Origin of the sequence: Streptomyces sp. NPDC058145 (genome assembly GCF_042884245.1) — a bacterium.
Taxonomy (GTDB): domain Bacteria; phylum Actinomycetota; class Actinomycetes; order Streptomycetales; family Streptomycetaceae; genus Streptomyces.
Window position 1 is genome coordinate 223,112 of sequence record NZ_JBHVUH010000014.1, and the last position, 45,887, is coordinate 268,998.

40 protein-coding genes (1 of these 40 cut by a window edge) are annotated in these 45,887 nt (G+C 72.9%); 16 read left to right on the plus strand and 24 right to left on the minus strand.

The window, feature by feature from the left end; genetic code table 11:
- Positions 1–296 carry the beginning of a lipoyl(octanoyl) transferase LipB gene (lipB, locus tag ACFVVO_RS29980; protein WP_390059035.1) on the minus strand. The gene continues 526 nt to the left of window position 1, outside the view, so the window shows 296 of its 822 coding nt (coding positions 1–296); it begins with the start codon at positions 294–296; its stop codon lies off the left edge, out of view.
- Positions 297–535: 239 nt separating this feature from the next.
- Here lipB and ACFVVO_RS29985 point away from each other — a divergent pair, with 239 nt between their 5' ends.
- Positions 536–2,002, plus strand: coding sequence for a regulator (locus ACFVVO_RS29985; protein ID WP_390059036.1), 1,467 nt, complete (start codon positions 536–538; stop codon positions 2,000–2,002).
- A gap of 99 nt (positions 2,003–2,101) precedes the next feature.
- Here ACFVVO_RS29985 and ACFVVO_RS29990 read toward each other — a convergent pair whose 3' ends face one another.
- Entirely contained in the window at positions 2,102–3,466 is a 1,365-nt protein-coding gene (locus tag ACFVVO_RS29990; protein ID WP_390059037.1) for an NAD(P)/FAD-dependent oxidoreductase, read from the minus strand.
- Positions 3,467–3,679: 213 nt separating this feature from the next.
- Positions 3,680–4,573: a TIGR01777 family oxidoreductase gene (locus tag ACFVVO_RS29995; RefSeq protein WP_390059038.1), complete on the minus strand. Its 894-nt coding sequence runs from the start codon at positions 4,571–4,573 to the stop codon at positions 3,680–3,682.
- Positions 4,574–4,629: 56 nt separating this feature from the next.
- On the opposite strand from ACFVVO_RS29995, the gene ACFVVO_RS30000 reads away from it, so the two are divergent.
- Positions 4,630–5,112: a GNAT family N-acetyltransferase gene (locus ACFVVO_RS30000; RefSeq protein WP_390059040.1), complete on the plus strand. Its 483-nt coding sequence runs from the start codon at positions 4,630–4,632 to the stop codon at positions 5,110–5,112.
- A gap of 36 nt (positions 5,113–5,148) precedes the next feature.
- Here ACFVVO_RS30000 and ACFVVO_RS30005 read toward each other — a convergent pair whose 3' ends face one another.
- Positions 5,149–6,342 carry a MarP family serine protease gene (locus ACFVVO_RS30005; RefSeq protein ID WP_390059041.1) on the minus strand — a complete coding sequence of 398 codons (1,194 nt, stop codon included), beginning with the start codon at positions 6,340–6,342 and terminating at the stop codon, positions 5,149–5,151.
- Positions 6,343–6,613: 271 nt separating this feature from the next.
- On the opposite strand from ACFVVO_RS30005, the gene ACFVVO_RS30010 reads away from it, so the two are divergent.
- Both ACFVVO_RS30010 and ACFVVO_RS30015 read left to right on the plus strand, forming a co-directional pair.
- Positions 6,614–7,369 (plus strand): peptidoglycan recognition protein, encoded by a 756-nt coding sequence (locus tag ACFVVO_RS30010; RefSeq protein WP_390059110.1) that lies wholly within the window; start codon positions 6,614–6,616, stop codon positions 7,367–7,369.
- Between the two features lie 142 nt (positions 7,370–7,511).
- Positions 7,512–7,736, plus strand: coding sequence for a hypothetical protein (locus ACFVVO_RS30015; protein ID WP_390059043.1), 225 nt, complete (start codon positions 7,512–7,514; stop codon positions 7,734–7,736).
- Positions 7,737–7,766: 30 nt separating this feature from the next.
- Here ACFVVO_RS30015 and ACFVVO_RS30020 read toward each other — a convergent pair whose 3' ends face one another.
- From ACFVVO_RS30020 to ACFVVO_RS30060, 9 genes are all read right to left on the minus strand, one after another.
- Entirely contained in the window at positions 7,767–8,285 is a 519-nt protein-coding gene (locus tag ACFVVO_RS30020) for a DUF4240 domain-containing protein (protein ID WP_390059112.1), read from the minus strand.
- A gap of 56 nt (positions 8,286–8,341) precedes the next feature.
- Positions 8,342–9,328, minus strand: a complete 987-nt coding sequence (locus ACFVVO_RS30025; RefSeq protein ID WP_390059044.1) for a helix-turn-helix transcriptional regulator — start codon at positions 9,326–9,328, stop codon at positions 8,342–8,344.
- Positions 9,329–9,405: 77 nt separating this feature from the next.
- The gene (gene aceE / locus ACFVVO_RS30030; protein ID WP_390059046.1) at positions 9,406–12,108 is read right to left on the minus strand and encodes a pyruvate dehydrogenase (acetyl-transferring), homodimeric type; all 2,703 of its coding nucleotides are present in this window, start codon (positions 12,106–12,108) and stop codon (positions 9,406–9,408) included.
- 271 nt (positions 12,109–12,379) lie between these two features.
- Positions 12,380–13,003: a GntR family transcriptional regulator gene (locus tag ACFVVO_RS30035; protein ID WP_390059048.1), complete on the minus strand. Its 624-nt coding sequence runs from the start codon at positions 13,001–13,003 to the stop codon at positions 12,380–12,382.
- 176 nt (positions 13,004–13,179) lie between these two features.
- The gene (gene sucB, locus ACFVVO_RS30040; protein WP_390059050.1) at positions 13,180–14,958 is read right to left on the minus strand and encodes a 2-oxoglutarate dehydrogenase, E2 component, dihydrolipoamide succinyltransferase; all 1,779 of its coding nucleotides are present in this window, start codon (positions 14,956–14,958) and stop codon (positions 13,180–13,182) included.
- A gap of 62 nt (positions 14,959–15,020) precedes the next feature.
- The gene (lpdA, locus tag ACFVVO_RS30045) at positions 15,021–16,409 is read right to left on the minus strand and encodes a dihydrolipoyl dehydrogenase (RefSeq protein ID WP_390059051.1); all 1,389 of its coding nucleotides are present in this window, start codon (positions 16,407–16,409) and stop codon (positions 15,021–15,023) included.
- Between the two features lie 278 nt (positions 16,410–16,687).
- Positions 16,688–18,214, minus strand: a complete 1,527-nt coding sequence (locus ACFVVO_RS30050; RefSeq protein WP_390059052.1) for a leucyl aminopeptidase — start codon at positions 18,212–18,214, stop codon at positions 16,688–16,690.
- Between the two features lie 166 nt (positions 18,215–18,380).
- On the minus strand, positions 18,381–19,037 hold the full coding sequence (locus ACFVVO_RS30055) for an RDD family protein (protein WP_390059054.1): 657 nt from the start codon (positions 19,035–19,037) through the stop codon (positions 18,381–18,383).
- Between the two features lie 48 nt (positions 19,038–19,085).
- Positions 19,086–19,871, minus strand: coding sequence for an adenosylcobinamide-GDP ribazoletransferase (locus ACFVVO_RS30060; protein WP_390059056.1), 786 nt, complete (start codon positions 19,869–19,871; stop codon positions 19,086–19,088).
- A 91-nt stretch (positions 19,872–19,962) separates the two neighbouring features.
- On the opposite strand from ACFVVO_RS30060, the gene ACFVVO_RS30065 reads away from it, so the two are divergent.
- Positions 19,963–20,727, plus strand: coding sequence for a hypothetical protein (locus ACFVVO_RS30065; protein WP_390059057.1), 765 nt, complete (start codon positions 19,963–19,965; stop codon positions 20,725–20,727).
- A 546-nt stretch (positions 20,728–21,273) separates the two neighbouring features.
- Here the strand turns inward: ACFVVO_RS30065 and ACFVVO_RS30070 are convergent.
- From ACFVVO_RS30070 to cobT, 3 genes are read right to left on the minus strand one after another with little or no spacing between them, the layout of a single operon-like run.
- Complete coding sequence (locus ACFVVO_RS30070; RefSeq protein ID WP_390059059.1) at positions 21,274–21,987, minus strand: hypothetical protein; 714 nt, start codon at positions 21,985–21,987, stop codon at positions 21,274–21,276.
- Between the two features lie 10 nt (positions 21,988–21,997).
- Positions 21,998–23,989 carry a phosphatidylglycerol lysyltransferase domain-containing protein gene (locus ACFVVO_RS30075; protein ID WP_390059060.1) on the minus strand — a complete coding sequence of 664 codons (1,992 nt, stop codon included), beginning with the start codon at positions 23,987–23,989 and terminating at the stop codon, positions 21,998–22,000.
- A gap of 55 nt (positions 23,990–24,044) precedes the next feature.
- On the minus strand, positions 24,045–25,166 hold the full coding sequence (gene cobT, locus ACFVVO_RS30080) for a nicotinate-nucleotide--dimethylbenzimidazole phosphoribosyltransferase (protein WP_390059062.1): 1,122 nt from the start codon (positions 25,164–25,166) through the stop codon (positions 24,045–24,047).
- Positions 25,167–25,299: 133 nt separating this feature from the next.
- On the opposite strand from cobT, the gene ACFVVO_RS30085 reads away from it, so the two are divergent.
- Positions 25,300–26,304 (plus strand): class I SAM-dependent methyltransferase, encoded by a 1,005-nt coding sequence (locus tag ACFVVO_RS30085; protein WP_390059064.1) that lies wholly within the window; start codon positions 25,300–25,302, stop codon positions 26,302–26,304.
- 175 nt (positions 26,305–26,479) lie between these two features.
- Here ACFVVO_RS30085 and ACFVVO_RS30090 read toward each other — a convergent pair whose 3' ends face one another.
- Positions 26,480–27,682 (minus strand): bifunctional adenosylcobinamide kinase/adenosylcobinamide-phosphate guanylyltransferase, encoded by a 1,203-nt coding sequence (locus tag ACFVVO_RS30090; protein WP_390059066.1) that lies wholly within the window; start codon positions 27,680–27,682, stop codon positions 26,480–26,482.
- 80 nt (positions 27,683–27,762) lie between these two features.
- Here ACFVVO_RS30090 and ACFVVO_RS30095 point away from each other — a divergent pair, with 80 nt between their 5' ends.
- Entirely contained in the window at positions 27,763–27,975 is a 213-nt protein-coding gene (locus ACFVVO_RS30095; RefSeq protein ID WP_390059068.1) for a hypothetical protein, read from the plus strand.
- A 74-nt stretch (positions 27,976–28,049) separates the two neighbouring features.
- Here ACFVVO_RS30095 and ACFVVO_RS30100 read toward each other — a convergent pair whose 3' ends face one another.
- From ACFVVO_RS30100 to ACFVVO_RS30110, 3 genes are all read right to left on the minus strand, one after another.
- Positions 28,050–29,120: a S1C family serine protease gene (locus ACFVVO_RS30100; RefSeq protein ID WP_390059070.1), complete on the minus strand. Its 1,071-nt coding sequence runs from the start codon at positions 29,118–29,120 to the stop codon at positions 28,050–28,052.
- A 91-nt stretch (positions 29,121–29,211) separates the two neighbouring features.
- Positions 29,212–29,916, minus strand: coding sequence for a class I SAM-dependent methyltransferase (locus ACFVVO_RS30105; RefSeq protein WP_390059113.1), 705 nt, complete (start codon positions 29,914–29,916; stop codon positions 29,212–29,214).
- Positions 29,917–29,996: 80 nt separating this feature from the next.
- Positions 29,997–30,623, minus strand: coding sequence for a DUF3043 domain-containing protein (locus ACFVVO_RS30110; RefSeq protein ID WP_390059072.1), 627 nt, complete (start codon positions 30,621–30,623; stop codon positions 29,997–29,999).
- Between the two features lie 279 nt (positions 30,624–30,902).
- Between ACFVVO_RS30110 and ACFVVO_RS30115 the strand changes: the two genes are divergently transcribed.
- The 5 genes from ACFVVO_RS30115 to ACFVVO_RS30135 all read left to right on the plus strand — a co-directional run bounded on the left by ACFVVO_RS30115 (position 30,903) and on the right by ACFVVO_RS30135 (position 37,501).
- Positions 30,903–31,694 carry a PspA/IM30 family protein gene (locus ACFVVO_RS30115; protein WP_390059074.1) on the plus strand — a complete coding sequence of 264 codons (792 nt, stop codon included), beginning with the start codon at positions 30,903–30,905 and terminating at the stop codon, positions 31,692–31,694.
- 34 nt (positions 31,695–31,728) lie between these two features.
- Complete coding sequence (locus ACFVVO_RS30120) at positions 31,729–32,007, plus strand: hypothetical protein (RefSeq protein WP_390059076.1); 279 nt, start codon at positions 31,729–31,731, stop codon at positions 32,005–32,007.
- Between the two features lie 341 nt (positions 32,008–32,348).
- Positions 32,349–33,569, plus strand: coding sequence for a sensor histidine kinase (locus tag ACFVVO_RS30125; RefSeq protein ID WP_390059078.1), 1,221 nt, complete (start codon positions 32,349–32,351; stop codon positions 33,567–33,569).
- Positions 33,566–34,243 (plus strand): response regulator, encoded by a 678-nt coding sequence (locus tag ACFVVO_RS30130; protein WP_390059079.1) that lies wholly within the window; start codon positions 33,566–33,568, stop codon positions 34,241–34,243. The genes ACFVVO_RS30125 and ACFVVO_RS30130 overlap by 4 nt, the downstream gene beginning before the upstream one ends.
- A gap of 159 nt (positions 34,244–34,402) precedes the next feature.
- Positions 34,403–37,501 carry an efflux RND transporter permease subunit gene (locus ACFVVO_RS30135; protein WP_390059081.1) on the plus strand — a complete coding sequence of 1,033 codons (3,099 nt, stop codon included), beginning with the start codon at positions 34,403–34,405 and terminating at the stop codon, positions 37,499–37,501.
- A gap of 63 nt (positions 37,502–37,564) precedes the next feature.
- On the opposite strand, the gene nadA is transcribed toward ACFVVO_RS30135, so the two are convergent.
- Positions 37,565–38,749 (minus strand): quinolinate synthase NadA, encoded by a 1,185-nt coding sequence (gene nadA / locus ACFVVO_RS30140; RefSeq protein ID WP_390059083.1) that lies wholly within the window; start codon positions 38,747–38,749, stop codon positions 37,565–37,567.
- A 263-nt stretch (positions 38,750–39,012) separates the two neighbouring features.
- On the opposite strand from nadA, the gene ACFVVO_RS30145 reads away from it, so the two are divergent.
- Complete coding sequence (locus ACFVVO_RS30145; protein WP_061919812.1) at positions 39,013–39,369, plus strand: iron-sulfur cluster assembly accessory protein; 357 nt, start codon at positions 39,013–39,015, stop codon at positions 39,367–39,369.
- A 96-nt stretch (positions 39,370–39,465) separates the two neighbouring features.
- Here ACFVVO_RS30145 and ACFVVO_RS30150 read toward each other — a convergent pair whose 3' ends face one another.
- Positions 39,466–41,214: a hypothetical protein gene (locus ACFVVO_RS30150; RefSeq protein ID WP_390059085.1), complete on the minus strand. Its 1,749-nt coding sequence runs from the start codon at positions 41,212–41,214 to the stop codon at positions 39,466–39,468.
- A 99-nt stretch (positions 41,215–41,313) separates the two neighbouring features.
- A complete protein-coding gene (locus ACFVVO_RS30155; RefSeq protein WP_390059086.1) occupies positions 41,314–41,523 on the minus strand; it encodes a hypothetical protein in 210 nt (69 codons plus the stop codon).
- Positions 41,524–41,682: 159 nt separating this feature from the next.
- On the opposite strand from ACFVVO_RS30155, the gene ACFVVO_RS30160 reads away from it, so the two are divergent.
- Positions 41,683–42,657: a carbohydrate kinase family protein gene (locus ACFVVO_RS30160; protein ID WP_390059087.1), complete on the plus strand. Its 975-nt coding sequence runs from the start codon at positions 41,683–41,685 to the stop codon at positions 42,655–42,657.
- Between the two features lie 39 nt (positions 42,658–42,696).
- On the opposite strand, the gene ACFVVO_RS30165 is transcribed toward ACFVVO_RS30160, so the two are convergent.
- Entirely contained in the window at positions 42,697–44,079 is a 1,383-nt protein-coding gene (locus tag ACFVVO_RS30165) for a cysteine desulfurase/sulfurtransferase TusA family protein (RefSeq protein WP_390059089.1), read from the minus strand.
- Between the two features lie 325 nt (positions 44,080–44,404).
- On the opposite strand from ACFVVO_RS30165, the gene coxB reads away from it, so the two are divergent.
- Together coxB and ACFVVO_RS30175 are read left to right on the plus strand one after the other, a co-directional pair.
- The gene (gene coxB / locus ACFVVO_RS30170) at positions 44,405–45,370 is read left to right on the plus strand and encodes a cytochrome c oxidase subunit II (protein WP_390059091.1); all 966 of its coding nucleotides are present in this window, start codon (positions 44,405–44,407) and stop codon (positions 45,368–45,370) included.
- Positions 45,367–45,887 (plus strand): cbb3-type cytochrome c oxidase subunit I (locus ACFVVO_RS30175; RefSeq protein ID WP_390059092.1); only part of this gene is annotated, 521 nt, incomplete at its 3' end. The genes coxB and ACFVVO_RS30175, both read left to right, overlap by 4 nt.

Below are 45,887 nucleotides of genomic sequence, written 5' to 3' on the forward strand. Positions count from 1 at the left end.
ACGTCCACCGGGCGGGGCAGCTTCTGGATCGGGTAGCCCACGAGCTGGCCGGGTCCGTGCCAGGTGATCTTGCCGCCGCGGTCCACGTCGACGACCGGGGTCCCGTCCAGCGGGCGCTCACTGTCCTCGGTGCGGCGGCCCGCCGTGTAGACCGGGGGGTGCTCCAGCAGGATGACGGTGTCCGGGACCTCGTCGGCGAACCGGGCGGCGTGCACCCGGCGCTGCTCGTCCCACGCCTCCTGGTACTCGACGGCATCCGCGCCGAACCCCATGCGGACGAACCGCAACTCACTCACGGCAAGCGCCTCCCTCGGTGAACCGGCGTCAGGCGCGTGGCGCGCCCACGCCACTGTACGACCGTCCGGCGTACGTCAGCGCTGAGGGCAATCCTCACACGATCGGATGAATGAACGGGGAACTGTGCGATCGTCTGCTCACTCTCCGCTACATTCGCGCCGTCCACGAGGCCATAAGGGCTGCTCACCGGCAATCCGGGCACTTCAGCAGAGCCGTAAGGCAGGAGAACGCACCGCAGATGACGGACCGACCCGCGCAGCGCACCCCCAACCGCCAGCTCGCCGCGCTCATCGCAGAAGCGGGGTTCTCCAACGCGGGTCTGGCCCGTCGCGTCGACCAGCTCGGCCTGGAGCACGGGCTGGACCTCAGATACGACAAGACCTCGGTCACCCGCTGGCTGCGCGGACAGCAGCCCAGGGGGACGACGCCCGCGCTGATCGCCGAGGTGTTCACGCGCCGGCTCGGGCGCCGGCTCACGGCCCAGGATCTCGGCCTGGACGCGTGTGCGCCGGTGTACGCCGGGCTCGAGTTCGCGGCCACCCCGGAGGAGGCCGTCGACATCGTGAGCGGGCTGTGGCGCAAGGACTCCGGCAGCCACGCCGAGCTGCGCAAGATCGCCTTCACCCCGGCCGGTCTTGTCGTGCCCAGCCGGGACTGGCTGATCGGCAAGGCCGACGACCGGGTGGCCCGCGACCCGGTGCCCCGGGTGCCCGTCCAGGGCCGCCCGGCCGCCGTCAGGACCCGGCTGGAGGCGCTGACCGCCCCGGCCCGGCCGCGCGGCCAGGCCGAGCGGGCGCCCGGCCACCGGGTCACCGGCGGTGACATCGCCGCGCTGCGCTCGGTGGGCGAGCTGTTCCGCACCCTCGACGACGCCTACGGCGGCGGCCACGCCCGGCAGGCCCTCGTGCGCTACCTGGAGCACGAGTGCGAGCCGCTGCTGCGCGGCGCCTACGACGAGCAGACCGGGCGGCGCCTGTTCGCGGCGTCCGCCGATCTCACCCGGCTCGCCGGCTGGACCTCGTACGACATCGCCGCGCACGGGCTCGCCCAGCGCTACTTCGTGCAGGCCCTGCGGCTCGCCCAGGCGGCCGGCGACCGGGCCTACGGCTCCTATGTGCTCGTCACCATGAGCCGCCAGGCCGTCTACCTCGGGCACGGCAGGGAGGCCGTGCAGCTCGCGCGGGTGGCGCAGCAGGGTGTCGGGACCGGCGCCCCGCCGGTCGTGCAGGCGCTGCTGCACGCCGCCGAGGCTCGCGCGCACGGGGTGCTCGGCGAGGTGCGGGCGTGCACCGGGGCGCTGGTGCGGGCCGAGCGCGCCCTGGAGGCGGCCCGGCCCGGGGACGAGGTGCCGTACTGGGCCCGGTTCTTCGACGAGGCGCAGCTCGCCGACGAGTTCGGGCACTGCCACCGCGACCTCCAGCAGTTCCGGGCGGCGGTGCAGCACGCCGAGCGCTCCCTGCAACTGCGCGCCCCCGCCTACGCCCGCAGCCGCCTGTTCTGCCGGGTCGTCCTCGCCACCGCCCGGCTCGGTCTCGGCGAACTCGACCAGGCGTGCGCGCTGGCGGCGGAGGCCGCCGGTCAGGCGGCCCAGATGCGGTCCGTGCGCGCCGTCGAGTACGTCAAGGACTTCGAGCGGCGCCTGGAGCCGTACAAGGACGCGGCTCCCGTGCGGGGCTACCGCGAGAAGGTGGCCGCGCTGGGCTAGTGCTGTGGCCGGAAAGGTTTGCCGGGAAGCTGCCGGGCGTCGCGAGCCGGTGAACCTTTCCGGCCACGGCACTAGGCCCTGTCGGGCCTGCCCGGCGGATCAGGCGGCTCTCGGCAGGGTGGGCGCGGGATCCGACCGGTGCATCGACCCCGCCGCCCCCAGGTCCGCGAGGACGGCCGCGGCCGCCCGGTGGGCCGAGTGCAGGGCGCCCTGGACGGTGCTGGTGTCGCGGTGGTCGCCGCAGACGTACAGGCCGGCCAGCAGCCGGACCGGGCGGCGCAGGTCGTGCGGGGGGCGCATGGCCGGTACCGCCTCCGGGGTGTGGTGCACCGCCAGCGTCTCCCAGCGCCGGGTCGAGGTGCCGTACAGCCGGGACAGATGGATGCGCACGGCCGTGTCGATCCCGTCGGGCGGCGTGCCCAGCACGGTCGAGGAGATCAGCACCCGGCCGGCCGGTGCCCGGCTCGGGTCGACGTTGCTGAGCACCGCTGTGTGCGCGACCGGTCCGCCGCGGTCGGCGTCCAGCAGTAGCGAGGTGCCGGTCGCGAAGGCCGGCGCGGGGTCGTCCGTGGTGTGGTGCAGGACCGTCACCGGATGGAAGTCCGGCACCCTGAGGCCCGGCAGCAGCTCCGCCGCGGCCCGCGCGTCGGTCGCCAGCAGCACCGCGCGGCAGCGGATCTCGCCGTGCTCGGCGGTGGTCACCGAGGTCGTGGACACCGAGGTGACCCGCACCCCGGTGCGCACGGTGCCGGACGGCAGCGTCTGGGCCAGCAGCTCGGGCAGCGCCTCGGCGCCGCCCTCCGGCACGCACAGCAGGCCGCTCGCGAAGGCGCGCAGCGCCAGGTCCGCGCACCGGCTGGACGTGGTCAGTTCCGGGTCGCACAGCAGCGCGGCGAGCAGCGGGCGCAGGAAGCCCTCGATGGTGCGCGCCGGCACTCCCCGGGCCGCGAGCGCCTGCGCCGCGGGCAGCTCGGGCCGGGACAGCAGGCGTTCGACCGGGGTGGCGGCGATCCGGCCCAGGGCGGTGCCGAGCCGGGCCTGGTCGACCGCGCCGCCGAGCGGCGCGCCGGCCCGGCCCGGCGAGGCCGCCGGACCGCGGGGGGCGCTCGCCAGGGCGCGCACCACGTGAAGTGCGCCCCTTGCGCTCCCTCCGGCCGCCGGAGCGCCCGCGCGGTGCGTGCGCCCGTCTCGATGCAGCAGCACGCCCGGCGCGAACCGGCGCAGGGCGAGCGCATCGAGCCCCGGCGTCAGGCGGAGTTCGGGATACGACGTGGACAGCAGCTGTCCTATGCGGTCGAGCCGGAAGCCGTCGACCTTCTCGGTCGACATACGGCCGCCCACACAAGGGGCGGCCTCCAGGACTGCGGTGGTTACTCCTGCGCTGGTGAGCCGGTGAGCCGCCGAGAGTCCGGCGATCCCGGCTCCCACGATGACGACGTCCACCTGGTACGCGGGCTCAAGCACGAGGCCCCTCCTGTGGTTGCGCGGCCGGTGGAGACGTCATGCCCCCAACTGGCTCCAGGGATACCCGAGTTCGGCTCGAGGTTAGGCCCTGACCGGTCAGGGGCAGTCCGCGCATCGACAGGGCACGGTCGCACGGCGGTCGCATACGGTCACAAGAGAACTCAACAGATCACACGAGACCCCGGGAAACGCCGACGGGCACCTGACAGCCGGTCAGGCCGCGCGGATCGCGTCCTCGATGCCCGGGAACGCGAACGCGAACCCCGACTCCAGCAGCCGCTTCGGCAGCACCCGCTGACTGCCCAGCACGTCCCCGGCCATCTCGCCCAGTACCGCCCGCAGCACCGGCTCCGGCACCGCGAACACCGTCGGCCGGTGCAGCACCCGCCCCATCGCCTCCGTGACCTCACGGTTCGTCAGCGGCTGCGGCGTGGTCAGGTTGAACGGCCCGGACGCGGTGTCGTCGTCGATCAGATGCCGGATCGCGGCGACCTCGTCGTGCAGCGCGATGTACGACCAGTACTGCCGCCCGCTCCCCAGGCGCCCCCCGAGCCCCGCCTTGAACAACGGGAACAGCCGGCCCCAGGCCCCGCCGCCCCGCGCGACCACCAGACCCGTGCGCAGGAACACCGTCCGCACCCCCGCCTCCTGCACGGGCGCCGCGGCCTCCTCCCACTCCACGCACAGCGAGGGCAGGAAGCCGTCCCCGGGCGGCGCGTCCTCGTCCACCGCACGGTCACCGGTGTCGCCGTAGATGCCCATCGCGCTGCCGCTCACATAGACCCGCGGCGGCGTGTCCAGCGAGGCCACCGCCTCCGCCAGCGCGGCCGTGCCGAGCACCCGGCTGTCCCGGATCAGCCGCTTGTACTCCGGCGTCCAGCGCCGGTCGCCGATGCCCGCCCCGGCGAGGTTGACCACCGCGTCACAGCCGGCCAGCCCGGCCGCGTCCACCTGCTGCCGCTCCGGGTCCCAGCGGACCTCGCTTCCGTCCCGGGGCGCGCGGCGGACCAGGCGCACCACCTCGTGCCCGTCCGCGGTCAGGGACCGCACCAGGGCGCTGCCGATGAGACCGGACGCACCGGCCACCGCGATTCGCGAACGTTCCATGCGGCCATCCTTCCCCGCCGCGGCCGTTCCTCCCAGGCCTGCTTAAGGTGACCTCCATGCCGTCCATACGCATCGCCCTGCCCACCGACGAGGAGGAGCTGGCCATCCTCGACCGGGCCGCCTGGTCCCCGCTGCACGCCGTACTGCCCGCACCGCGGCCGCCGTACCCGCCCTTCTTCGACGAGCGCCACCGGCCGGGGGACTACCTCGTCGCCGAACTGGACGGGCGCGTCGCCGGCTACATCCGCCTCGTCCTGCCCACCGCGCTGGCCGCCAACGCACACGTCCGCCAGATCCAGGGCCTGGTCGTCTCCGACGCGGCCCGCGGCAAGGGCGTCGGCGGCGCGCTGGTCCGGGCCGCCGTCGAGGCGGCGCGGGCAGGGGGCGCGCGCCGCCTCACCCTGCGCGTGCTCGGGCACAACGCCCCGGCCCGGCGGCTCTACGAGTCCCAGGGCTTCGCGGTCGAGGGCGTGCTGCCCGGGGAGTGGCTGATCGAGGGCGCGTTCGTCGACGACGTGCTCATGGGACGCGCCCTTTGAGGTTCCTGCCCCCGGAGCGCGCCCGGGCCGTGCGTCCTACGACGTGACGAGGTGGCCGGTGTCGACCGGCGCCGTCGCCGTGGCCGCGCTCGAGGCGTCGCCCGCCACCTCGTCGGCCGTCAGCGCGTACCCCGTCTCGGCGTCCGAGGTGGACCGGGCGAAGACCATGCCGAACACCCGGCCGTCGGCCGACAGCAGCGGGCCACCGGAGTTGCCCGGCCGGACCGTCGAGCGGATCGAGTAGATCTCCCGGGTGACCGTGCGGGTGCTGTAGATGTTCTGGCCCCGCGCCCGCACCCGGTTCGCCACCGTGGCCGCCTGCAGGTCGAGGCCGCCGTCCTGCGGATAGCCCGCGACCACCGCCGGCTCGCCGCGCACCGCGCTGTGGTCGAACCGCAGCACCGGGACGCGCAGCCGGGGCACGTACAGCACCGCCACGTCCCGGTCCGGGTCGAAGAGCACCACCCGGGCCCGGTACGCCGGCCCGATCCCGCCCACCCGCACGCTCGGGTGGGCGATGCCCGCCACCACGTGCGCGTTGGTCATCACGTGCCGGGCCGCGTACACGAAGCCGCTGCCCTCCCGGCCCTCGGTGCCGCGGGCGCCCTCGATCTTCACCGAGCTGCGTCTGGCCGCGTTCGCCGCCGCGGACGTGACGCTGTCGCCGGTGGGCCGGGCCACCTGGGCCGTCGACTCGTTCTCGAACGGGTTGAAGACCTGCGGGAAACCCGCCTCCGTCAGCGCGGAGGTGGCCCGCGAGAACCACACCGGGGTGGTCTCCGGCATCGCCTGCTGCACCGCGCCCAGCACCGCCGAGTTCCGGATCGCCGTGGTCACGGTCTGCGAGGAGGAGGCGCCCAGCACGCTCGCCGCGACCCAGGCCACGATCAGCACGGCGACCGAGTTCGCCACCGCACCCCCCGTCCCGTCCGCCACCCGCAGCGGGCCCCGGCCCTCCCGGTCCAGCTCACGCCGCAGCCGCAGCGCCGGCCGGCCCGCCAACTCGTGCCCCACCACCCCCGGCACCAGCACGGTCAGCACCGCCAGCACGGTCGCCGTCGCCGATCCGCGCGCCGCGAGCCCGGTCACCCAGGGCAGTGCCCACACCCCGACCGCCGCGCCGCCCACGAACCCGGCCAGGGACAGGCAGCCGGCCACCAGCCCGCGCCGGTAACCGGACGCCGCATAGACGACGACCACCAGTGCGAGCACCAGGTCGAGCAGGTCCACGGAGCCGCCTTTCTCTCGGACCCCCTGAGATACGGGCCGGACGGCCCCGGTGATCAGTCACGCGCGTGCGTGAGCGGCCACCCGAACCGCCAACCGGCCACGTGTGCGTATATCCCCAGAAACGGCCTGGACAAGGACGATGGTTCCACCAGGTGGCACACCCCACATCGCGAGCACGGCGCGGCGCGGCGACAGTGGGACCATGCGCGTCCTGCGAAGAGCGCCGGGAATACGCGGACGGCGGCCCGCCCGTGTCCCCGGTGCCGTCCTGCTGCTGCTCGGCTGCCTCCCCGGCCTGACCGCCGTCCTGGCGCTGGCCCTGTGCGCCCGGGGCGTCGAGAGCGCCGCACCGGTCCGTCTCGCCCGGCCCGGCGCGGACCGGGAGGCCACGGCCCACCACGCCGCCCGGCCGCGCATCCTGTCCCGCACCGTCTGGCTGGACCCGGCGGCCCCGCGCAGCCAGCCGCCCCCGCGCTACGACGACAAGGTGGTCGCCGTCTTCGTCCACCACACCGACTCGCCCAACCGGTACGACTGCGCCGACGCGCCCCGCATCATCCGCGCCCTGTACGCCGGCCAGACCGGCAGCCGGAGCTGGGACGACATCGGCTACAACTTCCTCGTCGACCGCTGCGGCACCATCTACGAGGGCCGCGCCGGAGGTGTGGACCGGCCGGTCACCGGCGCCCACGCCCAGGGCTTCAACCACCGCACCGCCGGCATCGCCGCCCTCGGCACCTTCACCGCCGGCGTGCCCGTGCCGCAAGCCATGACCGACGCGATCGCCGCCCTCGCCGCCTGGAAGCTCGGCCTCGCCGACGTCGATCCGCGCGCCCGGGCCCGTCTGACCTCCAGCAACGGACACAGCCGCTTCAAGGCGGGCACCGCCACCACCCTGCCCGCCGTGGCCGGCCACAACGAGGGCTTCATGACCACCTGCCCCGGCGCCGCCCTGACTGCCCGGCTGCCGGAGATCAGGCGGACGGCGGCCCGGCTCCAGGGCAGGACGCCCACAGCAAGGCCATAGCCGGCCCGCGGCCCGCTCCGAGCCGCGCGCCCTAGCGTCGGGCGTGGCGCGGGACGACGCGCCGCGCACGGCGGGACCACGCGCCGGGCAGGACACAGGACGAGGCGCCGGGCACGGGGCCGGACGAGTGGAGGCGGGGATCATGAGCGGCAGGCGCGGGCGGTCCATGGAGCGGGCGGAACGAGCCCGGGCGGCGCGCGGACCCTGGGCGGTGGTGTGCGCGGTCGCGACCGTCGTCCTCGGACCGGCCGCCGTCACCGCCTCCGCCCTCGACCAGGCCAACGCCGCGCCCCCGCACCACCCGGTCAGGGCCGACACGGCCGCCCGGCCGCCGTCGGACACCGCCCGAAGGCGCACGGGCGCATGAGCGGCCCGGTGCCGCCCGCGCCGGGCACGGCTACTCCTTGAAGCGCTCCCACAGCAGGGGATAGCGCTCGGCGAGCACCCGCTCGTTCTCGAAGGCGACCGCGGTGCCCTCCGGCTCGGCCGGCGCCGGAGCGATGCCGAGGTCCGGGGCGACGGTGCCGGTGAGCTGCTCGTACGCCTCATCCGCCGCGTAGCCCAGCTCCTCGCCGTCCCCGTCGATCTCCTCGTCGAAGTCCTCCAGCAGGTCGGCCAGGGAGTCCGGGTCGTGCAGGGCGCCCTCGAAGACCTCCCGGCCCTGGCCGATCAGCCAGCACCGGAAGTAGTCGAACGCGTCGTCGCTGGCCCCGTCCAGCAGGACCCAGGCGGCCCCCCACAGATCCCAGTGGTAGGCCCGGTTGTAGCGAGCCTCGAAGTGACGGGCGAAGTCCAGGACCAGCTCCGGCTCCAACTGGAGCAGCCGTTCCACGAGCAGGTCCGCCTGCTCCTCGGGATCGCCCTCGGCGGCCTCGCGGGTCGCGTCGATCAGCTCCCAGAACTCCGTCTCGTCCATCACGGCACCAGCATCGGGCCTTCACCGGTGGGGCGCACGTGGAGTGTGGCGGATCGTTATCCGCCGTCCGCACGCCCGTAGCGCGCGGCGAGCCGGGCCGCGTCCGCCGCGAACCGCTCCCGCAGACCCGCCGGCGCCAGCACCTCCGCCTCCGGACCCAGCGCCGTCAGCTGCTCGTGCGCCACCTCCTCCGACTCCACCGGCACGGTCACCGTCACCCACCCCTCGCCGTCCGGCTCGCCCGCGCCCGCGAGCGCCTCGCGCGCGGCCGTGGGGTCCACGGCGTACGGCAGCCTGCGCACGCCCTCGGGGGACAGCCGTACGACGATCGCGGTGCGCAGGATCGAGCGGGCGAACCGCTCGGCCTGCCCGGCCCAGAAGGCCGCCAGATCGAAGTCCGGCACCCGGTCGAAGCGCTCCTCGCGGGCGTCGACGGCGCCGAACCGGTCGATCCGGTACGTCCGGAAGGCACCGCCGTCGGCCACCCGCGCGCACAGGTACCAGACGCCGGCCTTCAGCACGAGCCCGTACGGCTCCAGCTCCCGCTCCACCGACCGCTCCCCGCGCCGGTACACGGCGCCGATCCGCCGGTCGGCCCACACGGCCTCGGCGATCACCGGCAGCGGCGCGGGTGTCTCCGGCTCCTGGAACCAGGCGGGCGCGTCCAGGTGGAACCGCCGGGCGGCGCTGTCCGGGGCGTCCCGCAGGGAGGGCAGCAGCGCGGCGGACACCTTCAGCCGGGCGGCACAGGCGGCGTCCTGCAGCCCCATCTCCCGCAGCGCGCCCGGCACCCCGCTCAGGAACAGCGCCTCGGCCTCGGTGCGCGCCAGCCCCGTCAGCCGCGTCCGGTACCCACCGACCAGCCGGTACCCGCCGGCCCGCCCCCGGTCCGCGTACACCGGCACGCCGGCCTCCGACAGTGCCTGCGTGTCCCGGGTGACCGTCCGCTCCGACACCTCCAGCTCCCGCGCCAGTTCGGCGGCGGTCATGGAGGGCCGGGACTGTAGGAGGAGCACCATCTTGATGAGGCGGGCGGCGCGCATGGCTTCATGATGCCGGGGGGCACTGACAGCGGAAGGGGTACGGCGACCGCCGTACCCCTTCCGCGAGAAGCTGGTGCTTACAGCCCGTACTTCTCCCGGGCCTCCTTCACCGCCGTCGCCTTGACCTCGCCGTGCTTGGCGAGCTGGGCGAGCGCGGCGACGACGATCGACTGGGCGTCGACGCCGAAGTGGCGGCGGGCCGCCTCGCGGGTGTCGGAGAGGCCGAAGCCGTCCGCGCCCAGCGAGGACCAGTCCTGCTCCACCCACTGCGCGATCTGGTCCGGGACCTGGCGCATGTAGTCGGAGACGGCCAGCACCGGACCCTCGGCACCCTGCAGCGCCTGCCGTACGTACGGCACCCGCTCCTCGCCGCGCAGCAGGGCCGCGTCGGCGTCGAGCGCGTCGCGGCGCAGCTCGCCCCAGGAGGTGGCGGACCACACGTCGGCGGCCACGCCCCACTCCTCGGCGAGCAGCTTCTGCGCCTCCAGGGCCCAGTGGATCGCCGTGCCCGAGCCGAGCAGCTGGATGCGCGGGGCGTCGGCCGGGGCGGTCACGCCCGCGGACTCCGCCGTGTTGAAGCGGTACAGGCCCTTGACGATGCCCTCGTCGACGCCGGGGGCGGCCGGCTTGGCCGGCTGCGGCAGCGGCTCGTTGTAGACGGTGAGGTAGTAGAAGACGTTCTGGTCCTCGCCCGGCTTGGCCTCGCCGTACATCCGGCGCAGACCCTCGCGGACGACCACCGCGACCTCGTAGGCGAAGGCCGGGTCGTAGCTGAGCGCGGCCGGGTTGGTGGCCGCGATCACCGGGGAGTGGCCGTCGGCGTGCTGCAGGCCCTCGCCGGTCAGCGTCGTACGGCCCGCCGTGGCACCGACCAGGAAGCCGCGGCCGAGCTGGTCGCCGAGCTGCCACATCTGGTCGGCGGTGCGCTGCCAGCCGAACATCGAGTAGAAGATGTAGAACGGGATCATCGCCTCGCCGTGCGTCGCGTACGCGCTGGACGCGGCGATGAAGTCGGCCATCGAACCGGCCTCGGTGATCCCCTCGTTGAGGATCTGGCCGTTCTTGGCCTCCTTGTAGTACATCAGCTGGTCGCGGTCGACCGGCTCGTACGTCTGGCCCTTCGGCGAGTAGATGCCGAGGGAGGGGAAGAGGCTCTCCATGCCGAAGGTGCGCGCCTCGTCCGGGACGATCGGCACCCAGCGCTTACCGGTCTCCTTGTCGCGGACCAGGTCCTTGACCAGGCGGACGAACGCCATGGTGGTGGCGACGTTCTGGGAGCCGGAGCCCTTGTCGAAGGCGGCGAAGGCCTTGTCGGCGGGGGCGGGCAGCGGGGCCAGCGGGTGGACCCGGCGGGCCGGGGCCGGACCGCCGAGGGCCGCGCGGCGCTCCTGGAGGTAGCGGACCTCGGGGGAATCGGCGCCCGGGTGGCCGTAGGGGACGACGCCGTCGGTGAAGTCGCTGTCCTTGATCGGCAGGCCGAGCAGGTCGCGCATCGCCTTGAACTCGTCCACCGAGAGCTTCTTCATCTGGTGGTTGGCGTTCTTCGACGCGAAGCCGCTGCCGAGGGTGTGGCCCTTGACCGTCTGGGCCAGGATCACCGTCGGCGCGCCCTTGTGCTCGACGGCCGCCTTGTACGCGGCGTAGACCTTGCCGGCCTCGTGACCGCCGCGGGAGAGGTGGAAGCACTCGAGGATCTTGTCGTCGCTCAGCAGCTTCGCCATCTCCACCAGCGCCGGGTCGGCACCGAAGAAGTCCTGGCGGATGTAGGCGGCGTCGCGGGTCTGGTACGTCTGGACCTGCGCGTCCGGCACCTGGCGCAGCCGGCGTACCAGCGCGCCCGTGGTGTCGAGGGCGAACAGCTCGTCCCAGGCCGAGCCCCACAGCGACTTGACGACGTTCCAGCCGGCGCCGCGGAACTGGGCCTCCAGCTCCTGCACGATCTTGAAGTTGGCGCGGACGGGGCCGTCGAGACGCTGCAGGTTGCAGTTGATGACGAAGGTGAGGTTGTCCAGTTCCTCACGGGCGGCCAGCGCGAGCGCGGCCGTCGACTCGGGCTCGTCCATCTCGCCGTCGCCCAGGAAGGCCCAGACGTGGGAGGCGGAGACGTCCTTGATGCCGCGGTTCGTGAGGTACCGGTTGAAGCGCGCCTGGTAGATCGCGGAGAGCGGGCCGAGGCCCATCGACACCGTCGGGAACTCCCACAGCCAGGGCAGCCGGCGCGGGTGCGGGTACGAGGGCAGGCCGTTGCCGCCGGCCTCCTGGCGGAAGTTGTCGAGGTGCGCCTCGTTCAGCCGGCCGTCGAGGAAGGCGCGGGCGTAGATGCCGGGGGAGGCGTGGCCCTGGATGTAGAGCTGGTCGCCGGAGCCGTCCTGCTCCTTGCCCCGGAAGAAGTGGTTGAAGCCGGTCTCGTAGAGCCAGGCCGCGGAGGCGAAGGTGGCGATGTGGCCGCCGACGCCGTGCTTCGCGCCGCGGGTCACCATGGCGGCCGCGTTCCAGCGGTTCCAGGCGGTGATCCGGGCCTCCATCTCCGGGTCACCGGGCAGGCCCGGTTCCGCGGAGGTGGGGATGGTGTTGACGTAGTCCGTCTCGAGGAGCTTCGGCAGCGCGACGCCGCCCGCCTCGGCACGCTCCAGCGTGCGCCGCATCAGGTAGGCGGCGCGGTGCGGCCCGGCCTCCCTGGCCACGGCGTCCAGGGAGGCCTGCCATTCGGCGGTCTCCTCCGGGTCGCGGTCCGGGAGCTGGTCGAGCGCGCTCGGCTGGATGGCGTTGGGGTCGGTCATGTCGCCGCCTTCCTCAGTCGAAGGGGGTTCCCTCATCGTTAAGGGTTCGGGGTTGCCCTTGGTCTTTGGCAGGACAGGGCAGTGGCCCTCGGTGGAGGTCCGCCCGAGACTCTAACTCCGTGATCGATGATCGATCAAAGGGGTGAAGGGGAAAACTTCTCGATATCGAGAAAGTCGGCACGCGGTGCCTCGGGCGGGGGCACCGAGTGTCGTGGCCGGCGCGGGTTTTCGCAGGTGGGAAGGCGTTTGAGCGGGGGTGCGCTCGACTGCGTCAGGGACGCGGAGCGCAGCCCAGGACGTGGGCCTTCACCAGCTCGGCGATCCGGGGATCACGGCGCTTGAACGCCTGCACCAGCTCCTCGTGCTCCTCCGCGTAGCTCTGCTGGACCGTGCCCAGCCAGCGGATGGACAGCGCCGTGAACACCTCGATGCCCAGGCCCTCCCAGGTGTGCAGCAGCACCGAGTTGCCCGCCGCGCGGACCAGCTCCCGGTGGAAGCCGACCGTGTGGCGCACCTGGGCCGTGCCGTCGGCCTCGCGGTCGGCCTCGTACAGGGCCAGGACGTGCGGCTCCAGGGCCGAGCAGTCCCCGGCGAGGCGGTCGGCCGCCAGTTCCGCCGCGATGGCCTCCAGGCCGGCCCGGACGGGGTAGCTCTCCTCCAGGTCGGCGGCGGTGAGGCTGCGGACGCGCACGCCCTTGTTGGGGGCCGACTCGATCAGGCGAAGCGACTCCAGCTCGCGCAGGGCCTCCCGCACCGGCGTCTGACTGACCTCCAGCTCGGTGGCGATCCGCCGCTCCACGATGCGCTCGCCCGGCTGCCAGCGCCCGCTGACGATTCCCTCCACGATGTGCTCGCGGATCTGTTCGCGCAGCGAGTGGACGACGGGCGCGGTCATGGGGGCTCCTCCCAGGGGCTGACGTTTAGACAATACGGCGGGTTCGCGCCGCGGAGAGGGCGCGCGGGGTGCTTTGACGCAGGTGAGACGAGGCTTACACGGCGCGCACCCCGACAAACGCGAACACCCCGCCCGGAACGCTCCGGACGGGGTGCCGCACTGCCTGATCAGGGACGTCAGAGGCCGAGCTCGACCTCGAACTCGCCCGCCTCCAGGATCGCCTTGACCGCCGTCAGGTAGCGGGCGGCGTCGGCGCCGTCCACCAGACGGTGGTCGTAGGAGAGGGTCAGGTAGGTCATGTCGCGGACGCCGATGACCGTGCCCTCCTCGGTCTCGATGACGGCCGGACGCTTGACCGTGGCACCGATGCCGAGGATCGCGACCTGGTTCGGCGGCACGATGATCGTGTCGAAGAGCGCGCCGCGCGAGCCGGTGTTGCTGATGGTGAAGGTCGCACCGGACAGCTCGTCCGGGGTGATCTTGTTGGCGCGGACCTTGCCCGCCAGGTCGGCCGTGGCCTTGGCGATACCCGCGATGTTCAGGTCGCCGGCGCCCTTGATGACCGGGGTCATCAGGCCCTTCTCGGAGTCCACCGCGATACCGATGTTCTCGGCGTCGAAGTAGGTGATCGTGCCCTCGGCCTCGTTGATCCGGGCGTTGATGACCGGGTGGGCCTTGAGCGCCTGGGCGGCGGCCTTGACGAAGAACGGCATCGGGGAGAGCTTGACGCCCTCACGGGCGGCGAAGGAGTCCTTCGCCTTGCCGCGCAGCTTCATCAGACGGGTGACGTCGACCTCGACGACCGACGACAGCTGGGCCTGCTCGTGCAGGGCCTTGACCATGTTGTCGCCGATGACCTTGCGGATGCGGGGCATCTTGACGGTCTGGCCGCGCAGCGGGGAGACCTCGAGCGTCGGGGCCTTCTGCGCGGCGGCCGGGGCGGCGGCGGGGGCCGACGCGGAGGCGGCCTTCGCGGCCTCGGCGGCGGCGAGGACGTCCTGCTTGCGGATACGGCCGCCGACGCCGGTGCCCTTGACCTCGGCCAGGTCGACGCCGTTCTCGGCGGCGAGCTTGCGCACCAGCGGGGTCACGTACGCACCCTCGTCGGTCGCCTGGGTGGCGGTCGGCGCGGTCGGCGCGGCCGCCGGGGTGACCGGAGCCGGAGCCGGGGCGGCCGGCGCGGGGGCCGGAGCCGCGGGCTGGGCCGGAGCCGGAGCGGCAGCGGCCGGGGCCGCCGGGGCGGCGGGGGCCGGAGCCGGGGCGGCGGGAGCGGCCGGAGCCGGGGCGGCGGCGGGCGCCGGGGCGGCCGGAGCCGGAGCGGCGGCCGGGGCGGCACCCGGGGCGCCGATGACGGCGAGCTTGGCGCCGACCTCGGCGGTCTCGTCCTCGTTCACCACGATCTCGAGCAGCACGCCGGAGGTGGGCGCCGGGATCTCGGTGTCGACCTTGTCCGTGGAGACCTCGAGCAGCGGCTCGTCGGCCTCGACGGAGTCGCCGACCGACTTCAGCCAGCGGGTGACGGTGCCCTCGGTGACGGACTCACCGAGCGCGGGCAGGACCACGTCGGTGCCCTCGGCGCCACCGGCCGGAGCGGCGGTGGCGGCCGGGGCCTCGGGGGCCGGGGCGGGGGCCGGGGCCTCGGCCGCCGGAGCGGCGGGGGTCTCGGGGGCGGGGGCCTCGGCGGCGGCCGGGGCCGGAGCTGCCGCGGGGGCGCCGGAGCCGTCGTCGATGAGGGCCAGCTCGGCGCCGACCTCTACGGTCTCGTCCTCGGCGACCTTGATGGAGGCCAGCACGCCGGCGGCGGGCGAGGGGATCTCGGTGTCGACCTTGTCGGTCGAGACCTCGAGCAGCGGCTCGTCGGCCTCGACGCGCTCGCCCTCCGCCTTCAGCCAGCGGGTGACAGTGCCCTCGGTGACGCTCTCACCGAGCGCCGGAAGGGTTACGGAAACCGCCATGGTTTCGGTTGCTCCTTACGAATTGCGGAAAGTCTGTGTCGTCGCGCCCGTTGACCGAAGGCTCAGTCGTGGGAGTGCAGCGGCTTGCCGGCCAGCGCCAGGTGCGCCTCGCCGAGGGCCTCGTTCTGCGTCGGGTGGGCGTGGATGAGCTGGGCGACCTCGGCCGGCAGCGCCTCCCAGTTGTAGATCAGCTGGGCCTCGCCGACCTGCTCACCCATGCGGTCGCCGACCATGTGGACGCCGACCACGGCACCGTCCTTCACCTGGACGAGCTTGATCTCGCCCGCGGTGTTGAGGATCTTGCTCTTTCCGTTGCCCGCCAGGTTGTACTTCAGAGCGACGACCTTGTCCGCGCCGTAGATCTCCTTGGCCTTGGCCTCGGTGATACCGACGGAGGCGACCTCCGGGTGGCAGTACGTCACCCGCGGGACACCGTCGTAGTCGATCGGGACGGTCTTCAGACCGGCCAGACGCTCCGCCACCAGGATGCCCTCGGCGAAGCCGACGTGCGCGAGCTGGAGCGTCGGGACCAGGTCACCGACGGCGGAGATGGTCGGAACGTTGGTGCGCATGTACTCGTCGACCAGGACGTAGCCGCGGTCCATGGCGACGCCCTGCTCCTCGTAGCCCAGGCCCTGGGAGACCGGGCCGCGGCCGACGGCGACGAGCAGGACCTCGGCCTCGAACTCCTTGCCGTCGGCGAGTACGACCTTCACGCCGTCCTGGGTGTACTCGGCCTTCTGGAAGAAGGTGCCCAGGTTGAACTTGATGCCGCGCTTGCGGAAGGCGCGCTCGAGCAGCTTCGAGCTGTTCTCGTCCTCGACCGGGACGAGATGCTTCAGGCCCTCGACGACCGTGACGTCGGCGCCGAAGGACTTCCACGCCGAGGCGAACTCGACGCCGATGACACCGCCGCCCAGGATGATCGCGGACTTCGGCACGCGGTCCAGGACGAGGGCGTGGTCGGAGGAGATGATCCGGTCGCCGTCGATCTCCAGGCCCGGCAGCGACTTCGGCACGGAGCCGGTCGCCAGCAGGACGTGGCGGCCCTGGATCCGCTGACCGTTCACGTCGACGGAGGTGGGGGAGGACAGCCGGCCCTCACCCTCGATGTACGTCACCTTGCGGGAGGCGACGAGACCCTGCAGGCCCTTGTACAGGCCGGAGATGACGCCGTCCTTGTACTTGTGGACCCCGGCGATGTCGATGCCCTCGAAGGTGGCCTTGACGCCGAACTGCGCGCTCTCGCGGGCCTGGTCGGCGACCTCGCCCGCGTGCAGCAGAGCCTTGGTGGGGATGCAACCCCGGTGCAGGCAGGTGCCGCCGACCTTGTCCTTCTCGATCAGGGCGACGTCCAGGCCCAGCTGCGCCCCGCGCAGGGCCGCGGCGTAACCACCGCTACCACCGCCGAGGATCACTAGGTCGAAAACGGTGCTGGCGTCGTTCGCCACGTCACGTCCTCCATGCATGTGCGCCTTGCGCCGATCTCCGATGACCGGCGGGCGGCTGGTGTCCGGCCGCTTGATGCTTCGGCCCTGGGGGCCCTGTCCTGCCGGGCTCCATCTTTGCACTTGTTCGAGGCGGACGAGACGCGGGGCCTGAGTGTGAGACACCCCACGTACCCCTGCAAACGGAGGCGCGCAGGGGTTCGGGCGCGGGGACCGCGCGAACGGTCCCCACGCTCCCGCGGCCGCCCCGCGAGGGGGCGGCCTGGTCTACTGGGCGCTCATCAGCCCAGGTCACCCGCCGCGGTCAGCTCGGCGAGCCGCACCAGCGTGCGGACGGCGGAACCGGTGCCGCCCTTCGGGGTGTAGCCGAACGGGCCGCCCTCGTTGAACGCGGGACCCGCGATGTCGAGGTGTGCCCAGGTGATCCCCTCGCCCACGAACTCGCGCAGGAAGAGCCCGGCGACCAGTCCGCCGCCCATACGCTCACCCATGTTGGCGATGTCGGCGACGGACGAGTCCATGCCCTTGCGCAGGTGCTCGGGCAGCGGCATCTGCCACGCGGGTTCGCCGACCTCCTCGGCCGCCTCGTGCAGCGCGGAGCGGAACGCCTCGTCGTTGGCCATGATGCCGAACGTCCGGCTGCCCAGCGCCAGCACCATCGCGCCGGTCAGCGTGGCGACGTCCACGATCGCGTCCGGCGCCTCCTGCGAGGCCGCCCACAGCGCGTCGGCGAGCACCAGCCGGCCCTCGGCGTCGGTGTTGAGCACCTCGACCGTCTTGCCGCTGTACATGTGCAGCACGTCGCCGGGGCGGACGGCGGAACCCGAGGGCATGTTCTCGGCCAGCGCCAGCCAGCCGGTGACGTTGACCCGCAGGCCCAGCCGGGCGGCGGCGACGACCGCGGCGAACACGGCGGCGGCACCGCTCATGTCGCACTTCATCGTCTCGTTGTGGCCGGCCGGCTTCAGCGAGATGCCGCCCGAGTCGTAGGTGATGCCCTTGCCGACGAGGGCGAGGTGCTTGTCCGCCTTCGGGTGCGAGTAGGACAGCTTGACCAGCCGCGGGGTCGCCGCCGAGCCGCCGCCGACGCCCAGGATGCCGCCGTAGCCGCCCTTGACGAGGGCCTTCTCGTCGAGCACCTGGATCTTGAGGCCGTGCTCCTTGGCCGCGCCCTGCGCGACACCGGCGAACGCCTGCGGGGTGAGGTCGTTCGGCGGCATGTTGATCAGGTCGCGGGCGCGGTTCAGTTCCTCGGAGACCGCCACGGCACGCGCCACGGCACCCTTGTGGGCGGCGTCGCGCGGCTTGCCGCCGAGCACCACGGCCTCGGCCAGTGGGGCCTTGCCGTTCTTGGCCCGCGCGTCCTTGGCGCTCTCCTTGTACGTGTCGAAGGCGTACGCGCCGAGCAGCACGCCCTCGCCGATCGCGCCGATGGCACCGGAGTCGTCGACGGGCAGCGCGAACGCGGCCTTGCGGGCCCCGGTGAGGGCCCGGGCGGCGACGCCGGCGGCCTTGCGCAGGGCCTCGGCGTCGTACCCGGCGTCCTTCTCGGGCTCCGCGCCCAGGCCCACCGCCACCACGAGCGGCGCCTTGAAGCCGGCCGGGGCGGGCAGCTTCGTCAGCTCGCCCTCGGCACCAGAGGCACCGAGGGTCTCCAGGACGCCGGCCAGCTTGCCGTCGTAAGCCTTGTCCACGGCCTCGGCGCCCGGCGCGACGACGGGGCCCTTGGCGCCCTTGGCGACACCGATCACGATCGCGTCGGCCCGCAGGCCGGGCGCCGCGGCGGTGCTGAGAGTCAGAGCAGTCACGGTGGTGAGATCTCGCTTCCGATGTGAAGTTGCTGTGGCCGAAAAGGGGTGGGTCGACCGGGCCCGACAGCCGACCCTAGGCCCAGACCTGGAGTCAGGTGGCAACCGGGGCCTTCACCCTGTCGGCGAACACCCGGAACGAGACTACGCGCGTACGCCCGTTCCCTCAGCCCTGTGGGTGGTCCCCGGGCCATGCCTTCGGGTAATCCCTAGGCCATGCCTTCGGGTAATCCCTATCCCCGATATCCCCGGCGCGGAGGGCCACCGCGGCGACCGAGGTGCCGGCCAGACGGTCGGCGAGGGAGCGGCGGCCGGGGGAGAGCACCGGCAGCGCGTTCACCAGGAAGAGCGCCACGGCTGCCGCCCACACCAGCACGGACAGCGGGAACTGACCCTCGATCAGCAGCACGCAGGCCAGGGCGTACACGGCGACGTCGGCGGCGGTGGTGACGGCGGCCCGGCGCAGCGCCCGGCGGGACAGGCGCGGGGTGACCCGCAGGCCGAGCAGGCCCTTGCCGAGGGTGCGGCCGAGCAGCGCGAGGCAGGCCCACTGGTAGAGGAAGGCGGCGAGCACGAGCGCCCCGAAGGCCTCCTCGACGTCCAGCACCGCCTCGTTCCACAGCGAGAGGCCGACCGTCTCGGAGGCGTCGAGGACGTCACCGCGCGAGGTCAGCAGGTCGAAACCGCCGCGGGTGGCCAGCTCCGGCACGTCGGTGACGAGCGCGGTGATCCGGTGGAAGGTGAGCGCGGCCAGCAGCCAGGCCGCCGTCAGCACCAGCGCGAAGTCGACGAACCAGGCCAGGGCACGGCGAATGGTGAGCACGGATGATCCCCCCGATCGATCCTGTCCGTCCGTGTACGGGCGAAGAGACTAGCGACCGAAGGACAGCACCACGAGGGCGCTCGTCGCGGCCGTCTCCGCGAGGGCCCCGAACACGTCGCCGGTGACCCCGCCGAAGCGTCGGGTGCAGTGGCGCAGCAGAAGTTCGGCGGCCGCCAGGGAGAGCGGTACGGCCGCCGCGGCGCGCAGGACTCCGTACGGGCCGAGAGCCGCGCCCCAGGCGGCCGAGACGAGCGTGACGGCGGCCGCGACGGCCAGCGCGCCCGGCACCGGCACCACCCCGGCGACCGCCGCGCCCAGCCCCTCGGGCCGGGCGGCCGGCACCCCGGTGCGCGCGGCCAGGGTGAGCGCCAGCCTGGCCGTGACCGCCGAGGTCAGCGCGGCGGTGGCGCCCCGGGTCCAGGAGTCGCCGTAGAGCTGCGCCAGCGCGGCGACCTGGGCCAGCAGGACGAGCAGGAGGGTGATGACGCCGAACGGCCCGATGTCCGACCGCTTCATGATCCGCAGCGCGTCCTCGGCCGGCTTGCCGCTGCCCAGTCCGTCGGCGGTGTCGGCGAGCCCGTCGAGGTGCAGTCCACGGGTCAGCGCGGCCGGTACGGCCACCGAGGCCACGGCGGCGAGCAGCGGGCCGGCGCCCAGCAGGAGCAGCACCAGTCCGAGCCCGGCCGCGCCGACGCCGACGGCCAGTCCGGCCACGGGGGCGTTCAGCATGCCCCCGCGGGCGGCATCCCGGTCCCAGCGGTGCACCCGGACGGGCAGCACGGTGAGCGTGCCGAAGGCGAAGCGGAGGCCGTGGAGAGAGGGGGTCCTGGACACCGGCGCAGGGTACCGGGCGCCGGCCCGGCTCCCGGCGGGTGATCGGATGAACGGCACTGAGGGTTGGGGCAATTCCGGGTAATGTGCGCACATGGGGCACTGGTGGGAGCGGAACATCCTTGAGCCGGGCAAGCTCCCGCTGCTGCTCGCCCTCGCCGCCTTCATGCTGACCTTCGTCGTCACCCGGGTCATCACCCGGCTGATCCGGGCCGGCAAGGGCCCGTTCGGGAACGTCAAGGCGGGCGGGCTGCACATCCACCACGTGGTCCCGGGGGTGGTGCTCACCGTCGTCGGCGGGTTCGGCGCGGTCGCCAGCGACCGGCACGGCGCCGGCGGGGGTGTCGCGGCCGTGGTCTTCGGGATGGGCGCGGGGCTGGTCCTCGACGAGTTCGCGCTGATCCTGCACCTCGACGACGTCTACTGGACCGCGGAGGGCCGCAAGAGCGTCGAGGCGGTCGTCCTCACCGCCGCCCTGGTGGGCCTGCTGCTGGCCGGCTTCGTGCCGTTCGGCGTCAACGACCTGTCCGAACAGGAGCTGCAGGACCGGGGCAGCGTCATCGGCACCATCGCCATGAACTTCCTCTTCGCGCTGATCGCCCTGAGCAAGGGCAAGGCCCGCATCGCGGTCTTCGGCGCGGTCGTGCCGCTGGTCGCGCTCGTCGGCGCGATCCGCCTGGCCCGCCCAGGCTCCCTGTGGGCCCGGCGCTTCTACGGCCGCCGTCCCCGCGCCCGCGCCAAGGCCGCCCTGCGCGCCTACCGCCACGACCGCCGCTGGTCCGGCCCCCGCCGCGCCGTCCAGGACTGGATCGGCGGAAAGCCCGACCCCCGCCCGAGCCGCCTGCCGGGGCCCCACTGAGCGCTCCGCGCCGGGCGGGACGCGGCTCGGTGCCCGTCTTGGTGCTCGCCATCGGGCCGGGGACCGGTGCGGCGTCGAGGGCCTGGTGGGGCGGCCCGGCCCCTCCGCTCGGCCCGCCTTCCGAGCCGCCGCCCGAGCCGCGCCGGGCGTGCCGCTCCGGGCGTTCGGGGGCGGGCGTTCGGGGGCGCGGCGGCGCCGTTCGCCGCCCTGAGCCTCGCGCCCGGCCCGGCCCGGTTCGCCTGCCTGGCCGCCGCCGGGTACTCCGTGCGGAGCGGAGCGGGGTGGCGGCCGGTGGCCGTCGACGCGTTCGTCGTCGGGCTGGGGCCGGGTACGGCGTTCAGGGGCCGGGACGGACCGGGCTCGGTCCGCCTGCCGGGCCGTCGCTGGGCGCTTCGCGCGGGACGTGACGGTGTCTTGGTGGCATGGTGCGTTCGCCGCCGGTCGGGGATCGGTGTGCCGTTCAGGACTGGATCGAAGAGCCCGCCCGGTTTCGGCCGCGCCGGGCCACCTGAGCGTGCCCCGCAACCTCGGGGCCCGGTGCGGTGTTCAGGGACGGAGAGGGGGTGGGGTGGCGCTGGGCTCGGGAGGTGCGGCGGTGAGGGTGCGGTAGGTGTGGCGGTGGTGCAGGGCCGCGGCCAGGCAGAGGGTGCCGACGCCCATCAGGGCGGCCAGGTGCTCCTTGCCGGCCAGGTTCTCCTTCAGCAGCACCTCGACCACCATCGCCGTGGTCACCGCGCCCACCGTGACATGGGCGCCGTAGCGCCAGGCCACGTACACGGCGAGGCCGACCACGGCCGCCGAGGGGCCGGTGTCCACCACCAGGGCGTCCGAGGCGGGCAGACCGAACGCGGCGTGCGGGCCGAGGGCGATGCCGATGCGCGCGTACAGCGTCCCGGCCAGCGTGGCGACGTAGGCGACGGCCAGCGTGCGCCACCGGCCCAGGCAGAACTCGGCGACCCCGAACACGAACAGGATCTGCGCGAGCGCCCCCCACACGGGCAGGTCCAGCGCCGGCACGAACAGCGACAGCGGCGTGCGTAACAGCGCCTGCCACAGCGGGTCCTCCGCCCGTACCGCGCCCACGCCCTGCACGAACCGGTAACCCCACGGCTGGTTCTGCGCGTACTGCAGCAGCGCGGTCAGGCACACCGCCCCGACCGTCATCGGCGCCGCCCGCAGCCGCCGTTCGCGCAGCGGGTCGCGCACGGCGACGTACAGCGGCCCCCACTCGGCGCGGGCCCAGCGGGCGAGCCTCTCCATAAGGCGTTCCTCATCTGTGCGTCTCCAAGTGCCTGCGGTGCAGCCACTTCGGCAGTCCAGAGGCCGTGGGGCCTGTCGTCGGATTCCCGCCCGCCGCGCGGCGTCCGGCACGCACTCCCCGACGCTCGGCTTCGCTCGCGCGGGGGGACCCCCATGCCGCGTTGCCGAACCGCCCTCGTGGCGGAGCCACGCGGGCGCTCCGGCGCCTTGCGATCGCACGCACCAGACGCCGCGCGGCCCGCCCTCCGGGCGGACGACGGGAATCCGACGCCAGGCCCCCCAGGAACCCCTCCGCCCGCGCCGACGCGAGGCCGATGCGCAGCAGGTCCGCGCTCTTCTCGAAGAGCAGGAACCGCGGTTCCCAGATGGGCCGGTACTTGGCGTTGGCGCGGTACAGCGACTCGATCTGCCACCAGCGGGAGAAGAAGCTGAGCAGCGACCGCCACAGCCTCAGCACCGGACCGGCACCGAGGCGCGCGCCACGTTCGAAGACCGAGCGGAACATCGCGAAGTTCAGCGAGACCTGCGTGATCCCGATCTCCCCGGACCGCCGCAGCAGCTCGATGACCATGAACTCCATCAGCCCGTTGTCGGAGTCCCGGTCCCGCCGCATGAGGTCGAGGGACAGCCCGTGCGGCCCCCAGGGCACGAAGGAGAGCAGTGCCCGCAGCCTGCCCTCGGCGTCCGTGCACTCCAGCATCACGCACCGGCCGTCCTCGGGGTCCGCGAGCCGCCCCAGCGCCATGCTGAAGCCGCGCTCGGTGGCCCCGTCCCGCCAGTCGTCGGCACGCTCCACGAGGTACGCCATCTCCGCCGCCGGGATGTCCTCGTGCCGCCGGATCCGCACCCGGTACCCGGCCCGCCGCACCCGGTTGTACGCCTGCCGGACGGTCCGCATCGCCCGCCCCTCGAGGGTGAACTCGGCGACCTCCACGATCGCCTCGTCGCCGAGTTCCAGCGCGTCCAGGCCGTGCCGGGCGTAGACCGTCCCCGCCTCCTCGCTCGCCCCCATCACGGCCGGGATCCACCCGTGCGCCCGCGCCTCGGTCAGCCACGGCGCGATGGCCCCGGGCCACGCCTCCGGATCGCCGAGCGGATCGCCGGAGGCGAGGCTCACCCCGCCGACGACGCGATAGGCCACGGCCGCCTTCCCGGTCGGCGACCACACCACGCTCTTCTCCCGGCGCAGCGCGAAGTAGCCGAGCGAGTCCCGCTCCCCATGCCGCTCCAGCAGCGCCCGCAGCCGCTTCTCGTCGTCCTCGGTGAGCGGGTCCACGGCGCGCCGGGAGCGGAAGGCGGCGTAGAAGACGGCCAGGACGAGCACCGTGCTGAGCACGTTGACGGCCACGTTGGCCCAGTTGGGCGGGTCGATCCCGGGGAAGCGGCTCTCGTCGGCGGCCACCGAGATCAGCCGCAGCGTGCCGTAGTACCAGCGCTCCAGGAAGGTCGAACGGGCCGCGTCCGGCGCCTGGTTGGTGACCGTGACCAGCACTCCGGCCAGCAGCGAGGCGAGCAGACCGCCGCCCACCGCCACGGTCGCGGCCAGCCGCGGGTTCGACCGGTCACCCTTGGCGTAGAACTCCCGCCGGCCGGCCAGCAGCGCCCCGGTGAAGACGGCCGTGAGCGCCAGGGAGATCCAGTTCTGCGCGTACTGCCGGATCTCCGGGAACGCCATGGCGAAGGCGAACAGGACCAGGAACGACCCGCTCAGCACCAGGTTCAGGATCCAGGCGGCCCGTTTGCGCCGCCGCATGGTGATCGCCAGGAACGTGGTGAACACGCCCGAGGCGAAGCCGGCGGTGAGCAGATACGGCGTGAAGAAGTTCTCCTGGTTGTGCCGGCGCACGTCCTGCCCCAGCGAAACCCACACCGCGCTCAGGAAGTTGACGAAGGCGACGGCCCGCAGGTACCAGACGGCGAACGCGGCGGCCCGTGGGGAGGCACCGCCGGACCGCCGCCCCGACTCGGCCTGCTGCTCTACGGCATTTCGGGCATCTCCCATGAGAGGGGATCATATGTGCGCCCTTGCCGCGAACCGTGCAGCCGACCACGACCGGCTACTCCGTCTCCGGCTCCGCCTCCGCTTCCGCCTTCTCGTCCGTCTCCGGCTCCGGCTTCTCGGCCGCCTCGGGCTCCGCCTTCTCGGGCAGTTCCGCGGCCAGTGCGGCCGCGGCCCGGACCAGCGGCAGGGACAGCAGGGCCCCCACCCCCTCGCCGACCTTCACGCCCTGCTCCATCAGCGGCTCCAGCGCCATCCGGTCCAGCGCCTTGGCCTGCCCCGGCTCCCCGCTGTCGTGCCCGGCCAGCCACCAGTCCGGCGCCCGGAACGCGACCCGCTGGGCGACCAGTGCGCACGCGGCGGCCACCACGCCGTCCAGGATCACCGGCAGCTTGCGCACGGCGCACTGCAGCAGGAACCCGGTCATCGCGGCCAGGTCGGCACCACCCACGGTGGCGAGCAGCTGCAACTGGTCCCCGAGCACCGGCCGCGCCCGCCGCAGCGCGTCCCGGATCGCCGCGCACTTGCGCATCCACGCCAGGTCGTCGATGGGCAGCCCGCCCCGCCCGGTCACCACGGAGGCGTCGGTACCGCACAGCGCCGCGACCAGCACCGCCGCGGCCGTGGTCCCGCCCACGCTCAGATCACCGAGCACCACCAGGTCCGTCCCCGAGTCGGCCTCCTCGTCGGCGACCGCCACGCCGGCCCGGAACGCGGCCTCGGCCTCGTCCGCGGTGAGCGCGTCCTCGATGTCGATACGGCCGCTGCCGCGCCGCACCCGGTGCCGCACGACGTCCTGCGGGAAGACCTCCGGCGGGCAGTCAAGCGCCATGTCCACCACGCGCACCGGGACGTCCAGCCGGCGCGCGAGCACCGCCACCGGGCTGCCGCCCTCGAGCACCGCCCGCACCAGCCGCTCGGCGCCGCCCGCCGGCCGTGCGGAGACGCCGAGTTCCGCGACACCGTGATCACCGGCGAAGAGCACCACGCGCGGCCGTTCGACCGGCCGCACCGGCACGGCACCCTGTGCGGCGGACAGCCACTCGCCCAGCTCGTCCAGCCGCCCGAGCGACCCGGGCGGCACGATCTGGCGCTCGCGCCGGGCCTCGGCGTCACGGCGAACGCCCCCGTCCGGGCGCTCGATCAGATCGGTGAAGTCGTCCAGTTCAAGGCTGCTCATTCGCCGAACAGTACCGGCAGCGGACGAACGCTCCGGCGCCACATCGCCACCACGCGGTGACGACGTCTTTGCACCCGGGGGCGGTATCCCATACGTTCCGGTTTGCCGCGGAATGTCGCCCTGGGAGCCGTCCATGCAGCCCTCGCTCTCCACCACGCAGGTCACCGAGCCCTACGACCCCTTCCTGGAACCGCGCCGCGGGGACTGCCCCTGGTGCGGTTCCCGGCGCCTGCGGACCCGGCTGCGCGCCCCCGACCCGCTGCGGCACCGGCCGGGCAGCCACGCCCTCGACGAGTGCGGCGACTGCGCCCACGTCTTCCAGAACCCCCGGCTCACGGCGGAGGGCTTCGCCTTCTACCACCGGGACTTCTACGAGAGAGAGCTGGAGGAGTTCGCCGAGCGCCTCCGCTCCGCCCGCACGGTCCGCCGCCGCCACCGCGCCGCCGCCCACGCGCTGTCGGCGCTGCCCGACCCGGAAAGCTGGCTGGACGTCGGCACGGGACACGCCCACTTCCCCGAGGCGGCGAAGGAGTTCTTCCCGTACACCAGCTTCGACGGCCTGGACCCGACGGCCCGCGTCGAACAGGCCCTGCTGGACGGCCGCGTCGAGGAGGCGTACCGCGGCTACCTGAGCACCCCCGGCACGGCGGCCCGCCTGCGCGCCCGCTACGACGTGGTCAGCATGTTCCACCACCTGCAGCACGCCCCGGAGCCCCGCGCCGAAATCCGCGCCGCCCTCACCGTCCTGCGCCCCGGCGGCCACCTCGTCGTCGAAGTCCCCGACCCGCGCTGCGCGTTCGCCGCGCTCCTCGGCAGATGGTGGTGGTCCTACGGCCAGCCCCGCAACCTGCACCTGCCGCCCCTGGCCAACCTCCGCGCGGAGCTGGAACGGCAGGGCTGCACGATCCTCGTCACGGACCGCAGCGCCCCCCACGCCCCCTATGACCTGTCAGCGGCCCTCACCCTGGCCCTGTCCCACACCCGCCCCCTCCTGCGAGTCGCGGCAGCCCCGCTGACCGACCTGGCCTGGGCCCTGGACCACACCCTTGCCCCCCTGACCCGCCACACCCCCTTCTCCAACGCCTACCGCCTCGTGGCCCGCAAGAACACGGACGCTGCCGCTCAGCCGCTGCCCTGAGTGGGGCGCGTCGGCATCGGGGGCCAGGTCGAAGGGGCGCGGCGAACCGCGAGACCAGCCACCGCGTGCCCGCACCCGGGAACGGACATGACCCCAACGGGGGGTGCCCGCACCCGGGAACGGACATGACCCCAACGGCGGATGCCCGAAGCCCCGGCACCGGCCCACCCGCACCTCAACCGCGGAGCACCACCGCCTGCCCCGCAACGACCAACAGCACCTGCTCACACTCACCAGCGAACCCCGCGTTCAACCGCCCCAGTTCATCCCGGTACCGCCGTCCGGAGGCAGTCGCCGGCACGATCCCCGACCCCACCTCGTTGGACACCGCGACCACGGTCCGCCGAGCGCCCCGCACCGCCGCCGTCAACTCCCGCACCCGCTCGCGCAGCGCCCTCTCCCCGCCCCCCGCCCACTCCGCGTCGTCCCATGCCCCGACGCAGTCCATGACGTCCGTCAGCCACAGCGACAGGCAGTCGATCAGCACCGGCGGCCCGTCCTCGGCCAGCAGCGGCAGCAGGTCCGTCGTCTCCGTCGTACGCCACGACCCCGGCCGCCGCTCCCGGTGCGCGGCCACCCGCGCCGCCCACTCGGTGTCCCCGCCGCGCGTCCCGCCCGTGGCCACGTACAGCACGTCCGGGAAGGCCTCCAGACGCCGTTCGGCCTCCACCGACTTGCCTGAGCGCGCCCCGCCGAGCACCAGCGTCCGGCGCGGCACGTCCGGCACCTCCTCGTACGCCCCGACCATCAGCGTCGTACCGTCCGGGACCGCCCGCGCCCCCGCCGCCGCGAGCCGCCGCCGCAGCTCCGCGCCCTGCGGCACGTCGTGGTCGAGATGGACGGCGACGACGTCGGTCGTCGGATCCACGGAACCCACCGCCCGCAGCCGGGCCAGCGCGTCCGGGCGTCCCACCACATCGGCGAGGACCATCTGGTACGACTCCGCCGTCGCCTCCTCCAGACCGGCCGGCGCCCCGCCCGGCGGCAGGTACAGCAGCCGCTGCCCGTCCGGCCCGGTCACCGCGTACCCGGTGCCGCCCGCGTCCATCGCCACCGCCCGCACCCGATGCCCCGTCAGCAGCGCCAACTCCCGCCCGTCCGGTACCCGGCCGGGCTGCGGCACCCCGGCCGGCACCTCCACCGCCGGCCCGTCGTGCGGATGCGACAGCAGCACCTGCCGTACTCCGCCCAGCGAATGCCCGGACCGCGCGGCCGCGAACGCCGCGCCCGGGGTCAGATCGAGCAGCAGGGCCCCGTCCACGAGCAGCGCGGTGGCCGCCCGCGTGTCAGGGCCCAGCGCGGTCGCGCAGACGGCGCAGGGACAGTCGGGGCGGGGCAGTCCCGCGGGGGCACCGGTGCCGAGCAGAGTGACTTCCACGGACCGATTTTCACCCGTCCCAGCAGGTCTTGCGCTTCCGGCTAGTCTTCCGGGGCAGAGTTGGATCAGAGGAGGCCCATATGACGGCATGGACGTGGCGGTTCGAGAAGGCCGACGGGACGGAAATCCAGCCCGCGGTGCAGCCCGAGGAGTTCACCACCCAGGGGGACGCCGAGTCCTGGATCGGTGAGCACTGGAAGGCGCTGGAGGAGGGCGGCGCGGACCAGGTGCGCCTGTTCGAGGAGACCAGCGAGATCTACGGCCCGATGAGCCTGCACGCCGAGGCGTCGTAATCCGGCCGGGGAGTGAGGAGGGGTCTGCCACCACCCTCCTCACTGCCATTGCTGACTGCCCGTCGCTCAACTGATCACTGCTCACCCAGTGTCACCTCCACCGTCTTCGCCGCGCCGTCGCGCTGGAAGGTCACCGGGGCCCGCTGCCCCGGCCGCCGGGTCGCCAGCGCCTCGGAGAGCGCGGTGGCGGAGGTGACCGGGGTGCGGTCCACCCTGGTGATCACATCGCCGGGCCGCAGTCCCGCCCGCTGGGCCGCACCGCCGTCGCTGACGGTCACCACCGCGACCCCGGCGGGCCGGTAGCCGTCGTCCACGACGCTCCGCACGGTGACGCCGAGCGCGGCCCGCCCCGAGTCGACGACCTTGCCGTTCCTGACGATCTGGTCGGCGACCGTCCGCACCATCGACGCCGGGATGGCGAAACCGATGCCGGGAGCGGCGCCGCCCCCGAGGTCGGGATCGGACGCGGCGAGCGTCGGGATGCCGATGACCTGCCCGTCGAGGTTCACCAGCGCCCCACCGCTGTTGCCCGGGTTGATGGCGGCCGACGTCTGCACCATGTTCGCGATGGTGGCGCCCGTGCCCCCGTCCGAGCCGCCCTCGCTGACGGTCCGTCCGGTCGCCGAGACGATGCCCTGGGTCACGCTGGACGACAGCCCCAGCGGCGAGCCCATGGCCAGCACCATGTGGCCGACCCGCACCGTCTCGGAGTCCCCGAACACCGCCGCCCGCAGCCCGGCCGGCACCCGGTCCAGCTTGATCACCGCGAGATCCTGCTCGGGGTAGGAGAACACCAGGCTCGCGGTGAGCGGCTCCTCGTCGTTGGCCGTGGTCACCCGGAAGGTCTTCTCGGACCCGACCACGTGCGCGTTGGTGACGATGTGCCCCTGGCCGTCGTACACCACTCCGGAGCCCAGATCACGGCTCGCCTCGATCTGCACGACCGACGGCAGGACCTCCTTGATCACCTTCAGGTACCGGCCCTGCACGTCGTCCAGCGCCGGCGGGAGCGCCGCCCGGTCGGACGCGCCGGGCCGCTCCGCCGGCGTCGCCGACGCCGTGCAGCCGGCGACGAGAAGCACGGCACAGACGAGCACGGGAACACGTACGTCCCTACGACGGGCACGGGCAAGGGAACCGTCCATGCCCCGAGTGTTTCCACGAGGAACCCCCCGGGCCCGCCGAATACCCCCGAACGGACCCGGACATCGCCGGCGACGATCGCCGGTTCGGGCCCTAGCCGCGCACCCCGCACAGATGCAGCAGTGCCGCGACCGAGCGGTAGGGGTCCGTGCGGCCGGCCCGTTCCTCGGCCGCCAGCAGGGTCTGCAGGTCGTCCGGGATCTCCGCCTCGTCCGCCGCCGTGTCGGTGAAGACCCGTACGCCGTACCAGGCGTGCAGCGGGGCGGCGATGCCGGCCAGGGTGGCGGTGAGGGCCGACAGGCGGTCGGCTCGTACGTCGAGGCCGAGGCGGTTGCGGTAGGTGGTGGTGCCGAAGGCCGTCAGCGTGCCCGGCCAGTCGCCGGACAGGCCCGGCCGCATGGCGAGCGCGTCGCCGTTGCGCACCAGGAGGGACAGCAGTCCGCCGGGCGCGAGCATCCGGGCCAGGCCCGCCACCAGCGGGTCGGGCTCCGCCACGTACATCAGTACGCCGTGGCACAGCACCACGTCGAAGCTGCCGGGCAGGAAGTGCACCCCGGTGTCCCGGCCGTCGCCCTGCACCAGACGGACCCGCTCGCGGATGCCCTCGGGCTCACCGGCCAGGGCCCGGCGCGCGGCCGCGATCATCGTCGCGTCCTGCTCGACCCCGGTCACCTGGTGACCGAGCCGGGCCAGCCGCAGCGCCTGCGTGCCCTGGCCCATCCCCACGTCGAGCACTCGCAGCCGCTGCCCGACCGGGAACCGCCCGGCTATCTGCTCGTCGAGCTGCCGGGCGACCAGCTCCTGTCGTACGACATCACGCAGCCCGCCCAGCCTGTCCAGCCAGGCGTCGGCCGCACCCCCGGTGAAAGCCTCTGCGCTCAGGGCCGCTCTCCGCGCTTGACCTGCGGCTTCGGCAGCCGGAGCCGGCGCATCTGCAGCGAGCGCATCAGACCGTAGGCGACCGCGCCCCGGCGGCTCTGGTCGGGGAAGCGCTCGGCCAGCCGCTTCTTCAGCCGGAAGCCGCTGATCACCGCGTCCACCACGATCAGCACGATCACCACGGCCCACAGCCACAGCGCCAGCGCCTGGATCGACGGCACCCGCACCACGCTCAGCACCAGGATCACCACGGCGAAGGGGAGGAAGAACTCCGCCATGTTGAACCGCGAGTCCACCCAGTCGCGCGCGAACCTGCGGACCGGGCCCTTGTCGCGGGCCGGCAGATAGCGCTCGTCACCACCGGCGAGCGCCTGGCGCTGGCGATCCAGCGCCTGACGGCGATCCTCGCGCTGACGCTTGGCGGCGTCCTTGCGGGTCGTCGGCGTGTTGGCGACGCTGCGGCGCTGGGACTGGGCCTCACTGCGCTTGGGAGTGGGCCTGCCCTTGGGGGCCTGCGGGTCACGGGGCTGCTTGGAGAAGTTCACGGCCGCCTTGTCGGCGGACGCCTTCTCTTCCTTGGAACGGCTACGGAACACAAAACCCAAGGGTACGGGCTGCACCGGCATGGACCCCAGCCCGGCCGGGAACGATCCGGCAACACCGGACGTCTGTAGGGGGACAGAGGGGACGTCGCGGACGCTTCACCCGGAGGTCACCGGAAGGGCCCGAGCGGCCCGCCCCGGGGATCACCTACTCCTCACGCCGGAGCGGTGGGGTCCGCAGTCGTCCTTGGGGATGAGCGCATCGTTCCCCGAACAGTGCGGTAATGGAGTCAGGGCCCGTACTGTGGGTTCTGTCGCTGGATCGGTGAGCCGGAGTCCGTCAGAAGGGGGCGCGCGAAGCCCATGAGCGGTGTCATGAAGCGTATGGGGATGATCTTCCGCGCGAAGGCGAACAAGGCCCTTGACCGGGCCGAGGACCCTCGCGAGACCCTCGATTACTCGTACCAGAAGCAGCTCGAGCTGCTGCAGAAGGTGCGCCGCGGGGTCGCCGACGTGGCGACCTCCCGCAAGCGCCTGGAACTCCAGCTCAACCAGTTGCAGCAGCAGTCCTCCAAGCTGGAGGACCAGGGCCGCAAGGCGCTCGCGCTGGGCCGTGAGGACCTGGCCCGCGAGGCGCTGTCCCGCCGCGCCGCCCTCCAGCAGCAGGTCACCGACCTCGAGACGCAGCACTCCACCCTCCAGGGCGAGGAGGAGAAGCTCACCCTCGCGGCCCAGCGGCTGCAGGCCAAGGTGGACGCCTTCCGGACGAAGAAGGAGACCATCAAGGCCACCTACACCGCCGCCCAGGCCCAGACCCGCATCGGGGAGGCCTTCTCGGGCATCTCCGAGGAGATGGGCGACGTCGGCCTCGCCATCCAGCGCGCCGAGGACAAGACCGCCCAGCTCCAGGCCCGGGCCGGCGCCATCGACGAACTGCTCGCCTCGGGCGCCCTCGAGGACTCCTCCGGCATGGCCAAGGACGACATCCAGGCCGAGCTGGACCGGCTCTCCGGTGGTACGGATGTAGAGCTGGAACTGCAGCGCATGAAGGCCGAGCTGGCCGGCGGCTCCCCGCAGCAGGCCATCGAGGGCGGCACCGGCCAGGCGCAGTCCCAGCAGCAGCCGCAGGACACCCCGCGCTTCGACAAGCAGTAGCCCGGCGCCGGGACCCCGAGCCGAGGAGGCCGACGTGATCGTACGGATCATGGGGGAGGGGCAGGTGAAGCTGGACGACGCCCACTTCACCGAGCTGAACAAGCTGGACGACGAGCTCCTCGCGGAGATGGAGGGCGGCGACGGGGCGGGCTTCCGCCGCACGCTCTCCACCCTGCTGGACGCCGTCCGCCGCCTCGGCACCCCGCTCCCGGACGACGCCCTGGAACCCTCGGATCTCATCCTCCCGTCCCCGGACGCGACGCTGGAGGAAGTCCGGGAACTGCTCGGCGACGACGGCCTGATCCCGGGCTGATCCCGCCCCCGGGCTTCCTGGTCCGCACGGACAGACCGCCGAGGTCCGGCTCGATCGGCGTTCCGGTGGTCGCCCGGGCGCCCTCGACCACCCGGACCATGTTGGTCACCGGCACGATCAGCGACCTGCCGCCGCCCCGCGGGCGGTACCAGCGGGGCGCTGAAGCCGACGTGGGCGGTGGTGATGGAGCCCGGTGCGAACTCCAGGTCCCCCCACGCCGAAGCCGTCCACCTGCTTCGGGGTCTGCCCGTCCGCCGTGGCGGCGGCGGAGCCGTACCGGTCGCCCTGAGCTGCGCCTCGACGTGTTCCGGCCCCCCATCCGGCCCCGTACTGTTCAACGGGTGAGCACTCTCGAACGCGCCCGGTGCAGCCTCAAGGCACACCCCCTCGCGCTGGACGCGGCCATCGCGGCGGGCGTGCTGGCGTGCATGGTCGCCGGCTCCTTCGCGGTGCCCCACGGCGCGAACGGCGTCACCTGGGGCATCCGCACCCCGGACCCGCTCAGCCTCGTCCTGATGGTCCTCGCCGCCGCCGCGCTGGTCCTGCGCCGCCGCTTCCCGAAGGGCGTCCTCGCCGCCACCGGCACCATCTCCCTGGTCGAGTGCCTCACCGGAGACCCGCGCGCCCCGGTCGCGATGGCCGCCGTGGTCGCCCTGTACACCGTCGCCGCGACCACCGACCGCACCACCACCTGGCGCGTCGGCCTGCTCACCATGACCGTGCTGACCGGGGCCGCGATGCTCGCCGGCCCCCTGCCCTGGTACGCCCAGGAGAACCTGGGCCTGCTCGCCTGGACCGGCATCGGCGCCACCGCCGGGGACGCGGTGCGCAGCCGCCGCGCCGTCGTGCAGGCCATCCGGGAGCGCGCCGAACGCGCCGAGCGGACCCGCGAGGAGGAGGCCCGCCGCCGGGTCGCCGAGGAGCGGCTGCGCATCGCCCGCGATCTGCACGACGTCGTCGCCCACCACATCGCGCTGGTCAACGTGCAGGCCGGAGTCGCCGCGCACGTCATGGACCGGCGGCCCGACCAGGCCAAGGAGGCGCTCGCCCACGTCCGCGAGGCCAGCCGCCGCGCGCTCGACGAACTGCGCGCCACCGTCGGCCTGCTGCGCCAGTCCGGCGACCCGGAGGCACCCACCGAGCCCGCCCCGGGCCTCAGCCGCCTCGACGAACTCGCCGGCACCTTCCGCAGCGCCGGACTCCCGGTCGAGGTGGCCCGCACCGACCACGGCACCGACCTCCCGGCCGCCGTGGACCTGGCCGCCTACCGGTGCATCCAGGAGGCCCTGACCAACGTCCGCAAGCACGCCGGCACCGAGGTCAGCGCCGAGGTCAGCGTCGTACGCGTCGGCGGGAACATCGAGGTCACCGTGGTCGACGACGGCGCGGGCGCGGGCGGAGAGCCCGGGGACGGTGGCGGGCACGGGCTGCTCGGCATGCGGGAGCGGGTCACCGCCGTCGGCGGCACCCTGACCACCGGGCCCCGCTACGGCGGCGGCTTCCGCGTCCATGCGATCCTGCCGGTCACGACCCGTACGACGGCTCCTGGGGAGACCGCATGACGATCCGTGTCCTGCTCGCCGACGACCAGGCGCTGCTGCGCAGCGCGTTCCGGGTGCTGGTCGACTCCGAGCCCGACATGGAGGTGGTGGGCGAGGCCGCCGACGGCGCCGAGGCGGTCCGGCTGGCCAAGGAGCGGGGCGCCGACGTCGTCCTCATGGACATCCGCATGCCCGGCACCGACGGCCTCGCCGCCACCCGCCTGATCAGCGCCGACCCCGCCCTCGCGCAGGTCCGCGTGGTCATACTGACCACCTTCGAGGTCGACGACTACGTGGTGCGGTCGCTGCGCGCCGGCGCCTCCGGCTTCCTCGGCAAGGGCAGCGAACCCGAGGAACTGCTGAACGCGATCCGGATCGCCGCCGGCGGCGAGGCGCTGCTCTCCCCGGCCGCCACCAAGGGCCTGATCGCCCGCTTCCTCGCCCAGGGCGACGACGACGGCCGCGACCCGGCCCGCTCCGAGCGGCTCGGCGCGCTCACCGGCCGGGAGCGCGAGGTCCTCGTGCAGGTCGCCGGCGGCCACTCCAACGACGAGATCGCCGAACGCCTCGAGGTCAGTCCGCTGACCGTGAAGACGCACGTCAACCGGGCCATGGCCAAGCTGGGCGCGCGGGACCGGGCGCAGCTCGTCGTCATCGCGTACGAGTCGGGCCTGGTACGTCCGAGGATGGACTGATCTCCACCCGCGTGTACTGCGCGCGGAGTAGGCGCCGGATAAGGAAATGGACCTGGGGGCTACGGAACCGCCGTCCGGCATGACCCAAGGTGGTGGGGTGGGCGCTCATCCGCGCCCCGCAGCAGCTTCTGCCGCTCACAGAAGAGAGACCCCTGACCCATGACCTGGCTGTCGAGATTCAGCCTCGCACAACGGGCCCTGATCGGCCTGATGTCACTCATCGTGCTCGTCTTCGGGCTGATCGCGATACCGCAGATCAAGCAGCAACTGCTGCCCACCATCGAACTGCCCATGGTGTCGGTCATCGCGCCGTACCAGGGCGCCTCGCCCGACGTCGTGGAGAAGCAGGTCGTCGAGCCCATCGAGAACAACCTCCAGGGCGTCGACGGCGTCACCGGGGTCACCTCCACCGCGAGCGAGGGCAACGCCGTGATCATGGCGTCCTTCGACTACGGCAACGACACCAAGCGGCTCGTCTCCGACGTCCAGCAGGCCGTCAACCGGGCCCGCAACCAGCTTCCGGACGACGTCGACCCGCAGGTCGTCTCCGGCTCCACGGACGACATGCCGACCGTGGTCCTCGCCGTCACCTCCGACAAGGACCAGCAGGCCCTCGCCGACCAGCTCGACACCACCGTCGTACCGGCCCTGAAGGACATCGACGGCGTCGGCCGCGTCCAGATCACCGGCGCACGGGACCTGCAGGTCGCCGTCACCCCGAACGACGCGAGGCTGGCGAAGGCGGGACTCACCTCCGCCGCCCTCGGCCAGGCCCTGCAGGCGGGCGGCGCGACGGTGCCGGCCGGCTCCTTCGACGAGGACGGCGCCAACCGCACCGTCCAGGTCGGCGGCGGTTTCACCTCGCTGAAGCAGATCCAGGACCTCAGGGTCACCGGCGAGGGCGTGGACGAGCCCGTTCGCCTCGGTGACGTGGCCACCGTGAAGCAGCAGCCGGCCCCGGCGGACTCCATCACCCGCACCGACGGCCGGCCCAGCCTGGCCGTCAACGTCACCATGGACCACGACGGCAGCGCGGTCTCCATCTCCGACGCGGTCCGGGACAAGCTGCCCGGCCTGCGGGCGGACCTCGGCTCGGGCTCCGAGCTCACGGTCGTCAGCGACCAGGGCCCGGCCGTGTCCAAGTCCATCAAGGGCCTGACGACGGAGGGCGCGCTGGGTCTGCTCTTCGCGGTCCTGATCATCCTGGTCTTCCTGGCCTCGATCCGCTCGACGCTGGTCACGGCGGTGTCCATCCCGCTGTCGGTGGTCCTCGCGCTCATCGTGCTGTGGACCCGCGGACTGTCGCTGAACATGCTCACGCTCGGCGCGCTGACCATCGCCATCGGCCGGGTCGTCGACGACTCGATCGTGGTCCTGGAGAACATCAAGCGGCACCTCGGCTACGGCGAGGAGCGCCGGGAGGCCATTCTCAACGCGGTGCGCGAGGTGGCCGGCGCGGTCACCTCCTCGACCCTCACCACGGTCGCCGTGTTCCTGCCGATCGGCCTGGTCGGCGGGATGGTGGGTGCCCTGTTCGGCTCGTTCAGCATCACCGTGACGGCGGCCCTGCTCGCCTCCCTGCTGGTGTCGCTGACGGTCGTGCCGGTCCTGTCGTACTGGTTCCTGCGCGCGCCCAAGGGCACCCCCGAGGACGCCGACGAGGCGCGCCGACTGGCCGAGGAGAAGGAGGCGAAGAGCCGGCTCCAGCGCTTCTACGTCCCCGTCCTGCGCTTCGCCACCCGCCGCCGGCTCACCAGCGTGCTGATCGCGGTGGCCGTCCTGGTCGTCACGTTCGGCATGTCCGGACTGCTGAAGACGAACTTCTTCGACCAGGGCGAGCAGGAGGTCCTCACGGTCAAGCAGAAGCTGAAGCCCGGCACCAGCCTCGCGGCCACGGACGCGCAGGCGAAGAAGGTGGAGAAGCTGCTCGCCTCCACCGAGGGAGTCAAGGACTACCAGGTCACCGTCGGCTCCTCCGGCTTCATGGCGGCCTTCGGCGGCGGCACCGACACCAACCAGGCGTCGTACCAGGTCATGCTGAAGGACTCGGCGTCCTACGACGACGTGCAGAAGCACCTCGAGGACGGCCTGAGGAAGCTCGACGGCATCGGTACGACCACGGTCTCCGCCGGTGACGGCTTCGGCAGCCAGGACCTCAGCGTCGTGGTGAAGGCCGCCGACGCCGGGGCGCTGCGCGAGGCCGCCGAGCGGGTCCGCTCCACCGTGGCCGGCCTGGACGACGTCACCGACGTCACCAGCGACCTGGCCCAGAGCGTGCCGCGGATCTCGGTCAAGGCCAACTCAAAGGCGGCCGCGGCCGGATTCGACGACCAGAAGCTGGGCGCCGCGGTCGCACAGGCCGTGCGCGGCACGACGGCCGCGAAGGCGATCCTCGACGACACCGAGCGCGACGTCGTCGTGAAGTCGGCCAAGCCCGCCACCACGCTCGCCCAGCTCAAGGCGCTGCGCCTCGGCCCGGTGAAGCTCGGTGACATCGCCACCGTCAAGCTGGTGGACGGCCCGGTGTCGATGACCCGCATCGACGGCCGGCGCGCGGCGACCGTCACGGCCCGGCCGACCGGCGACAACACCGGCGCGGTCAGCACCCAGCTCCAATCGCGGATCAAGGCCCTGAAGCTCCCGGCGGGCGCCAAGGCCGAGATCGGCGGTGTCTCCTCCGACCAGGACGACGCGTTCAAGAACCTGGGCCTTGCCATGCTGGCCGCGATCGCGATCGTCTTCATGCTGCTGGTGGCGACGTTCCGCTCGCTGGTCCAGCCGCTGATCCTGCTGGTGTCCGTCCCGTTCGCGGCCACGGGCGCGATCGGCCTGCTGGTGGCCACGGGCACCCCGATGGGCGTCCCGGCCATGATCGGCATGCTGATGCTGATCGGCATCGTGGTGACCAACGCGATCGTGCTGATCGACCTGATCAACCAGTACCGCAGGCAGGGCCACGGTGTCGTGGAGGCCGTGATCGAGGGCGGCCGGCACCGGCTGCGCCCGATCCTCATGACGGCGCTGGCGACCATCTTCGCCCTGCTCCCGATGGCCCTGGGCGTCACCGGGGAGGGCGGTTTCATCGCGCAGCCGCTGGCGGTGGTCGTCATCGGCGGCCTGATCAGCTCGACCCTGCTGACCCTCCTCCTGGTCCCGACGCTCTACGCGATGCTCGAACTCCGCAAGGAGCGGCGCGCGAAGAAGAAGGCGGCCAAGCGGGAGCCCGAGTCCGAGGTGCTGGAGACCGCGGGCGTGTGAGCGAACGACAGGGCCCGGTCCACGTTGTCCGTGGACCGGGCCCTGCTGTTCGCCGGTGAACCGTTACGGCAGCGCCAGCATCCGCTCCAGGGCGAGCTTGGCGAACTTCTCCGTCTCCTTGTCGACCTCGATCCGGTTGACCAGGTTGCCCTCGGCCAGGGACTCCAGCGCCCAGACCAGGTGGGGCAGGTCGATGCGGTTCATGGTCGAGCAGAAGCAGACCGTCTTGTCGAGGAAGACGATCTCCTTGCCCTCGGGGGCGAAACGGTTCGCCAGTCGGCGGACCAGGTTCAGCTCCGTGCCGATGGCCCACTTGGAACCGGCCGGGGCGGCCTCGAGCGCCTTGATGATGTACTCGGTCGAGCCGACGTGGTCGGCGGCGGCCACGACCTCGTGCCTGCACTCGGGGTGGACGAGGACGTTCACGTCCGGGATGCGCTCACGGACGTCGTTCACCGAGTCCAGGCTGAAGCGGCCGTGCACCGAGCAGTGACCGCGCCAGAGGATCATCTTCGCGGCGCGCAGGTCCTCGGCGGTCAGCCCGCCGTTCGGCTTGTGCGGGTTGTAGACCACGCAGTCGTCCAGGGACATGCCCATGTCCCGCACCGCGGTGTTGCGGCCCAGGTGCTGGTCGGGCAGGAAGAGGACCTTCTCGCCCTGCTCGAAGGCCCAGTCGAGGGCCCGCTTCGCGTTGGACGAGGTGCAGATGGTGCCGCCGTGCCTGCCGGTGAACGCCTTGATGTCCGCCGAGGAGTTCATGTACGAGACGGGCACCACCTGGCCGGCCACGCCGGCCTCGGTCAGCACGTCCCAGCACTCGGCGACCTGCTCGGCGGTGGCCATGTCGGCCATGGAGCAGCCGGCCGCCAGGTCGGGCAGGACCACCTTCTGGTCGGCGGACGTCAGGATGTCCGCCGACTCGGCCATGAAGTGCACACCGCAGAAGACGATGTACTCGGCCTCCGGGCGCGCGGCCGCGTCCCGGGCCAGCTTGAAGGAGTCGCCCGTGACGTCGGCGAACTGGATGACCTCGTCGCGCTGGTAGTGGTGGCCGAGTACGAAGACCTTGTCACCGAGCTTCTCCTTGGCCGCGCGGGCGCGCTCGACCAGGTCCGGATCGGACGGCGAGGGCAGGTCGCCGGGGCACTCGACACCCCGCTCGCTCTTCGGGTCGGCCTCGCGGCCGAGCAGCAGCAGGGCGAGCGGAGTCGGCTGTACGTCGAGCTCCGTTGTCTGGGCGGTGGTCACGACACGCACCCTTTCTACTTTTCGTCTAACTGACGCTATCTATCATAGCCGCTTCACGTCACTTTGACGACGGCCATAGCGTCCATGTGACGTGAATCCCGCCGGGTCGCTCCACGGGCCGCTGTCCGTGTCCACGCGCGTATGCGAGCATGAAGAGAGAACCAGAAGCGCGACCACGCGAATGCCCGGCCCGGAATGAATCCGCGGAAGCGCCGGTTGCACTCGTCGGCAAGCAGTCTCCGTACAACCCGGGAGAGATGTAGATGTCCGTATCGGACGAGACCACCACCGTCACCGACGGCATCATCCTGACCGACGCCGCCGCGTCGAAGGTCAAGGCCCTGCTCGACCAGGAAGGCCGCGACGACCTCGCCCTGCGTGTCGCCGTCCAGCCCGGCGGCTGCTCCGGCCTGCGCTACCAGCTCTTCTTCGACGAGCGCTCGCTCGACGGCGACGTGGTGAAGGACTTCGGCGGGGTCAAGGTCGTCACCGACCGCATGAGCGCTCCGTACCTCGGGGGCGCCACCGTCGACTTCGTGGACACGATCGAGAAGCAGGGCTTCACGATCGACAACCCGAACGCGACGGGCTCCTGCGCCTGCGGCGACTCCTTCAGCTGAACCGGCCACGCCCTGACGGACGAAGCGGCGGCCCCCGTTCCTGGGGGCCGCCGCTCCGTCCGTCGCGCTCCGTGCGCCGCCGGGGGGTGCGGGGTGCTAACGGGCGGTCCGCGGCCGCAGCTCCGCCTGCTTCACCTGGGGGAGCCGCCGACCGTCACTGCCGACCACCTCGCGGCCGTCGAGCGGCGCGTGGAGGCGCACGGTCTTCGCGTACAGCTTGCCCATGGCGATGCACATCTCGCCCGGCCGCGACCTCTCCGTCACCGTCACCGTCACCCGGCCCGCGCTCTCCTTCGCCGCCGCCCGGTACTGCGCGCACACGCCGCCCGTGAAGCTCACACTCAGCTCACGGCCGTCGGCGCTGTAGCCGTCCGCCTTCACGCTCCGGGTCCGCGCGCTCGGCTCGGAGGCGGCCGACCCGCCCGGCGAGGTCAGCGCGCCGGGGTCGATGGCCGGGGACTGCCCGACCAGGTACTTCGGGTCGACGGCCGGGTACGCCACCGTGAAGGCGCCGCGCGCCGTCGGGCCCCGCACCTCGAACAGCCACGCCGGCACCAGCACCTGGCGGCCGCCGGACGAGCGGGCGGCCAGCCCGAACACCGCCTTCTCCACCTTCACCTCGTCCGCCGCCGCCTTCGGCACCGACGTCGACCCGCCGCACGGCTGCTCGTCACGGTCCTTCAGCGGCACCGGACTGGCGCAGCCGCCGATCCCCATGCGGTGGGTGCTCTTCGGCCCCTTGTTCATCAGCTCCAGCGTCCTGGCCGCGCCGAGCACCGGGTACGTGTCGCCCTTGACCGGCGCCGTGAGCTGCCCGTGGCCGCCGGCCAGCCCGCCCTTCGCGTCCACGGTCAGGCCGGTCGTCAGGCCGTAGGTGGGCAGACCGCCCACCACCGGGTCGGCGTCGACCACCCGCTGCGCGCCCATGACCTGACTCGCGTCGATCTTGGCGTCGTCCTGGCCGAGCGCCTTCAGCACCGGCGCCGCCGCCTTCTCGGCAGCGGCCACGCTCACCGGGTCGGCGGCCGGAGCGGCCGGCTCGTGCGCGCAGACGGTCACCTTCCGGCAGTCGTCGGTGCCGGGCGCGTACCGGCTGAAGGTCCAGTCGCCCGGCGCGTCCCGGTTCACCCGCAGGACCGGCCCGGACCCGTCCTTCCCACCGACCCGCCAGGCGCGTCCCTCGGCCACCGGCGCCCCCTCGACACCGAGCGCCTCGGCCAGCCGGGCCACCCGCTCCTTGCCGACCTCGCCCCCGGGTACGTACACCGGTGCCGAGCCGGGGCCGTCCGGCAACTCGCCCACCGCCACATAGGTCGCGCCGTACGGATTCGGCTCCCCAGGCGCGATGCCCTCCGTACCGCCCCGCGTCCACCCGTCCAGGCGGAGCGGCGGGGGAGTCGCGCCCCCACCGGACGCGCCGGCGTCCGCACGGTGGCCGGAACCACCGCCGGCGGCGGCGAGGTACGCGCCCCCGCCACCCACCAGCAGAACGGCCGCGGCGACCGAGACGATCACCACCCGCGAGCGGCTCCGCCGGGCCCACTCACCGCCGTCCCCGTCGGCGGCCGGGCTGATGTCACCGGCATCCCTGCCGGCGTTCGCGTGGGCGTCACCGCCGTTCGCGTCGGTTTCCGCACGGGCCCCACCGGTGTTCGCGCCGGTCGCCGCGCCGATGCCACCGGCGTCCTTGTCGGCCTTCGTGCGGGCTTCACCGGCATCCCCGTCGGCAGCCGCGCGGACCTCGCCGGCCGTCGCCTCGCCGGCCCCTGCCGTCCCGCCGCCGGAGACCTCCGGCTCGGCGGAATCCCTGGGCTCCTCGGGGTTCTCGGGTCGCTCGGTGTTCACCGCATCGCTCCTCGCTGGCTCGTGTCCCGCGTCCCCGGCAGGGGGAACGCCCATGGGACGCGCCAGGGGAGCGCACGGTTCCCGCCCGCGCGCCCCGGCTCAGTCGCCGTAGTCCGACATCGCGTCCAGCAGCCGCGCGGACCGCGTCGGCACCGTCACCCCGTGGATCAGCGACGGCGGCACCGGACGCGAACCGGCGTGCCGCGGAGGCGCCCAGTGCGGGGCCATCCGGGCGCAGTCCCCGCGCAGCGAGGCGAGATCGCCTTCGAGATCGGCCGGAGCGGGCGTGTGGACCTTGAGGTTTGTCATGGCGGCACCGTATGCACGTGGGAGCGACGAAGAAAGACCTACTATCAGGTAGTTTTGCCTGCTTCAGCGTCCCGCGCCAACCGGGTAGCGTGAACTGTCAGCCTCTTCCAACGAGCGCTATCGCGCGCCCCCACTTAACTCCACAGGAGAGTCCAAGCCGTGCGCATCGCAGTCACCGGCTCCATCGCCACCGACCACCTCATGACCTTCCCCGGCCGTTTCGCCGACCAGTTCGTCGCGGACCAGCTGCACACGGTCTCGCTCTCCTTCCTGGTCGACAACCTGGACGTCCGCCGGGGCGGCGTCGGCGCCAACATCGCCTTCGGCATGGGCCAGCTCGGCACGAAGCCGATCCTCGCCGGTGCCGCGGGCTTCGACTTCGACGAGTACCGGTCCTGGCTGGACCGCCACGGCGTGGACACCGAATCGGTCCGGATCTCCGAGACCCTGCACACCGCCCGCTTCGTGTGCACCACCGACGCCGACCACAACCAGATCGGCTCCTTCTACACCGGCGCGATGAGCGAGGCCCGCCTCATCGAGCTCAAGACCGTCGCCGACCGTGTCGGGGGCCTGGACCTGGTCCTGATCGGCGCCGACGACCCGGAGGCCATGCTCCGCCACACGGAGGAGTGCCGCTCCCGGAACATCCCCTTCGCCGCCGACTTCTCCCAGCAGATCGCCCGCATGCAGGGCGAGGAGATCCGGATACTGCTGGACGGCGCGACGTACCTGTTCTCCAACGAGTACGAGAAGGGCCTGATCGAGTCCAAGACCGGCTGGTCGGACGCGGAGATCCTGGCCAAGGTCGGCCACCGGGTCACCACCCTCGGCTCGCGCGGCGTCCGCGTCGAACGGTCCGGCGAGGACCCGATCGAGGTCGGCTGCGCGGAGGAGGAGCGCAAGGCCGACCCCACGGGCGTCGGCGACGCCTTCCGGGCCGGCTTCCTCTCCGGTCTCGCCTGGGGCGTCTCCCTGGAGCGCGCGGCCCAGGTCGGCTGCATGCTGGCGACGCTCGTCATCGAGACGGTCGGCACCCAGGAGTACCAGCTGCGCCGGGCCCACTTCATGGACCGGTTCACCAAGGCGTACGGGCACGACGCGGCCGAAGAGGTGCGCGCCCACCTGAGCTGAGCGCTCGCAAGATTGGGGGGCGGGCCTCCCGCCCCCTCGTCAGCTCACCCGGCGGACCAGATAGGCCGAGCCCCGCTCCGCGGGCTCCTCGCCCACGTACTCCTGGCCCCGCATCTCGCACCACGCCGGAATGTCCAGGCGGGCCGCCTCGTCGTCCGACAGGACCCGGACCGTCCCACCCACCGGCACGTCCCCGAAGGCCCTGGCCAGCTCGATGACCGGGATCGGGCAGCGCTTGCCGAGGGAGTCCACGACCAGCTCCTCCGCCCGTACGGCCGTCGCGGGTGCGGCCGCCGGGGCCCCCAGCTTCTCCCGGACGCCCGCCACCACCCCGGGCAGCACCTCCAGGAACCGCTCCACGTCGTCCTCCGCCGTCCCCGCCGGCAGCGACACGCGCACGTTCCCCTCGCTCAGCACGCCCATCGCCCTCAGCACATGGCTGGGCGTCAGCGTGCCGCTGGTGCAGGAGGACCCGGACGACACCGAGAAACCCTCCCGGTCCAACTCGTGCAGCAGGGCCTCTCCGTCGACGTAGAGACAGGAGAAGGTGACGATCCCGGGCAGCCGTCGCTCCGGATCGCCCACCACCTCCACATCCGGCACCAGCCGCGGCACCCGCGCCCGGATCCGCTCCGTCAGCTCCCGCAGCCGCAGCGCCTCCTGAGCCGCCTCGGCCCGCACCGCCCGCAGGGAGGCGGCGGCCGCCACGATCCCCGGCAGGTTCTCGAAGCCGGGCGCCCGCCCCGATTCCCGCTCGTCCACCGGCCCTTGCGGCGCGAACCGCACCCCTTTGCGCACGGCCAGCAGTCCGACGCCCGAGGGGCCGCCCCACTTGTGCGCGCTGCCCGCCAGCAGTGACCAGTCGCCCTCGACCGGCCCCCACGCCAGCGACTGCGCCGCGTCCACCAGCAACGGCACCCCGGCCGCCCGGCACACCTCGGCCACCTCCGCCACCGGCTGCACGGTCCCGACCTCGTGATTGGCCGACTGGAGGCAGGCCAGCGCGGTGTCCGGCCGGAGAGCGGCGGCGTAGACCGACGGATCCACCGCCCCGGCCCGGTTCACGGCCACCCGGTGGACCGAACCGCCCTCCGCCTCGAACGCTTCAGCCGAATGGAGGACCGAGGAGTGTTCGACGGCTGACACGATCAGGTGGCGCCCCACCCGCCGCCGCCCGGCCAACGCTCCGGCGACACCCGTATGTACCGCCCACGTCCCGGAGGAGCCGAACACGACCTCGTCCGCCCGGCACCCCACGACCTCGGCCACCGCCTCCCGGGCCGCGTCGAGCAGCATCCGCGCCTTCCGCCCCTCCCGGTAGAGCCGAGCCGGATCGGCCCACCCGTCATCGAGGGAGGCCAACAACGCCTGCCGGGCGACAGGATGAAGGGGAGCTGCGGACGCAGAGTCGAAGTAGGGCACACGGCAACGGTAGAACTTCAGCGGGGCGAGTGACTCCAGGGGCGCGGGGCTGTGTTCATCTGCGGCTCCGCCACGGGGTGCGACCAGCCACAACGCACCCGCACTCGCAGTCCAAACCCCGACAACCCGAGCTATTAGGCGCCGCATCCAACCTCTTCAGAGTGACCGGCGGCGCGTATGGCACCCTCCCCGCGAACCCCCGGAGAGCGTCGGCTAGGGTTTGGTCCGCATAAACATCCAAACCCCTGCCCGACGCAGGGCGGCGACCGACCAGCGAGAAGGCCGCAGCCGAACAGCGCGGGCGAGACTCTCGGGAAGGCGCTACGTGAGTCCCAACGGCTCCGACCGCTCGCCGCGGCGCCCGATGCGGCGGAAGCTGCTGCAGGCACTGACCGCGGGCCTGGTCCTGGCGACAGCCACCGGTTGCTCGTACAACTGGGAAGACTTCCCCCGCCTTGGTATGCCCACCCCGACCACGGAAGAGGCTCCGCGGATCCTCTCCCTGTGGCAGGGGTCCTGGGCGGCTGCGCTCGCCGTCGGCGTGCTGGTGTGGGGCCTGATCCTGTGGAGCGCCATGTTCCACCGGCGCAGCCGCACCAAGGTCGAGGTACCTCCGCAGACCCGGTACAACATGCCGATCGAGGCCCTGTACACGGTGGTCCCGATCATCATCATCTCGGTGCTGTTCTACTTCACGGCCCGGGACGAGACGAAGCTCCTGAGCCTCTCCAAGAAGCCCGACGTCACGGTCAACGTGGTCGGCTTCCAGTGGAGCTGGGGCTTCAACTACATCGAGAGCGTTCCCGGCTCGACCGGCAACGCCAAGACCGACCCGAACCTGTCCGCCATTCCGAACCGGTTCAAGGATGCCTTCCCGGCCAACGCCGGCGGTGTCTACGACGTCGGTACCCCGGGCACCCGGAACCCGCAGACGGGCAACCCCGGGCCGACCCTCTGGCTCCCCAAGGGGCAGAAGGTCCGCTTCGTCCTGACCTCGCGTGACGTCATCCACTCCTTCTGGGTGGTGCCGTTCCTGATGAAGCAGGACGTCATCCCGGGCCACACCAACGCCTTCGAGGTGACCCCCAACAAGGAGGGCACCTTCCTCGGCAAGTGCGCGGAGCTCTGCGGCGTCGACCACTCCCGGATGCTGTTCAACGTGAAGGTCGTCTCCCCCGAGCGCTACCAGCAGCACCTCAAGGACCTCGCCAAGAAGGGGCAGACCGGTTACATTCCCGCCGGCATCGCGCAGACGAGCCACGAGAAGAACCGGGAGACGAACAACCTGTGAGCATCCTCAACGAACCCCAGGGTGCCGCGGCAGCTGAGGACTCGTACGAGAACGAGCTGCCGGTCAGGCGCAAGCAGCCCGGAAACGTCGTGGTCAAGTGGCTGACGACCACCGACCACAAGACGATCGGCACGCTCTATCTGGTCACCTCGTTCGCGTTCTTCCTGATCGGCGGCGTGATGGCGCTGCTGATGCGCGCCGAGCTGGCCCGTCCGGGCCTGCAGATCATGTCGAACGAGCAGTTCAACCAGGCGTTCACGATGCACGGCACGATCATGCTGCTGATGTTCGCGACGCCGCTGTTCGCCGGTTTCACCAACTGGATCATGCCGCTGCAGATCGGCGCGCCCGACGTGGCGTTCCCGCGGCTGAACATGTTCGCCTACTGGCTGTACCTGTTCGGCTCGACCATCGCGGTCGGTGGCTTCCTCACCCCGCAGGGCGCGGCCGACTTCGGCTGGTTCGCCTACAGCCCGCTGTCGGACGCGGTCCGCAGCCCGGGCCTGGGCGCCGACAT

Bases quoted from the DNA above. Each gene is read 5' to 3' on its own strand.
- ACFVVO_RS30135 (WP_390059081.1), top strand. From the start codon at position 34,403: ATGACCTGGCTGTCGAGATTCAGCCTCGCACAACGGGCCCTGATCGGC.
- ACFVVO_RS30155 (WP_390059086.1), bottom strand. From the start codon at position 41,523: ATGACAAACCTCAAGGTCCACACGCCCGCTCCGGCCGATCTCGAAGGC.
- ACFVVO_RS30070 (WP_390059059.1), bottom strand. From the start codon at position 21,987: ATGGAGAGGCTCGCCCGCTGGGCCCGCGCCGAGTGGGGGCCGCTGTAC.
- cobT (WP_390059062.1), bottom strand. From the start codon at position 25,166: ATGAGCAGCCTTGAACTGGACGACTTCACCGATCTGATCGAGCGCCCG.
- ACFVVO_RS30000 (WP_390059040.1), top strand. From the start codon at position 4,630: ATGCCGTCCATACGCATCGCCCTGCCCACCGACGAGGAGGAGCTGGCC.
- ACFVVO_RS29985 (WP_390059036.1), top strand. From the start codon at position 536: ATGACGGACCGACCCGCGCAGCGCACCCCCAACCGCCAGCTCGCCGCG.
- ACFVVO_RS30075 (WP_390059060.1), bottom strand. From the start codon at position 23,989: ATGGGAGATGCCCGAAATGCCGTAGAGCAGCAGGCCGAGTCGGGGCGG.
- ACFVVO_RS30015 (WP_390059043.1), top strand. From the start codon at position 7,512: ATGAGCGGCAGGCGCGGGCGGTCCATGGAGCGGGCGGAACGAGCCCGG.
- ACFVVO_RS30095 (WP_390059068.1), top strand. From the start codon at position 27,763: ATGACGGCATGGACGTGGCGGTTCGAGAAGGCCGACGGGACGGAAATC.
- ACFVVO_RS30145 (WP_061919812.1), top strand. From the start codon at position 39,013: ATGTCCGTATCGGACGAGACCACCACCGTCACCGACGGCATCATCCTG.
- ACFVVO_RS30110 (WP_390059072.1), bottom strand. From the start codon at position 30,623: ATGCCGGTGCAGCCCGTACCCTTGGGTTTTGTGTTCCGTAGCCGTTCC.
- ACFVVO_RS30035 (WP_390059048.1), bottom strand. From the start codon at position 13,003: ATGACCGCGCCCGTCGTCCACTCGCTGCGCGAACAGATCCGCGAGCAC.
- ACFVVO_RS30115 (WP_390059074.1), top strand. From the start codon at position 30,903: ATGAGCGGTGTCATGAAGCGTATGGGGATGATCTTCCGCGCGAAGGCG.
- ACFVVO_RS29995 (WP_390059038.1), bottom strand. From the start codon at position 4,573: ATGGAACGTTCGCGAATCGCGGTGGCCGGTGCGTCCGGTCTCATCGGC.
- aceE (WP_390059046.1), bottom strand. From the start codon at position 12,108: ATGACCGACCCCAACGCCATCCAGCCGAGCGCGCTCGACCAGCTCCCG.
- ACFVVO_RS30130 (WP_390059079.1), top strand. From the start codon at position 33,566: ATGACGATCCGTGTCCTGCTCGCCGACGACCAGGCGCTGCTGCGCAGC.
- ACFVVO_RS30100 (WP_390059070.1), bottom strand. From the start codon at position 29,120: ATGGACGGTTCCCTTGCCCGTGCCCGTCGTAGGGACGTACGTGTTCCC.
- ACFVVO_RS30065 (WP_390059057.1), top strand. From the start codon at position 19,963: ATGGGGCACTGGTGGGAGCGGAACATCCTTGAGCCGGGCAAGCTCCCG.
- ACFVVO_RS30085 (WP_390059064.1), top strand. From the start codon at position 25,300: ATGCAGCCCTCGCTCTCCACCACGCAGGTCACCGAGCCCTACGACCCC.
- sucB (WP_390059050.1), bottom strand. From the start codon at position 14,958: ATGGCGGTTTCCGTAACCCTTCCGGCGCTCGGTGAGAGCGTCACCGAG.
- ACFVVO_RS30025 (WP_390059044.1), bottom strand. From the start codon at position 9,328: ATGCGCGCCGCCCGCCTCATCAAGATGGTGCTCCTCCTACAGTCCCGG.
- ACFVVO_RS30020 (WP_390059112.1), bottom strand. From the start codon at position 8,285: ATGGACGAGACGGAGTTCTGGGAGCTGATCGACGCGACCCGCGAGGCC.